Source organism: Streptomyces sp. NPDC059008, assembly GCF_042749045.1.
Lineage (GTDB): Bacteria > Actinomycetota > Actinomycetes > Streptomycetales > Streptomycetaceae > Streptomyces.
The window spans coordinates 1-57357 of the sequence record NZ_JBHYJC010000043.1 but is presented as its reverse complement, the minus strand read 5'-3'; the positions used below and the strand labels follow the sequence as shown (position 1 = coordinate 57357).

Sequence of the window (57357 nt, the reverse complement as noted above, 5' to 3'; positions counted from 1 at the left end):
CGGTGCGCTGGGTATCGGGCTGTCCGCCACCGAGCCGCTGGTCATCGCGTCCGCGGTGGCGCTCGGCGCGGGTATAGCGGTCATCCAGCCTGCCCTGGCGACGATGATCGTGTGGTGCTCCACGACGGTGACCAGGTCGCGGGCGTTCGCCACCCAGTTCTTCCTGAACAACCTGGGGCTGGGCGTCGGTGGGCTCGTCGGCGGGCTGCTGGTCGACGAGTCGCATGCGTCGAGCTTCGTGCGGCTGTTCGCGATCGAGGCCGTGATGTTCCTGGTGCTCGGTGCGGCGGTGGCGACCGTACGGCTGCCGCACGCGCCGAAGGTCGAGGACGCGGTGCCCAGCGAGGAGCGGGCCAAGGGAGCCTGGCGGGCGCTGTTCGCGGACCGGCGGATGGTGTGGCTGTGCGTGCTGGGGTTCGTGCTGTTCTTCGCCTGCTACGGGCAGTTCGAGTCGGGGCTGGCGGCGTATGCGACCGAGGTGACGCGGATCCCGCCGTCGAGCCTGGGTATCGCGCTGGCGGCCAACACGGCGGCGATCGTGGCGGCGCAGTTCGTGGTGCTCAAGCTGGTGGAGCGGCGGCGACGCAGCCGGGTGATGGCGCTGGTCGGGTTGATTTGGACCGTGGCGTGGCTGGCCGCCGGGCTGTCCGGGCTGGTGCATGGCGCGCAGGCGGTGGCGACGACGCTGCTGATCTCGACGTATGCGCTGTTCGGGATAGGTGAGTCGATGTTGTCGCCGACGGTGGCTCCGTTGGTGGCCGATCTGGCGCCGGCTTCCCTGATAGGTCAGTACAACTCGGCATTCGCGCTGGTCAAGCAGCTGGCGTTGGCGGTGGGGCCGGCGGTGGGTGCCTTGATGGTGGGGCACGGGATGTACGCGGCGTACATCGGGATGCTGGTGGTGTGTTCCGTGGGGATCAGTGTGCTGTCGCTGCGGCTGGGGCGGATGCTGCGGTCCGGACAGGACAATCCGCATCGTGCGGTCGCGCCGGTGCCCGCGGCGCGGGTTCCGGCGGAGCCGGAGGCCGTGGCCTGCCGGGCCTGAGTGACCGCGAGTGCCTTGAGGGCCCTGGGTCCCCTGCGAAAGCGCCGCTCCGTCCCCTTGTAGGTGGGGGCGGGGCGGCGTCTGCGTGGGCGGGCTGCCACTACCCCCTGGGGAGGGCGAACTCGCACCACACCGCCTTGCCGCCGCCCGGGGTGCGGCGCGAGCCCCAGGAGGAGGCGATGGTGGCGATGATCGAGATGCCTCGGCCGGCCTCGTCGACCGGTTCGGCGCGGCGCCGCCGGGGCAGGTGGTCGTCGCCGTCGGTGACCTCGACGATCAGACGGCGGTCGGTGCGGCGCAGGCGCAGCCGCATGGGAGGCGTGCCGTGCTGCAGGGAGTTGGCGACCAGCTCGCTGGCCGCGAGGACGCCGAGGTCGTGCAGCTCGGGCGAGAAGCGCCAGGAGGCCAGGACGCCGGAGGCGAAGGCGCGGGCGCGCGGGGCCGCTTCGACGCCGCCGTGGAGTTCGAGGGCGGCGTTGTGGAACAGCTCGGCGTCATGGCCGGTCCGCTCGGGGTGCTGGAGGACGAGGATGGCGACGTCGTCGTCGTGTGTGGCGGTGATGCCCAGGGCCCGGAGCAGGCGGTCGCAGACGATGTCGGGGTCGCCGGCGGCGCCGGCGAAGGCGCGCTCCAGGGCCTCGACGCCGTCGTCGATGTCCTTGTCGCGGCGCTCGACCAGGCCGTCGGTGTAGAGGACGGCGCTGCTGCCGGGTCCGAGCGGGACGGATCCCGAGGTGTGCAGCCAGCCGCCGGTCCCCAGGGGCGGTCCGGTCGGTTCGGCGGCGCGGCGGACCGTGCCGTCGGGGTCGCGTACGAGGATGGGCAGATGGCCGGCGGACGCATAGACCAGGCGGCCCTCGTTGGGGTCGTGGACGGCGTAGACGCAGGTGGCGATCTGGCTTGCGTCGATCTCGGCGGCCAGGCCGTCCAGGAGTTGCAGGACCTCGTGCGGCGGGAGGTCCAGACGGGCGTAGGCGCGTACGGCGGTGCGCAGCTGGCCCATGACGGCGGCGGCGCGCACTCCGCGGCCCATGACGTCGCCGATGACCAGGGCCGTGCGGCCGGCGCCGAGGGTGATCACGTCGTACCAGTCGCCGCCGACCGCGGCGTCCATGCCGCCGGGCTGGTACGTGGCGGCGACGCGGAGGTCGTCGGGCTGCTCCAGCTCCTGGGGCAGCAGGGAGCGTTGGAGGGTGACCGCGGCCTCGCGCTGGCGGGCCTCGCTGGCGCGCAGCCGGTCGGCGGACTCGATCTGGTCGGTGACCTCGGCGCCGAAGACCAGCACGCCCTTGTGGGGCGCGACGCAGGCGACCTCGGGGTCGGGCGCCGGGCCGCTGGCGGCGACCTCGATCGGGGTGCAGGTGAAGGTGTAGTAGCCGTCGCGGGTGCGGTCGCCGCCGGCGCCGCCGGGCACCTTGCGGGACTTGACCGTACGGGGCTTGCCGCTGCGCAGGACCTGGTCCATGAGGGGGAGCAGGCCCAGTGCGTCGAGTTCGGGGAGGGCCTCGCGGGCGGTCCGGCCTGCCGGGCGGGTGCCGAAGACGGTGGCGTAGGCGCCGTTGACGTAGGCGAGGCGGTGCTCGGGGCCGTAGACGACGGCCACGAGGGCGGGGATGGTGCCGAGGATGTCGTGGACGGACAGGGCGTCGACGGTGGGCGGCAGGGCCACGGGGGTGGCTTCCTGGGAGGTGTCCGGGTCGGCGCGCTCGTCGCGGGCGGCGGGGACGGAGCCGGTGGCGGTCGTGGCGGGGGCCGGCGAGCCGTCGGCGGTCGGGGCTGCGGGCTCGGGACCGTCGGCGGGCGGGGTGGTCGGCGTGCCGGGGACGGGGCGGGGTGCGGCGCGGTCGGACCGTGCGGCGGCGCGCCGCTGCGTGCCGGGGAACTTGGCGCTCCAGTGCGTGAAGATCACGGAGGGGTACCTCTTACTTCGCGTCGTCGCGCGGGATCGGGCCGTCGGCATGGCGGGACCTCCCGGCCGTCGGCCGGGGGAGGGGCTGGGGGCACTCTCGGCGCCCTTTTGCAGAATGCAGCAAACGTCCAGAATCCTCGTGATTGTCACTCTTTGCAGATACGAGCCCACCCATGGTCACACGTCCAGTGTGGCCGACCGGACGGACATCCGTCAGACGCCCGGCAGCCGGTGTGGAGTTCCGCGCTCCGCCGTCTTCGGCCGCCATACGGGTGACGGCGCGTCCGCTCCACCGGTGTGGTGGCGCGTCAGCTGGCTTCGTTGTGCCGGCCGGTGCCCGCGGCGAGTTCGAACTCCGCGCGCGGGTTCTCCAGCGACCCGAGCGAGACGATCTCGCGTTTGAACAGGCCCGCGAGGGTCCATTCGGCCAGCACCCGGGCCTTGCGGTTGAAGGTCGGCACCCGGCCGAGGTGGTAGGCGCGGTGCATGAACCACGCCGGATAGCCGCGCAGCTTGCGCCCGTAGACATGGGCGACGCCCTTGTGCAGGCCGAGGGAGGCCACCGAGCCGGCGTACTTGTACTCGTAGTCCACGATCGGGCCGCCGCGCACGGCCGCCGCGACGTTCTCGGCGAGGACCTTGGCCTGGCGCAGGGCGTGCTGGGCGTTGGGCGCGCAGACGGTGCGGGGCTCGTCGGGCTTGGCCGGCGGCTCGGCCGTCAGGTCGGGCACCGCGGCCGCGTCTCCGGCGGACCAGGCGTGTTCGACGCCGTCCACCTGGAGCGCGGCGGTGCACTTCAGGCGCCCGCGGCCGTTCAGCGGCAGCCCGGTCGCGGCGAGAATGGGGTGCGGTTTGACGCCGGCGGTCCACACCAGGGTCCTGGTGGGGAAGCGGGAGCCGTCGCTCAGTACGGCGACGCGCTTCTCGCAGGACTCCAGCCTGGTCTCCAGCCGTACGTCGATGTTGCGGCCGCGCAGCTCCCGTACGGCGTAGCGGCCCATGTCCGGGCCCACTTCGGGCAGGATGCGGTCGGTGGCCTCGACCAGAATCCACTTCATGTCCTCGGGCTGGACGTTGTGGTAGTAGCGGACGGCGTAGCGGGCCATGTCCTCCAGTTCGGCCAGCGCCTCCACGCCCGCGTAGCCGCCGCCGACGAAGACGAAGGTCAGCGCGGCGTCGCGGACCGCGGGGTCGCGGGTGGAGGAGGCGATGTCGAGCTGTTCGAGGACGTGGTTGCGCAGTCCGATGGCCTCTTCGACGGTCTTGAAGCCGATGCCGACGTCGGCCAGGCCCGGGACGGGCAGGGTGCGCGAGACCGAGCCCGGTGCGAGGACCAGTTCGTCGTAGGCCACCTCGATGGCGCCGGTGCCGGTCTCCTCCGCGGCCAGGGTGGTGATCGTCGCCTTGCGTTCGGCGTGGTCGAGGGCGGTGACCTCGCCGACGACGACCTTGCACTGCGGCAGCACGCGGCGCAGCGGCACGACGACATGGCGCGGGGAGATGGAGCCGGCCGCGGCCTCGGGCAGGAACGGCTGGTAGGTCATGTACGGCTCGGGGTCGACCACGACGATCTCGGCGGTGCCCTGGCGCAGCTCCTGCTTGAGCTTCCGCTGCAGCCGCAGGGCGGTGTACATCCCCACGTAACCGCCGCCGACAACGAGAATGCGCGCCACGTCGTTCGAAGACACTGCCTTCACAGGGGTTCTCCTCGCGGGTCGACCAGGCCCGGGGCGCCACCGATCCGCAGGCCGGCCGGCGGCGCGGCCCGTTGTCGGGCGCTGCGCCCCCGGGAAAGCACAGCACTGTTCCATGACGCACCGCCGGGGCGCCTTTGTCCACAGGCTCGTCGAAATGTGTGACCGGGCGCGGCTCCGGGGATGGAACGGCTGATTCCGTGCACCTGGGAGAAGGCTTGCTGGTCAGGCGGGGGCGGTGCGGCCGGGCAGGGGCGAAATCCGGGCGGATCCGGCCCGTTAGGCCGATCGGGGGGCGCACTGCGCGGAACGCCCCCTTCAATCTTGACCCGGGCTCAACTATGTTCGTATCTCGTTGGGGTGCACCCTCTCGTCGGTACGCCCCGACCGTCAGGGCGGGGAGTCTCCGGGGGGAGACGTCATAACCGGGGGATCAATATGCACATTCAGGGCTCTCAATGGCCGGCAGCCGTCGCGATGGCACATGCCTCGGACGGCGGTGGCGGCGGCAACGCCGGTAATGGGAACGGCAACACCAACGGGGGCGGCGGCAACGGCGCCGGTACGGGCACGGGCGGCCGGAGCACGCCGCTGCGGGTCGACGCGCAGCGCAATCTGGAGCATGTGCTGCGTGCCGCGCGCGAGGTCTTCGGCGAGCTGGGGTACGGCGCCCCGATGGAAGACGTGGCGCGCCGGGCCCGGGTCGGTGTCGGCACGGTCTACCGCCGGTTCCCGAGCAAGGACATCCTGGTCCGCCGAATAGCCGAGGAGGAGACCTCCCGGTTGACGGACCAGGCGCGCGCGGCGCTGGGCCAGGAGGAAGACCCGTGGTCGGCGCTGTCCCGCTTTCTGCGGACGTCGGTCGCCTCGGGTGCCGGACGGCTGCTGCCGCCGGGCATCTTGCGGGTGAGCGCGGACAACGACCGGTCCGCGCCGGACGGCCCGGACGCCGCGCGGCTGCCGGACGGTCTGGGCGAGGCCCGGGTGCCGCAGCAGCGGATGGCGCCCGGCGCGGACGGTGCGCCCGCCGACCTGCGGCTGGTCGAGCGGCGGGAGGAGCCGGCGGCCGCCGAGGGCGCGTCGGGCCCGGCCGGGGAGACGGCCGGCGCCGAGGCGCTGCTGGAGGTCGTCGGGCGGCTGGTGGAGCGGGCCCGGTCGGCCGGTGAGCTGCGGGCCGATGTGACGGTCTCCGACGTCCTGTTGGTGATCGCCACGGGTGCGCCCGCGCTGCCCGACCCCGCTCATCAGCAGGCCGCCTCCGCGCGGCTGCTGGAGATCCTGCTGGAGGGGCTGCGCTCGCGCCCCGCCCGGTGACGTCCGCCGGCCGGCCGCGTCCGGACGGGCCCGATGGCCGGGTCCGCCGGACCGGGCGGCCGGGCGGGCCCGTCCGGCTCGTACGGGTGAACGCCCGTGCGGTCGTCCGCGTACCCGCCCCGGACGAGTGGTTGGCCGGCCGTCCCCTCAGGCGCCGGGGCGCGATGTGGCACTCTTGCGCGGTATTCGGGTGTGACGGCGGCTTCGGGGGCCTCGACGATGGGTGTTGACGGGCGGGACGAACGGCGCGACAGCGGGACGACGCCGTCGCGGCAGGTGCCTGGCCAGACCGGGCCGTTGGGGGCCACTCCCCCGGTGGCCGGGCCGGCCGAGCGGCACGACCGCGCCGGCGGTCCGACGGGCGAGGGACACAGCGTGCCGCCGCAGCGCGGCCCGAGCGGCCGTACGGCCCCCTCCGTCGACCCCGAGGGCGGTGAACTCCCACCGTCCGACGCCCAGTTGATCTCCAATATGCGGGCCGGGGACGACAGCGCGTACGAGGAGATGTACCGCCGGCACGCCGACGCGATCCGGCGCTACGCCCGCCGATGCTGCCGGGACGTGCACACCGCGGAGGATCTGACCGGCGAGGTCTTCGCCCGTACGCTCCAGGCGGTGCGCGGCGGCGCGGGCCCGGATTCCGCGGTGCGCGCGTATCTGCTGACGACCGTCCGACGGGTCGCCGCCTCCTGGGCGAAGACCTCCCGGCGCGAACAGCTGGTCGAGGACTTCGCGGTGTTCGCCGTGACCTCCACCGGTTCGTCGAGGGACGACGACACACTGGATCTGGGCGCGGATGTGCGCGCCATGCACGAGGCCGAGCAGTCCATGGCCATACAGGCGTTCCGCAGTCTGCCGGAGCGCTATCAGACGGTGCTGTGGCACACCACGGTGGAGGACGAGTCGCCCAGCCAGGTCGCCCCGCTGCTCGGGCTGACCGCGAACGCCACCGCCGTGTTGGCGCACCGCGCCCGGGAGGGGCTGCGGCAGGCGTACCTCCAGGCGCATGTCAGCCGGTCGCTGACGGCCGGCGGGGACTGCGCCCGGTACGCCGACCGGCTCGGCGCGTACGCCCGTGGTGGGCTGCGGATGCGGGCCGAGCGGGGGCTGCGCAAGCATCTGGACGAGTGCGGCCGGTGCCGGATGGCCGCGCTGGAGGTCGCGGACGTCAATCAGCGGATCGGTGCGCTGCTGCCGATCGCGGTCGTCGGCTGGTTCGCCGCCGGGTACGCCGTCAAGGCGGCCGCCGCGGTGGCGGGGGCGGCCGGTGCGGGTGCGGCGGCCGGTGCCGGTGCGGCCGCGGCCGCGGGTGGTGGTTCCGGTGCGGGAGGTGCCGGTGGTGCCGGTGGTGCCGTCCTGAGCGAGGGGCTCGGCGCGCCGGTGAAGGTCGGTATCGGGGTCGGGGCGGCGGTGGTGGCGGGCGCCGCGCTCGCGCTGACGCTGACCGGCAGCCCGCAGCCCGCGCCGCAGCCGCAGGCCGGACCTCCGCGGCCGGCTCCGGCCGCACCGCAGAAGCCCTCGCCGGCGCCGGCGAAGCCGCTGCCGCCGGCAGCCGGTGCCGCGCCGGCCCCGAAGCCGGATCCGACGCACCGGCCGGGCCCCGCGCGGCCGCCTCAGCCGACGCCGCAGAAGCCGTCGCCGAGGCCCACGCCGCCTCCGCCCGCGACGCCCACGCCCACTCCCACGCCGACGCCCGCGCCGCCCAAGCCCTCCCCCAAGCCGCCGCTGCCCGAGCCGACCGCGTACCGGCTCAACACGCTCGACAACGACTTCATGGGCGACGGCACCAAACCGGAGGTCCGCACCCTCGGGAGCGGCTGGCTGTGGCAGCGGCAGTCCCCACAGGTCGCCGGGACCACGTACGGCCACGGTGTGAGCGTGTATGCGCCGTCCTCGGTGGTCATCGACCTGAACCGCCAGTGCACCGCGTACGACGCCGTCGTGGGTGTCGACGATCTGAACCTGGGGCGGGGTGCGCTGCGCTTCTCCGTCTACGCGGACGGCGAGCGGCTGTGGCGGTCGACGGTGGTGCGCGGTGGGCAGGTCGCGGTGCCGGTGCACGTCCCGTTGGCGGGCCGCAAGACGCTGCGGCTGGTGGCCGAGCCGGTGTCGCCGCTCGATGTGGCGGTGGTGGGGGACTGGGCGCGGTCGCAGATCAGCTGCCGTTGAGAGGTAGCCGCTGATCAGCCGCCGTTGAGACGTCTTCGCAGATCAGCTGCCGTCGAGACGTCGGCGCCGATCGGCCGCCGATCGGCCGCCGTTGAGGGGACGTTGCGGGGGCGGGTCGCCAGGTCGCCGGGCCGGTGTCCGCCTCACGACAGCCGTGCCCGGGGAACCACGCCCTGCGCGAGCGCCCGTTGGCGCGCGCCCTCCGCCCCGGTCCAACACGTCCCCCGCCGCGCCACCAGCCGTCGCAGCCACAACTCCGTGGAGACCAGTTCGGCCAGCCCGTCCAGCGGCAGCGACGCGCCCTCCGCCGCGGCCCGCAGCGCCTTGCGGACGACCCGCGCCTCGATCAGCCCCGCGTCGGCCAGCAGCGGTGCGTCGAAGAGCCGCACCAGTTCACCGACCGCACCGCGCAGCCCGGCGCGCACCGCCGCCGCCTGGGTGAGGTGCGAGGTGGCGCCCCACCCGGGCGGCAGGTCCCGGACGCCGGCGCCGGCCAGTACGGAGCGCAGCACGGCCGCCCGCGCCCCCGGCTGCACCCGCAGGGTGTCCGGCAGGGCGCGGCAGGCCAGCACCACCTGGTTGTCGAAGAACGGGGCGTGCAGCCGCTGGTTGCGGACCTCGGCGGCCTGCTCGAAGACCCGGTGGTCGGCGGCCTGGCGGGCCAGTGCCGCGCGGGCCCGCCGCTCACCGGGGCGGCCCATGGCCGACGAGCGGGTCGCCGCGTCGCTGAGGCGCACCGACACCTCGGCCAGTGCCTCTCCGGTGAGCCAGCGCGCCGCGGGCCCCGGCCGGCACCAGGCGAGCGCGGCCAGCGAGGCGTCCACCGCCCCGCCGGCCACCGGTTCGTCGGCGAACTGCCGCTCCAGCAGGCGCCGCGCGGTGTCGGCGATACCGGCCGGATACGGCATACGGGCGAGCCTGCGGGCGGCGCGGTAGACGGTGAAGGGCACGAGCACGGAGTGCGCGGACGGGCCGTCCGCCTTGGCCAGCGCGGTGACCGGGCGCAGGAGGTGGCGCCGGCGGCGGTCCATGAGGAGGTCGGCGAGCCGGGCCGGGTGGGCGTCGAGGACCTGGCGGGCGCCGTGTCCGACGAAGTGGTCCGCGCTGCCGGCCAGCAGCCGGCGGCGGTGGCGGCTCGCGGTGGTGAGCGAGGGGCCCGGCTCGTCCGTGAGCGGGCCGCTTTCGAGGTCCGCGTACGGGAGGGCCTCTTCGCCGGCCGCGACGACGACGTGGTGCAGCCTGGGGTTGTCGGCGATGCTGCGGGCGCGCTCCAGTTCGGCGTCGCGGTGGGCCTGCACGCCTTTGGTGGCACGGTCGTTGAAGGTGACGGCCAGCAGCCGCTCGCCGTGGCCGTTGAGCCGTCCTGGCTGGCCGGGGAGGCCGGCAGCCAGGAGGGCCAGGGTTCCCGAGGCGCTTCCTCCGGAGAGGTCGGCGCCGATACCGGGGGCCGGCCCGCCTCGTGCGGCGCGCCGTTCGGCGGGCCCCATACCGGGCACCGGGCCGGGGTCGAGCCCGTCGAGACCGTCCGGATCGGGCGCGTGGCGGGGCCCGGCCAGCCGGGCGCGGACCGCCTCGACCAACGCGTCGCGGACACCGTCCACGGCCTGCTCCGGGGCGAGTTGGGGCGCGGCGACGGCGAGCGAGGCGGTCGGCTCGTAGGAGGTGACGTCGCGGGCGCCGCCGCGCAGCACCAGGGCGTGGCCGGGCGGGATCCTGCGCACCCCTTCGTAGGGCGTGCCGGCGCCCAGCGCCTCGGGGGCGTCCGGGCAGGCCAGCAGCGCGGCCAGATGCCCGACGTCGAGGCTGGCCTCTATCAGGTCGGCGAGCGGGAGGGCTGCGGTGGCGTACGCGGTGCCGCCAGCCCAGGGGGCGTGGAAGACCGGGCGGGCGCCGGCCAGGTCGCCGGTGACGGTGATCCGCCGCCCCACCTGGACGACGGCGGTGTAGCTGCCGGGCCAGGCGGTGAGGTGGCGCAGTGCGCCCCCGCGCGCCGCGAAGAGGCCGACCCGCAACTGGTCGTCGGTGGCCCCGCAGACGCCGAACACGGCGAGCCGGGTCTCCGGGTCGGCCTGTACGACGCGGACCTCGTCCGGCCGCCAGTCGCCGACCGCCCACAGCGGATCCGGGTCGCCCCACAGGAGTTGGGCGCCTACGGGCAGGACCGTGCGGCTCTCCGCACCCGCTGCCGGCCCTGTGGCGGACGATCCCGTGGGGGCACTGCTCCACCCCACCAACCAGCGCATCGCCGCCTCCACCCGATTCCCCGTCCGCCGGGGCCGAGGGCCGCCCCGTACAGCGGATTGCCAAGCTGTCGCCAAGCTGTTGCGGCGACCATGCTGCCATGACGGGGGCGCGGAGGAGGTGCCGAGGCGGGCCCGTATACGAGCAGTTCGCGGCAGGCGCGCGGTACGGACGCGCTCTCGGCGGACCGGCAACGGGCCACGGGCGGCTCGGTGCGGCACCGCGGGGCGGACGGGCGGCCTCGGAGCGCCGCGCCCCGGCTCGGGCGCGTACGTCGTCGCATCAACCCCGGGAGGCCCCCCGTGTGGCCCCCGGGGCGGCTCCGAGTGCACGGCGGCGCGAAATCACCATCCGTCGATTTTCGGCCAAAGTCCGTTCCCTGTAGTCGAGTTGACACGTTCGGGCGTCGTGTCAACCGGTGGGCGTCCGGTCGGCGACCGGCTTGCGCGACGGTCCGGGAGGCGGGCTTCGCCCCCCGGACCGGACCGTCACCCGCGGGGAATGAGGTGACGGTGTCCCCCAGCCCACTGGATCCAGTGCAGCGGGCCGACCCACGCAGAAGCCATGGAAGCGCTCCCGACGACGGGCGGCCAGCGCGCACGGACGGGCGCACGGGCACACGTACCCGGAGCACATGCCAATTCCCGTACCCCTGTTTGAACATGAATCTCGCCATCCGGGACACCGGCTCTTAACGGTCGGGATTCGGCGAACTACTCTGGGTGGATGCATGCCCCGGGGTAGCGGGGCGGCTGTCGGTGTGTCGAGGGGTGCGCATGTCCAGGGATATACGCGGGCCGAACGAAAAGCTCGGCACCGTACTCGCCCTCGCGGGTATCAGCAATGCCGGACTGGCGCGCCGGGTCAACGACCTCGGTGCGCAGCGTGGGCTGACGCTTCGTTATGACAAGACGTCGGTGGCGCGGTGGGTCTCCAAGGGCATGGTGCCCCAGGGCGCCGCGCCTCATCTGATCGCGTCCGCCATCGGCAGCAAATTGGGCCGGCCGGTGCCGCTGCACGAGATCGGGCTGGCGGACGCCGATCCGGCGCCCGAGGTCGGCCTGGCGTTTCCCCGCGACGTGGGCGCCGCGGTGCGCTCCGCGACCGAGCTCTACCGTCTCGATCTGGCCGGACGGCGGGCCGGCGGTGGCGGCATCTGGCAGAGCCTGGCCGGATCCTTCGCCGTCAGCGCGTACGCCACTCCCGCCTCGCGCTGGCTGATATCCCCGGCCGACAGCTCGGTGGCACGGGAGGCGGCCGAGGCGCGCGACAAGGACGCCGCGGCGGCCGGCGACGGCGGGATCCCCCAGCACGTCGGCCACAGCGACGTCAGCAAGCTGCGCGAGGCGGCGGAGGACGCGCGCCGCTGGGACTCCAAGTACGGCGGCGGGGACTGGCGTTCGTCGATGGTGCCGGAGTGCCTGCGCGTGGACGCGGCGCCGCTGCTCCTCGCCTCGTACAGCGACGAGGTGGGCCGGGCCCTCTTCGGGGCGACCTCCGAACTCACCCGGCTCGCGGGGTGGATGGCCTTCGACACCGGCCAGCAGGAGGCCGCGCAGCGCTACTACATCCAGGCGCTGCGGCTCGCCCGCGCGGCGGCCGACGTCCCCCTGGGCGGGTACGTGCTGGCCTCGATGTCCCTCCAGGCGACCTACCGCGGCTTCGCCGACGAGGGCGTCGACCTCGCCCAGGCGGCCCTGGAGCGCAACCGCGGCCTGGCCACGGCCCGCACCATGAGCTTCTTCCGCCTGGTGGAGGCCCGGGCGCAGGCCAAGGCCGGGGAGGCGCGCGCCTGCGAGGTGGCGCTGAAGGCGTCCGAGGGCTGGCTGGAGCGCTCCCGCAGCGGCGACCCCGACCCGTCGTGGCTGGACTTCTACTCCTACGAGCGCTTCGCCGCCGACGCCGCCGAGTGCTACCGGGATCTGCGGTTGCCCCGCCAGGTCCGCCGCTTCACCGAGCAGGCGCTCTCGCGTCCCACGGAGGAGTTCGTACGCTCCCACGGGCTGCGCCTGGTGGTGTCCGCGGTGGCCGAACTGGAGTCCGGCAACTTGGACGCGGCGTGCGCCGCGGGCACCCGGGCGGTCGAGGTGGCCGGACGGATCTCCTCGGCCCGCACGACGGAGTACGTCCGCGATCTGCTGCACCGCCTGGAGCCGTACGGCGACGAGCCCCGGGTGGTGGAGCTGCGGGAGCGGGCGCGACCGCTGCTGGCGGCGCCGGCATAGGGACGGGCCGGTGGATCGGGCCGCCGGTGGATCGGGTCGGACGGGGTCGGGCCGGGCCGGTGCTCCGGCTCGAACCGCCGGGCGGGCCGCGGGCGGGCCCGGCGGCCACGGCCCGAACGGCGCTGTCAGTGCCGACCGTCATGATGGGATACGTCGGCGGCGAATGACGCGTGGGTCCGCGGCGACGGTCGGGCCTGCGGTCATGCGGTTGGGGAGGTGCAGTGGCGGCGAACGACTGCGATGTGCTGGTGATCGGTGCGGGCATCATCGGTCTCTCTACGGCCCATGCGATCACGCGTGCCGCGCCGGGCACGCGGGTCGTGGTCCTGGAGAAGGAGCCCGGTCCGGCCCGCCATCAGACCGGGCGCAACAGCGGCGTGATCCACAGCGGCATCTACTACCCGCCCGGCTCGCTCAAGGCCCGCTTCGCCCTGCAGGGCTCGGCGGAGATGGTGAAGTTCTGCACCGAACACGACATTCCGCACGAGGTCACCGGCAAGCTGATCGTCGCCACGGACCGCAGTGAGCTGCCGCGGCTGCACGGCCTGATCCAGCGCGGCCGCGAGCACGGCCTGCCGGTGCGCGAGCTGGGCCCCGCACAGATAGCGGAGTACGAACCCGAGGTGCGCGGCCTGGCCGCCATCCATGTCGGCACGACCGGCGTCTGCGACTTCGGCGCCGTCGCCCGCCGCTTCGCCGCGCTCGCCACGGACGCCGGCGCCCGGATCGTCTACGGCGCGGAGGTGACCACGATCGGCCGCCGCCCGGGGCGGGTGGCGGTCCGTACCGCCGACGGCACGGTCCACCGGGCCCGCGCCCTGGTGAACTGCGCCGGGCTGCACTGCGACCGGATCGCCCGGCTGGCGGGCGACGCCCCGGGCATGCGGATCGTCCCGTTCCGCGGCGAGTACTTCACGCTCGCCCCGGAGCGCGCCGCCCTCGTTCGCGGCCTGGTCTACCCGGTCCCCGACCCCGCCTTCCCCTTCCTGGGCGTCCATCTGACCCGCGGCATCGACGGCGCCGTCCACATCGGCCCGAACGCCGTCCCCGCCCTGGCCCGCGAGGGCTACGACTGGCGCACGGTCCGCCCCGGCGAGCTGGCCGGCACCCTGGCCTACCCCGGCTCCTGGCGGATAGCCCGCCGCCACTGGCGCTACGGCGCCGGCGAGCTGCACCGCTCGCTGTCCCGGCACGCCTTCGCCGACGCGGTCCGCCGCCTCCTGCCGGCCGCCCGCGAGGAGGACCTGCTCCCCGCGCCGGCCGGCGTCCGCGCCCAGGCCGTCCTGCCCGACGGCACCCTCGTCGACGACTTCCTCTTCAGCGAGTCCCCGGGCATGATCCACGTCCTCAACGCCCCCTCCCCCGCGGCCACGGCCTCCCTGCCCATCGGCAGGGAGGTGGCGCGCAGGGCGCTGGGGGTGCTGGGCGGATGAGCGGGTGACCGGCGTCCCTCCCGTCGGCGATTCCCGCCCGCCGCGCCACCATCCGTAGAATCGACACACTGTGTCCGAGAACCCCGTCACCCCTGAAGCCACCCCGCTGGAAGCCGGCGCCGCCGAAGCAGGCGCTCCGCAGGCCCCCGCGCAGGCATCCGCCGCTCACGAAGCCCGCAGCCTCGGCGCCACGGCCGTCTCCGCCGCCAGCCCCCGGCGCGGTGCGCCGATGTTCCCCGACGGGACCGGTCCCGCGGCCGACCCCGCGGGGTCGCATCACGAGCGGCGGATCCGTTCCTTCCAGCCCCGTCGCAGCCGTGTCTCGCCCAGCCAGGCCGATGCGCTGCGCCGCCTGTGGCCCCGGTGGGGAAGGGACATCGACGGGCTCTCCCGTATCGATCTCGACGAGTTCTTCGGCGGACTGCCGGTCGTCCTGGAGATCGGCTTCGGAATGGGCGAGGCCACGGCGCAGATGGCCGCCGCCGACCCGGCCACCGGCATCCTCGGCTGCGATGTGCACACCCCGGGACAGGGCAATCTGCTCGGGCTCGCGGAGCGGAACGGCCTGTCCAACGTCCGGGTGGCCAACGGCGACGCGATCATCCTGCTGCGCGAGATGCTCGCTCCCGGCTCCCTCGCCGGTCTGCGCGTCTTCTTCCCCGACCCGTGGCCCAAGAAGCGCCACCACAAGCGCCGCCTCGTCCAGCCGGAGTTCATCGCGCTGGCGACCACCCGGCTCAGGCCCGGCGCCCTGGTCCACTGCGCGACCGACTGGGAGCCGTACGCCGAGCAGATGCTGGAGGTCCTCTCCGCGGAGCCGACGCTTGAGAACCTCTACTCCGGCTATGCGCCGCGTCCGGACTTCCGGCCCCTGACCAAGTTCGAGGGCCAGGGGCTGGACAAGGGGCACGTCGTCCACGACCTGCTCTTCCGCCGCCTCGGCGAGTAGGGCGCACGTCCCTGGTTAGGGTCGACGGGTGTACTCGTCCCAGCCGTCCCCGCGCCCGCACCGCCCGCCGGCCCCTCCCCCGTACACACCCCATACGCCGTACCCGCCCCACGCCCACCGGCCCGATGCCTCCGGCGCGGCCGCCGCACACGGGCCCCTCCGCCCGCGCCGCCGTACACCGCCCTGGCACAGCAGGACCATCCGCGCCGTCGCGCTGACCTCCCTGCTGGCGCTCTCCGGCGTGATCATCATCGGCATGGTCCGCCAGGAGACCGGCACCGAGGGCTTCCTCGTCGGCCTCGGCCTGGCCGTCTTCCCCGTACCGCTCCTGATCGCGGCGTTCTGCTGGCTCGACCGCATCGAGCCCGAGCCCTGGCGCAACCTCGCGTTCGCCTTCACCTGGGGCGCCTGCGCCGCCACGTTGGTCGCGCTGCTGGCCAACGGCTTCGCCACCGACTGGCTGGCCGCCAATATCGCCTCGACGTCCCCCACCGAGGCCGAGGCCTGGGGCGCGACGGTGATCGCCCCGGTCGTCGAGGAGCTGGTCAAGGCCGCCGCCGTCCTCCTGCTCTACCGCTTCCGACGGCACGACTTCGACGGCATCACCGACGGCATCGTCATCGCCGGCATCACCGCCACCGGCTTCGCCTTCACCGAGAACGTCCTCTATCTGGGCAACGCCTTCGGTCAGGACCAGTCCATGGGCCACTCCGGCCTGGACTCACTCACCGCCGGCACCTTCTTCGTCCGCATCGTCGTCTCCCCCTTCGCGCACCCGCTGTTCACCATCCTCACGGGCCTGGCCTTCGGCATCGCCGCCACCCGCTACCCCCGCCGCCGCCCCGCCCGTATCGCCCTCGCCGCACTGGGCCTGCTGACCGCCGTCCTCCTGCACGCCATCTGGAACGCCGCCTCCACGCTGGGCGACCTCGGATTCCTGGTCGTCTACGGGCTCTTCATGGTCCCCGTCCTCCTCGCCCTGACCTGGCTGGCCGTCTGGACCCGCGGCCAGGAACTGCTCTCCCTGCGCGGCTACCTCGCCCCTTACATCACCGCCGGCTGGCTCGCCCCCACCGAACCCACCGCCCTGTCCTCCCTCACGACCCGCGCCCTCGCCCGCGACCTGGCCCACCGCGCCCAGGGCCCCGCCGCCGCCCGCGCCGTCACCGAGTACACCGCCCTCGCCACCGCCCTCTCCTTCCACCGCCGCCGCGCCCACCTCACCGGCCCCACCCCCGACTTCACCACCCGCGAACGACACCTCCTGGAGCACCTGCGGCACTACCAGCCGTGGGGGCGCCCGGCCCTGACGTGCGCGCTGGGACAGAGGGACGGGGACAGCGGGCCGGGCGCACCGGCGGACGCGTAGGCGCGGCTGTCACCCCGATCGCCACCCCCGCGAGGAACGCCCGCGCGTAGGCTCGGGGGAGTTGACCTGGATCGGGAGGATTGTGATGGCCGGCGTACCGACGAGTGTGGTTGCGGCGAGTGGGCTGTTGGGCGGCTACGGCGTGGCCCGGTGGACCAAGAAGCGGCCCCTGGGTGGGGTGGCGCTCGCGGCGGCGGGGGCCGTGGCGGCCAAGGGGTGGCAGGAGAAGGCCGGGGCCAAGACCGCGGCGGCGTTGAGTGGGGCGTATGTGGCGGCCTTCGTGGGGTCGCATCCGCTGGCGAAGAAGATCGGGGCCTGGCCTTCGGTGTTCGCGGTCGCGGGCGGGGTCGCGCTGGCGTCGTGGGCGGTGGTCGACCGTCGGGGGAAGTGAGGCCGGCGACCGGCGCGGGCGCGAGGCGGGGTCGGGGCGGGGTCGGGGCATCGTGCGTGCCCCGGCCCCGCCCCGTCCACGCCGTGGGTGGATCAGGCCGAAGCCTCGGTCAGGAGGGTGAGTTCGGGCTCCGTGAGGGTCAGGTCGGCGACGGCCAGGAGGGGCGCCAGCTGGCTGACCGTACGGGCGCTGGCGAGGGGCGCCGCGACGGTGGGCTGGGCGGCCAGCCAGGCGAGGGCGACGGTGGCGACTTCGGCCTCGTGCGCGGCGGCGACCGTGTCGAGGGCCTGAAGGACGCGCAGCCCGCGGTCGGTGGCCAGGTGCTGGCCGGCCTTTGCGGAGCGGGCGCTGGCGACATCGGTGCCCGGGCGGTACTTGCCGGTGAGGAAGCCGGAGGCAAGGGCCCAGTACGGGATGGCGGCCACGCCCTCGCGGGCCGCCACGTCGGCGAGTTCGCCCTCGTAGGTGTCGCGGGAGACCAGGTTGTAGTGCGGCTGGAGGGCGACGTAACGGGCCACGCCCTCGCGGGCGGAGAAGGCCAGGGACTCCGCCAGGCGCCGCGCGGAGATGTTGGAGGCGGCGATCTCACGGACCTTGCCGGCCTGGACGAGCTCGTCGAGGGTGCCGATGATCTCCGAGACCTCGACCGATTCGTCGTCGTAGTGGGTGTAGTAGAGGTCGATGTAGTCGGTGCGCAGACGGGTGAGGGACTCGTCGACCGCGGACTTGATGGTGGCCGGGCTCAGGCCCTTGTAGTCGGGGTGGGCGCCGACCTTGGTGGCGACGACGACCTCGGAGCGATTGCCGCGGGAGGCCATCCAGTTGCCGATGACGGTCTCGGATTCGCCGCCCTTGTTGCCGGGCACCCAGGCCGAATAGGCGTCGGCGGTGTCGATGAAGTTGCCACCGCCTGCCGCATACGCGTCGAGCACGGCGAACGACTCGGCCTCGTCGGCCGTCCAGCCGAAGACGTTGCCCCCGAGGGCGAGCGGGGAGACGGCGAGCGAGCCGAGGTTCCGGCGGTTTTGGGGGGTGGGGTGTGTCGAGGTCATACGTGGTTGCAGCGTGGTGAGGGAGGGAGTTATTCCGCGGGAGGAGTGGCCTCCCGCGGCGCGCTCGGGCCGCCTTTCGGCAGGCCCTCAGGCGCGTCTCCCTGCGGGCCGGGCCGTCAGACGTTCACGCCGTGGTCGCGCAGCCACGGCATCGGGTCTATCGGGTCGCCGGCGCCGGGGCGTACCTCCAGGTGGAGGTGGGGACCGGTGACGTTGCCGGTGGCGCCGACGCGGCCGATGACATCGCCGGTGTTGACCTTGCCCGAGGTCTTCACCATCGAGGACAGATGGCAGAACCACAGCTCGGTGCCGTCGTCGAGGGTGAGGACGATGCGGTAGCCGTACGAACCGGCCCAGCCGGCCTGGGTGATGGTGCCGGAGTGCACCGCCTTGACGGGCGTACCGGTCGGTGCGGCGAAGTCCTGGCCCGTGTGGTCGGCGGCCCAGCGGTCGCCGGCCTGACCGAAGCTGGCGGTGAGGGTGTAGGAGGAGACGGGGGCGATGAAGCTCTTCGCCAGTTGGGCCAGGCGCTCGGCCTCCGCCTTCCGGCGCGCCTCCTCCTCGGCCTTGCGCTTGGCCTCCAGCTCTGCCGCCTTCTTGGCCGCCGCGGCCTTGTCCGCCGCGTCCTGGGCCGTCTTCTGGGCCGCGGACGCTTCCGTCGCCGCCTGCTTGATGGCGGCGCCCTCGGCCGCTTCGCGGGCCTGCTCCTCGGCGGCACCCTGCTGCGCGTCGGCCTGCTGGAGGATGCGGCTGCGCAGCGCCTCGCCGGCGTTGCCGCCCGTACCGGTCGTGCCGGTCTGGGTGACCTGGGAGAGCGGACCGGCGGCGACGGTGTCGGCAAAGTCGCCTCCGGAGTCCGCCGCGGCGGAGTCGGAGTCGGATATGAGGCCGCCGAGCCCCGGGAGGGACTCGGCATCCGGAAGGCTGTCGGAGATGTCGTGGGCCATGCCGCCGATGTCGGGCATGGATATCGGGACCGGCGGACGGTCCTCGGCGGTGGCCATGCCACCCGCGCCGACCGCCGCGATGACGCCGACACCCAGGACCGTGCCACTACGGGCGAGTCCGCCGCCGCGCTGCTTGGCCACCCGGTGCTTGCCACGGGCCGGTCGGAGCGACTCCTCGGTGGGATTCCACTCCTCCCACGGGCCGTCGCCGTCGATGCCCGCCATGCCCTGCGGATCACCCGGGCCTTCGAAGGCGCCTCGGTCGTCGAGTCGGTATGCGGGCGAAGCCTCGGGGGCAGGCCTGTTGGACGCCACGGGGGCGCACTCCTTTCCTTCCTTCTCGCCTACCGGGTTAGCTGACGGGTTCGGAGCAGGAAGGTCTCCTACGGGCCACTCTGGCGGAGGCGCCCGATTCACCCCAAGGTGGTGGTTCCCCGGTTCCCTTGGTGCAGTTCGAAGTGCTGGAGATGCGTGAAAAGCGCGTGCGGGATTCGGCGTCGGCGCGCGGTGCCGCCTCTTGCGACGGCTGGGACGACCGCGCTGCGTTATCGGACAGTAATAGAAGTCGCGACTGTTTTCCAAGCCTTCCCGGGAACCCTTATTCGTTCCGCATGAGGTTTGGCCTGGACTTTTTCGGTCACCATGCCCACAAAACGGGCGAGTTGCCCCTGCACCTCTAAACGATCTCGCGCTGATTGTGCGTCAGTCGTTATGCGGAGGGGCGCCCCCCAGTTACGGAACGTGAGGGCGTAACGTCGGATCATGGTCGTCAACGTCGAGAGCGCGGGGAGCACCGTGAGCTCCGGAAACGTCAAGGGCGGTATCGGCCGGAGCGCGGCGGCGGATGTGGCGGAGCGCTACCGGGAGTTCTCGTGGCGGGAGGCTCGGGGACGGTCCGACGCCCATGCGGAGCTGACCGCGCGGATCAGCCAGGACCCGGAGTTCTGCGATCTGCTGTCGGGGTCGCTGCCGGCCGGCAACAAGCAGCAGCCGAACCTCCTGCTCGCCGCCGTCCGCCAGCTCGACGGCCCGCACGCGGAGCAGGGCCCGCGCGGCGAGGCCGCGTACGGTCGCTGGCGCGAGTGGACGGTCCGGCACTGGGACGAGGTCCGCGCGGTGATCATGCAGCGCGCCACCCAGACCAACGAGCCGGCCCGCTGCGCCACGCTGCTGCCGCTGCTCGCCCGTCTGCCGCAGCCGCTGGCGCTGCTGGAGGTCGGCGCGTCGGCCGGGCTGTGTCTGCATCCCGACAGCTACCGGTACCGGTACGAGTCCGCCACCGGGTACGCGGGGCAGCCCGCGGGCGGCCCGCGGACCGTCGAGGTGGGGGCGCCGGACGGCCCGGTGGTGTTCGGCTGCCGTACGGACTGGGCGCCCGAGGAACTGCCCGGCCGGCTGCCGGAGATCGTCTGGCGGGCCGGAATCGATCTGAACCCGCTCGACCCCGTGGGCGCACCGGACGATCTGCGCTGGCTGCAGTCGCTCGTCTGGCCGGGCGAGGGCGAGCGCGCGGCGCGGCTCTTTGCCGCCGTCGAGGCCGTACGGGCGGCGCCGCGGCCGCGGATCGTACCCGGCGATCTGATCGACGAGCTGCCCGCGCTGGCCGCCGCGGCACCGCCCGAGGCGACGCTGGTCGTCTTCCACAGCGCGGTGCTGAGCTACCTTCCGCCCGCTCGCCGCGAGGAGTTCGCGCGCCTCGTGCGGTCGCTGCTCGACGGGCGTCCCGGCGGTGGGCACTGGATCTCCAACGAGCACCACTCGGTCCTGCCGTGGATCACCGCGCCGGAGCACCTCTCCGGGCGCCCGGAGGACGGACGGCTGACCCTCGCCCTGGACGGGCGGCCTCTCGCGCTCACCGGCCCGCACGGCGAGAGCCTGCACCGACTTCCGGGCACGGAACCCGGGACGAGGACGTAGGCGCAAGCGGCACAGCGGGGCGGGGCGGCCCCGTCCGTGCCCGGCCCCGCCCGATCGGCGGCCCGGTGCTCCTCGCCCCGCCCTACTCCCCCATGGGCCGCTGCACCGCCAGCAGGGCCATGTCGTCCGCCGACGCCCCGCCCGTATGCAGTGCCACATCCTCGACGAGGGTGTCCAGGAGGGCGTCCGGACCGGGGAAGCGGCGGCCCCGCAGCCGGTTCGAGGGGTTGTAGAAACGGCCGCGGAAGTCGCGGGCCTCGGTCATGCCGTCGGTGAAGAACAGCAGCAGCGAGCCGGCCGGCAGGAACGTCTCGTCCGACCGGTCGGGCCAGCTCGCCACCTCGCTCATCCCCAGGGGCAGCGCCGGCGCCGCGGGGGCCAGCTCGCGCAGCCCGCCGTCCGGGGTGAGCATCAGGGGAGCCGGGTGGCCGCGGTTGAGGACCCGCAGTACGGGCCGCCCGTTGGCGGGGATCTCGGCCAGCACGGCAGTGGTGAACCCCTCGAACCGGTCCAGCCCTCCGCGCCGCCTGCCCTCCCGCTGCAGCGCCCGCTCCAGCCGGCCGGCCACCGCCTCCAGGGTGGCCTCCTGCTCCGCCGCCTCCCGGAAGGCGCCGATGACGACCACCGCGGCCTCCACCGCCTCCAGGCCCTTGCCGCGCACATCGCCGACGATCAGCCGCACGCCGTGCGGGGTGTCCTGCACCGCGTAGAGGTCGCCGCCGATCCCGGAGTCCGCCCGCGCGCCCACGTAGCGGGCGGCGATCGCGAGCCCGGCCAGCCGCTCGGGCGGCAGCGGCAGTACGGCGCGCTGGGCGGCCTCCGAGACGTCCCGTACGGACGCCAGATGGGCATCGCTGGTCCGTACGACCCGGTTGATGCCCAGCGCCAGCAGGGCGACGACGAAGACCGTGGCGATCTCCGTCACCGACTCGTGGTAGTTCGGGGCGGCGCTGCGGTACGTCACGCCCCAGACCTCGCCGGCCATGGCGGCCACGGCCGTGCCGGCGGTGGCCGCCAGCGACAGGAGCGGCGCCGCGACCAGCGGCGCGGCGGAGAAGAAGGGGGAGGCGGTGTAGCTGGGCGGTGTCCCCAGGTCGAAGGCGAGGCCGGCGGCGATCAGCAGGGCGGGGAGCCAGCGCGCCAGGCGCCGCACCGGCGGGGGCATCCGCTCGCGGCGCGCCCGCCGCTCCCCGTCGCCCGTAGGGGGCCCGTCGACCTGCCGCATCCGCACCGGCCTCTTCCGCTCCCGCCCGTCTTCCGTACGAGCAGCGTCGTGTCGGCCGCCTCGACTCCCCAAGGGTTGCCGGTAGGGGGGCCCATGGCGAGTCGTCGGGGGCCGGACGGGTCACGGGCCGGGCCACGGCAAAGACGTTCATCAGACGCTTATCCGGGTCCGTGATCATCCCCTTGGGCGTGCAGCTTGGAGGGGGAAACATGCTGAACGAGACGGTTTTCCGGAGTGAGGACGTGCCGGCGGCGGACCGGTTGTCCTACTGGGCGGAGCGCATGGAGCAGACCCATGCTCCGATCCATCTGAGCAGCGACCACGCCCACGACTTCCGGGCCGTCCAGCGCGTGCTGGACCTCGGCGCCGTGTCCGTGTGGCCGGCCACGGTCCCGCAGGTGGTGATGCGGCGCACACCGCGGCTGATCCGGCAGTCCGACCCGGAGCTCTACCACCTCTCCTTCGTCGTGGCCGGGACGGGGACCGGCAGGTGGGGCGACCACGAGGTCGTGTACCGGCCGTCCGACCTGGTCATCAACGATTCCTCGCTGCCGTGGGAGATCCGCGGCGGCAGGGCCTCGGTCACCACGGTGGGGGCGGAGATCCCCAAGGCGCTGCTGCCCCTGCCGCGCGGCGGGGCCCGTCGAACGGTCCCACGGCGCCTGCCGACCCGGTCGGGGATCGGCGCGCTGCTGGCGCAGTTCCTCCTCCGGCTGAGCGCGGACACCACCCCCTACCAGCCCTCCGACGGCCCCCGGCTGGGCACGGTCCTGACCGACCTGGTCACCGCGCTCCTCGCCCACACCCTCGAAACCGACAGCGCCCTCCCACCGGACACCCGCCGGCGGACCCTCATGCTGCGCATCAAGCGCTTCATCCAGGAGCACCTGCACGACCCCGGTCTCTCCCCGGCCGTGATCGCCGCCGCCCACCACATCTCCCTCAGCTACCTGCACCGCCTCTTCCAGCACGAAGAGGCCACCGTGGCCGCCTGGATCCGCCGCAGGCGACTGGAGGCCGCCTGCCGCGACCTCACCGACCCGGCGCTGCACTCCACCCCCGTCCACGCCATCGCCACCCGCCGGGGCTTCTCCTGCGCGGCCGACTTCAGCCGCGCCTTCCGCAATGCGTACGGCACTCCGCCGAAGGACTACCGGCGCCATGCACTGGTTGCCGGTAAGTCGACTGCTGGTTAAGGAACTTGTGCATCAGGCGCTAACGACAACCTCACCGGATTCCCGGACGCTTGACTCGCACCGGTTCGACGAACAGCTGCGTCGAACCCGTGCTGTAGGGGGATGTGAGGGTGCACGTCGACACTGTCCGGCGATGCGCCGGGACGTGGAGTTCCGGGCGGCGCCGGGCACGCGGAAAGCCGACCGTCTTCGTCAACGGAGGAGACGAAGGCGGCCCCGTCCGCGGCCGACGGCGAACTTCCCGATGAGGTCAGGGGACTTCGCTCGCCGGGGTCGCCCCCCGCACCCCTTTCCCCCTATGTCCCATCGCGGCTCTCCGCGCCCAAAGGGGCGGAAATCATGCAGCCGCGAACGCCGACTTTTTCCGATGGGGGAACGGTAATGACGACGCCGAAGTGGCGAAAGCTGGTCGATCACGTCCAGAGCATCAAGGAGGGCGTCTACGAGACGAACGTGGACGGGGAGTACAACAACCGGACGCGGTTCGGGAAGCAGTACGGCATGGACGGTGAGCCGTGGTGCGTCATGTTCGACTGGGACATGTACGCCGACGTGGGCCTGGAAGAGTTCGTGCCGCACATCGCCAACGTCAACGGGTTCACCGAGTGGGCCAAGCAGCGTGACCAGTGGTCCGAGTACCCGTCGGTCGGGGCGTGGGTCAACCTCCACGACGGTGGCCACACGGAGCTCGTGGTCGGCTTCGACGAGACGTACGTGTACACCAAGGGCGGCAACACCGTGGAAGCGGGCGCCACGGACGCCGACCAGGGAAACGGCGTGTACGCGCACAAGACCGAGCGGAAGAGCGCGAGCATCGTCGGGTACTTCGCGCCCAAGTTCCCCGGCGACGAGTGCCCGCCGACCGCCGATCCGCACGACCACCGGGGCGGGGCGGCGCGCAAGGAGTGGCGCTGGAAGGGGCACCGGCTCCCCCACGAGGACCACAAGGTGAAGGCTTCCGAGGTCGTCTACGGGGCGCGGAACGTCTCCATACGGATCGTGCAGGCCGCTCTGAAGGCGGAGGTCGGGCTCGACTACAGCTCGGCGCCGGGGACGTTCGGCCCCCGGACCAAGGCCGCGGTGGCCGCGTTCCAGCGCGAGCTCGGCTTCACCGGCGCGGACGCGGACGGCGTCTTCGGCCGCCACTCGCTCGTCGAGCTCGGCAAGCGGCACAAGTTCAGGGTGTACGGGCTGGACTTCTTCGACCGCAAGCGGGACGACGACGGCAAGCCGGGGACCGGGCGCATCGCCATCCCCCTGGACTCGGTGGAGTACAAGCACGTGCCGGACGGGAGCGCGTCGAGGGCGGCGAAGGAGGCCTGCCACATCCTCAAGGTCCCCGAGACCCACTGGGTGGAGGGCATCATGACCGCGGCCAAGCGGGAGTCGACCTACCGTTTCAACGCGGTCAACACCTACGACGCGAACGCCCACGGGCCCGAGCAGAGCGACGGGCACCCGCAGAGCTGCACACGCGGACTGCTGCAGGTCATGCCGGAGACCTTCGCCGAGAACCACCAGCCCGGAACCTCGCACAACGTCTACGACGGCGTGGCCAACATCTGCGCGGCCATGAACTACGTGATGGTCAGGTACGGCGTGTACCGCGACGGCTCCAACCTCGCCGGCAGGGTCCAGCAGTTCGACCCGAGCCGGCCTCCGAAGGGCTACTGAGCATGCCCGGCATCGGAGACATATTCGACAGTGTGGCCGGCAGTGTGGCCGAGTTGTTCACGGGAGAGCCGAGCGTGCAGCGAGCAGAAGTGGTGTCCCTGTCCGACGTCCACCCCGGCGCGAGGAACGGCAGCGTCCTGACCGTGCAGGAGGCACTGAAGAAGGCCGTGGGCCTCGACTACTCCTCCGCACCGGGAACCTTCGGCCCGCGCACCAAGGAGGCCTACGCCCGGTGGCAGCGCCACCTCGGATTCACCGGCAGCGCGGCCGACGGCGTTCCCGGGAGGACGTCCCTCAAGAAGCTCGGAGCCGAGTACGGCTTCAAGGTACGGGAGGGCGACGGAGGTTCGGCGGGCGGCCGGGTCGGCTCACCGGTGCCCGGACACGGCATCAACTATGCGTACGGCGTGCCGAACGCCAGGTACCAGGCGGGGTATCACACCGGGGACGACTACGCGGCACCGGAGAGAACGCCGGTCGTCGCCGTCCGGGACGGCACCGTGAAGTGGTCGGACGGCCGGGGCGGTGCCTACGGCAACTGGATCGGCCTGCAGGCGGACAACGGCCGCGTCTACGTCTACTGCCACCTGTCCTGGCGAGACGTGCACCCCGGCCAGAAGGTCAAGGCCGGCCAGCGGCTCGGCAGGGTCGGGTCCACCGGCAACGTCACCGGTCCGCACCTGCACTTCGAGGACCACCCCGCGGGTCCGTTCCGCTACGGCCACGACCGCAAGCCGGCCTGGTGAGCGGGGAGAAGCATGCCCGACACCACCACCGCCTCGTCCCGCACCGGCCGGCTGCTCGCCGCGCCCCTGGCCCTGGCCCTCTCCGTCGGTTCGCTGACGGCCTGTGGCACCACCGACGACGGCCCACGCGCCGACGGCACCCGGCCGTCGGCCGCCACGAGCCCGTCCGTCACGAACCCGTCCGCCTCAGGTCCGTCGGCTCCGGGCACGCCGTCGGTCCCAGCCGCCGGGAAGACGGCCGGGACCGGGCCCACCACCCCTGCGGGTGCGTCCTCGTCACCGGCCGCCGGCCGTGACCCGGACGACCCGGACGACCGCCTCCACCAGTGGATGGAGTCCGGCTCCATCCCGATGAACGCGTCGTACCACTGGCCGATGCTGGACACCTCGGCCCGCCTCGCCGACGGCGAGAAGTTCCTCTTCGAGGAGCACTGCGGGTCGCGGCGCACGCCCGAGACGGATTCCCTGGCGCGCGCCGCATGGATCGAGAAGGCCCGTCCGGGCAGGAACGACGGGGACCAGAACTGGCTGGCCCAGGAGACCATCGCCGCACACAGGAAGGACGGGGAACGCCAGGCGTCCGCCATGTTCAGGGGCCTGGTCAGGGAACTTCGGGCGTGCGCGGCCGCGGACACCTCGGTGACGTACACCACGCAGGACTCCCGGCATGTGGCCGCGACCCTCGTCCTCGACAAGGACGCGCCCCGCCCCACCACGCTGCACGAGTACCTCGCGGTGGTGGGCGACAACGTGCTCGAACTCGGGCTGTGGGTGACGCCCTACCACCAGGACGGCGGCAACAAGCCCGACGTCGCCTGGCCCGGCCCGCCCGACGCCGACGTCTTCCGGGCGATGACCACGCCGGTGTGCCCGCAAGGGAAGCGGTGCTGACGGCCATCCGAGGAAACGCCCCTGGCTCTGTCGCAGAGCCAGGGGCGTTTCGTGGGGCGCCGTGGAAGACGTCGTGCGGCGGGCGCGAGGGCCGGCGGCGGACGTGGGGGTTACTGCACGTCCACGAAGTCGCCGGTGGCCTTGACGGCCGGGGTGGTGGAGGTGCCGGCGAAGTTCCAGCGCCAGTAGCCGTCCTCCGAGGCGGTGACCGTGGTCGTCAGGTCGCCGGTGCTGGAGGTGTTCACCGTCTTGACCGTGGTGTAGGTGGTGGTGCCCGCCTTGCGGAACTGGAGCCTGACGGGCTGGTTGGTGTAGCCGCGGTGGTCGAGGGTGTCCCAGTTGGCCCGGGTGAGCTTGCCGGTGACCTTGAGGGGCTGGCCCTTGGCGGCCGGCTCCGGGCTCGCGTTCACGGTCAGTTGGGCCTGCCGCTGCAGACGGGTCGTGGTGTAGTCCGCCAGCTGGGTCCCGCTGTCGTCGTTGGCCACCCCCTGCACGCTGACCTTCCAGATGCCGGCGTCGGCGTTCGTGAGGTTCCAGTCCGGCTGGAGGGTGAACGTCTGCGAGCAGGTGGAGGTGGTGGCGCTGGAGGCGACGCAGTCCGCATGGACGTAGTACTCGTTCGAGATGATGCGGTCGTCGTAGGTCTGGTAGGGGTTCGCGCCGTCCGGTCCGCGCCACAGGACGAAGTCCGCGTCCTGGATGCCGGACGGGTGGGTGAAGGTCCCTTCCACCGTGATCGTCTTGTCGTAGACGTCGACCACGACGTTCTTGCCACCGTCGAGGACGACGTTGCTTATCTGGACGTCCCCCTCGCTCTCGCCTGCGTAGGCACCGGGGATGACGACTCCGGCCAGCGCGGTGACGGCGGTGAGCACGGCAAAGGCAGCGCGCTTGCGCATGTATCTCCTTCACGGAGTGAACAGAGGCCCCGCCGGACGGGCGCGGCATGTAGTTGAAGCGCAAATCTTAAGGCTCGCCGCACAGTCCGATATCCGTCCCCGCCGGGTCGGCATTTGTCCGCACAGACGGGACGTACCGATCGGCCGGGTAACGCGACAGCCGCCCGTGGCGCAGAACTGCATACGGTGCGCCTGTCGCTCCGAACGCGATCACGGCCAGGGTGACTCCTGTGGGGGGTGGCCACCCTGGCCGTGGTCGCACCCCCTCCGCTCGCCGGACGCTCGCCGGACCTCTGATCGCCGGGCGGGTACGCCGTATCTGACGCCCCGCCTGCCGGGCCGTCCGCTCACGCACCGCGCGCACGCGGCCGGAAAAAGCGACGCGCCTCGTCCGGCGATCACCGGTCGAGGCGCTGAACCGCAGGTCAGAGAGCCTGCTGAGGATGGATGCGGTGGGCCATCAGGGGCTCGAACCCTGAACCAATGGATTAAAAGTCCACTGCTCTGCCAATTGAGCTAATGGCCCGCACCGAGCAGCATAGCCCGAGGATCGGCCACAGCCCGAAGGCATTAGGGATCGGACCGGTCATGAAGGTGCCGCGGGCCTGTCACCGAGCGGGCCGTCCGGGCGTCCGACCCGCACAACACGCAGGGCCCGTACGGCACTTGCGTGCGTACGGGCCCTGGTGCGGCGCGGCGGGCCGGCGCGGGACGCCGCCCTGCCGGTCAACGCGGAAGATCAGCCGTTGCGCTTCCAGCGCGGCTTGTCCTCGCGGCGGCCGAAGGAGCCGGTCGTGGCGCCGCGGTGGTCGTCGCGGCGGCCGTAGGGGCGGTCACCACCGGAGCGGTGACCACCGGAGGACGGACGGCCGCCACGGTCGTCACGGTTGAACGGACGGTCGCCGCCACCGGAGCGGTAGCCACCGGAGGACGGGCGGCCACCGGAGCGGTCGTCGCGGTTGAACGGACGGCTGGGGCGCTCGCCGCGGTCGCGGTTGAAGCCGCCGCGGTCGTCACGACGGTCACGGTCGAAGGAACGGCCGCCACGGTCGTCCCTGCGGTCGCGGCCGAAGCCACCGCGGTCGTCCCGGCGGTCGCGGTTGAAGCCACCGCGGTCGTCACGACGGTCACGGTCGAAGGAACGCCCACCGGAGCGGTCGTCGCGACGGTCCCGGCGCTCGAAGTTGCCCCGCTCGTCACGACGGTCGCGGTTGAAGCCGCCACGGTCGTCACGACGGTCACGGTCGAAGGAACGACCACCGGAACGGTCGTCACGACGGTCCCGGTCGAAGGAACGGCCACCACGGTCGTCCCGACGGTCCCGGCGCTCGAAGTTGCCCCGCTCGTCACGACGGTCGGCGGCCGGACGGCGCTCGTCCGGCGCGGCGGCCTGGGCCGGCACCGCGGCCGCGGCGGCGGCCTCGGCCTCGGCGGTCTCGGCGGCGGCGGCCAGCGCCTCGGCCGGGTCCTCGCCCCGCTCGCGGGCGGCCCGCGCGGTCAGCCGGTCGGCCTCCTCGCGCAGCTCGGTGGCGCGCCGCTGCAGACGCTCCAGCTCACGGGTGAGCTCGGCCACCTCGCGCTCGGCCTGCTTGGCGGAGTTGTTGGCACCGTCGGCCTGGACCTCGGTGAGCGAACGCGCGCCGGTGATCCGGGCGACGTCCTCGTCGAAGGCGCCGGAGCCGCCGACGATGTGGCGCGAGGCGTCCACACCGGCGTCCTCCATCAGGCGGAAGATCTGGCGGCGCTGGTGCGGCAGGGAGAGGGAGACGACGGTGCCGGACTGGCCCGCGCGGGCCGTACGGCCGGAGCGGTGCAGGTAGTCCTTGTGGTCGCCGGCCGGGTCGACGTTCAGCACCAGGTCGATGCCGTCGACGTGGATACCGCGGGCGGCGACGTCGGTGGCGACCAGCGCGTTGACGTAGCCGTCCTTGAAGTCCGCGAGGACCCGGGTGCGGGCGCCCTGCGTCATGCCGCCGTGCAGCGCGTCCGCCTTCACACCGGCGTCGACGAGCTGCTCGGCGATGCGGTCGGCGCCCAGCTGGGTGCGGACGAAGATGATGGTGCGGCCCTTGCGGGCGGCGATCGCGGCGGTGACCGGCGCCTTGTCCTTCGGCTTCACGACGAGGACGTGGTGGGTCATGGTCGTGACGTTGCCCTGGGCGCTGTCGACCTCGTGGCTGACCGGGTTGGTCAGGTAGCGCTTGACCAGCGTGGAGATCTCGTTCTCCATCGTGGCGGAGAACAGCATCCGCTGTCCGCCCTCGGGCACCTGGTCCAGCAGCTCGGTGACCTCGGGCAGGAAGCCCAGGTCGGACATCTGGTCGGCCTCGTCGAGGACGGCGACCTGGACGTTCTCCAGGGAGCAGGCACCGCGGTTGATGATGTCGCGCAGCCGGCCCGGGGTGGCGACGAGGATGTCGACGCCGCGCTCCAGGGCGTAGATCTGGTTGCCCATGGACGTACCGCCGCAGACGACCTTCATCTTCAGGCCGAGGACGTCGCCGTAGGGCTGGAGGGCGTCCGCGACCTGCATCGCCAGCTCACGGGTCGGGGTGAGGATGACGGCGCGCGGCTTCTTCTTCTCGGTGTGGCCGTCGGCCAGCTGGGCCAGGGTCGGCAGACCGAAGGAGAGGGTCTTGCCGGAGCCGGTGCGGCCGCGGCCGAGGATGTCCTTGCCGGCCAGGGCGTCCGGGATGGTCGCGGCCTGGATCGGGAAGGGGGTGGTGACGCCGTTCTGCGCCAGCTTGCGGACGACGCCCTCGGGCAGTCCGAGGTCGGCGAAGGTGATGGTGTCGGCGTCGTCGGCGGCGGACTCGGCCGACGCGTCGGACTCGGTCACCTCGGGGGCCGTCTGCTCGTCGTGCTCGTCGAACGCGGGCATGACGGACTGCTCAGTGGAAATGGACATGCGAAATGCGAAACCTTCCGGAGTCTCGGCACGCGCCCAAACTCCGTGTGTTTCACAACGACCGCCTCAATGCGGTCAGCCACGGCAAGGGAGAGAACGCGCCACGCGGCGCGCTTCTTTTCTGGCGCCGGGCAAATGGGATCAAACGATCTACCACCATACGCACTCCGCCCCCCGGATGGCAAATGGCCTTCCGACCACCGCCCGCCACCCCCTCCCTGACGGGCCCCTACGCCCCTTACGCCCCTTGCGCCACCTCCTCCGCACCCAGCTCGCCCTGGGACGTCATCGGCGCGACCGGCGACGGCCCGGAGGCATGGGCACTCGGCGGCGGGGGCGGGGGGCTGCTGGGCGGCGGGGTCGCCGGCGCGGTGGGCGTACTGGGCGGGGTCGAGACGGGCGGGGAGGACGGCTGCTCGGAGCGGGACGGCGAGGGGTCGGCGGTGGGGCGGCCGCCGTGGCCGTCGTGGTCGCGTCCCGGACCGGGCTCCGGGCCCGACGGCTTCACCGTGCGCGACGGCGTGGCGGGCTCGGACGGCGTGGGCTCGGCATCGGCCGAGGGCTCGGTCCCCTCGTCGTCACCGCCGGCCGGCTGCGCCTCGCCGTTGCGCCCCAGCCGCCGCGGTCCGTCGCCGGGGTCGTCCGCGGCCACTCCGCCGGAGCCGGGCTTGGCGCCCTTCCCGTCGGGCCGCGCGGTGGCGCCGGACGGCTTGGGCTGCGGTGCGTCGCTGACGCTTATGCAACCGGCCAGCGACGCGGCCAGCGCGGAGACGGCCACGGCGGCGGCTGCGGCACGGGCCCGCACCCGGCCCGCCGGCGGCGGTGCCGGGCGGACGACGGGAACGGGATCGAGGTCGGGAAGGGGGACGGCGGCGGGGGGCGGCATCGAAGACGGACGGCGGTAGGGGCTCGGGCGCACGGCGGGACCTCCGGATCCGGAGCGCTGGGACGGCGGCAGGACGCCTTGCCCAACTCCCGCCCCCCGCCGGAGGACACGCGTACCGCCGGGCCGATCCCCTGGGCCGGGCATCCGGCCCCGCCCGCGGCCCGGCGCGTCGCGGCCGCCCGTCAGCCGTAGCCCAGCGCGTGCAGCCGCTCGTCGTCGATCCCGAAGTGATGCGCGATCTCATGAACGACCGTCACCTCGGTCTCCGCGACCACGTCCTCGCGCGTCGCGCACATCCGTATCGTCGGCCCCCGGTAGATCGTGATCCGGTCCGGCAGCACGCCCGCGTACCACTCCCCGCGGTCGGTCAGCGGAGTCCCCTCGTACAGCCCGAGCAGCTCGGGGTCGGCGGCCGGCGGCTCGTCCTCGACGAAGACCGCCACGTTGTCCATCAGCCGGGTCAGCTCCGGCGGGATCCGGTCCAGCGCCTCGGCGACCAGTTCCTCGAACTCCTCGCGCGTCATTTCCAGCACACCACCATTCTCCGCTACCGGGCCCGGCAACCGCGGGCCGCGGCCCGTCCGCCCGGCACGCCGGAATCGGAGCCGCGGCCCCCGGCATAACGACCACCGCCCCGGGGCATACGGGACCAATGGCCCGCGCTGCGCGCTCCCGGACACCGAACCCCGGCATACCGAAAGCACCGCCGCTCCCGCCGCTGGACACCCGGCTCGACGGCGCCCCGCACCGCCCCCTGCACTCCGCACTCGGCCTGGCCGCCGTCACCGTCCTCGGCGCCTGGCTGGGGCTGCTGGTCCTCGGCGCCCTCCGCGTCCCCGTCGGCCCGATGGACACCACCATGGCGCTGCGCCCCTCACTGGCCGGCGGCACCAGGATCAACGTCTCACCGCTCGGCGACCTGGAGCTGCGCAGCCACCACGCGCCGGTACGGCTCGAAGTCGACGTCGACCGGCTGGATCCGGTCCGCTCCCAGGCGCTGGTCGACCACCCCGAGCGGTTCGCCGGCCTGCAGGCCGAGGTCACCCGCGACGTGACCCGCGGCGCCATGGGGCTGGCGCTGCACTCCTGCGTCGCCGTGGTGTCCGGCGCCACCGCGCTGGGCCTGGCCGTCTACCGCCGCCCGCGCCGGGCCCTGGCCGCCGGCGGTCTGGCGCTCACCGTGCTCGCCGCCAGTGCGGGCACCGCGTACGCGACCTGGAACCCCCAGTCCGTACTGGAGCCGAAGTTCTCCGGACTGCTCTCCTCCGCCCCGTCCGTGGTCGGCAACGCCCGCAACATCGTCAGCGAATTCGACGTCTACCAAAAGGAGTTGGCACGTCTGGTCACCAACGTCACCAAGCTGTACGACGCCACCTCGACGCTGCCCGCCTACCAGCCCGACCCCACCACCCTGCGGGTCCTGCACGTCTCCGACATCCACCTGAACCCGGCCAGCTGGCGGATCATCGCCTCCCTGGTGAAGCAGTACCGGATCAACGTGATCATCGACACCGGCGACACCATGGACCACGGCTCGGCCGCCGAGAACCACTTCCTGGACCCCGTCTCCACCCTCGGCGCGCCGTACGTCTGGGTGCGCGGCAACCACGACTCGCGCACCACGCAGAAGTACCTGGCCGGCCGGAAGCACGTCACCGTCCTGGACGACGGCAAGGTCGCCCGGGTCGCCGGGGTGCGCATAGCGGGCGTCGGCGACCCGCAGTTCACCCCGGACCGCTCCGTGGTGGCGGCCGGCGACCCCGCGGAGCGCACCGCCGGCGGCCGGCTCGCCGACGCGCTGCGCACCGAGCGGCTGGCCGGTACGCCGGTCGACATCGCGCTGGCCCACAACCCGGCCGCCGCGACCGAGGCGGACGGCCTGGTCCCGCTGGCACTGGCCGGCCACGTCCACCACCGCGAGAACATCACGCTGCCCCAGGGCACCCGGCTGATGGTGGAGGGGTCGACGGGCGGCGGCGGGCTGCGCGCGGTGCAGAACGACAAGCCCGCTCCGGTCGAGGCGTCGGTGCTCTATCTGGACCGCAGGACGAAGCTGCTGCAGGCGTGGGACGAGATCACGCTCGGCGGGCTGGGCCTGTCCCGGGCCGAGGTCAGCCGCCACCTCCCCCGCGAGAACAAGCCCGGCGCCACACCGCCGACGGGCCGCCCGCCTCACCCGTCCGGCCCCGCCTCCGGACCCGTCTCCCCGCGCGTCTCCCCGCCCTCCTCCGGGCCCTGATCGGGCGGCCTTTCGGGCCCGGCCGGGAGCCCCTCCGCCGGCCCCGGGTAAACCGTTTTGGCGAACGGTCCTCCCATCCCATATGCTTCTCACGTCCCCGACGGCGCCGGTAACGACGCCAAGGTGGCCACCAGCCCTCATCGTCTAGTGGCCCAGGACGCCGCCCTTTCAAGGCGGTAGCACGGGTTCGAATCCCGTTGGGGGCACGCACAACCGTGTGCGAGACTGGCTCAGGCCGCTTTCGCGCAATGCAAGGTCCTGTGGAGCAGTTTGGAGTGCTCGCCACCCTGTCAAGGTGGAGGCCGCGGGTTCAAATCCCGTCAGGACCGCTGCGGCTGGGTAGCTCAGTTGGTACGAGCGATCGCCTGAAAAGCGATAGGTCGCCGGTTCGACCCCGGCCCCAGCCACACCCATTGGGAGAAGGCCCCGATTCCTGGAATCGGGGCCTTCTTCGTGCCTACTCGGCGGCGGCTTCCCCGGTGGACCGGGCGAGCTCGCTCTCCGGCTGCCAGAAGATCAACCGGGCGCCGCCGGTGATGGCGCCCGTGGATCCCAGGCCCATCGCCAACTTCAGCAGCCGCTCTCCCGTGCCCTCCCAGTCGTGCGGCGCACCGAAGACCAGCCACGCGCCCAAGGCGATGCCGGCGACCATCAGAAGACCGCCGGCGATCCGTCGTATTCCTTTGTCCATGCGGACATCGTCGCTGGTACGCGGGGGCGAGTTCCACCCGATTGCCACCGGTGCGGCGGCCGGGCCCGCCCATGATCACCGGGCACGCGGACGGACCGCCCCGACGCGGCCCCGGCGCCCGCGATCCGGCCGCGCGGCAAATGGTTCGCCAGTCGATTCGGTGAGGTGAGATCCTGGGGGTCGTATGTCCAGTCAGCCTGCCTCCGCCCTGCCCGACGGCGCTGCCCCCACCCTGCCCTCCCTGCTCGAGCGTCTGCCCGAGCTGATGCTGCGCGATCAGCAGCGGCTGGGGCGCCGGCTCGACGGCGCACGCCGGATCCGTAAGCCCGAAGCCCGGGCCGCCGTGCTCGCCGAGATTGCCGACGGCATCGACGAGGCGGAGCTGCGCATCGCCCAGCGCCGCGCCGCGGTGCCGGAGATCACGTATCCCGAAGAGCTGCCGGTCAGCCAGAAGAGGGACGAGATCCTCGCCGCGATCCGCGATCACCAGGTCGTGATCGTCGCCGGTGAGACCGGCTCGGGCAAGACGACGCAGATCCCGAAGATCTGCCTGGAGCTGGGGCGGGGCGTACGCGGCCTGATCGGGCACACCCAGCCACGGCGGATCGCGGCCCGTACGGTCGCCGAGCGGGTGGCCGAGGAGCTGAAGACCCCGCTGGGCGAGGCGGTCGGCTGGAAGGTCCGCTTCACCGACCAGGTCGGCGGCGACACCCTCGTCAAGCTGATGACGGACGGCATCCTGCTCGCCGAGATCCAGACGGACCGCGAGCTGCGCCAGTACGACACGATCATCATCGACGAGGCGCACGAGCGCAGCCTCAACATCGACTTCATCCTCGGCTATCTGTCGCAGCTGCTGCCCCGCCGCCCGGACCTGAAGGTCGTGATCACCTCCGCGACCATCGACCCGGAGCGGTTCGCGCGGCACTTCGGCTCCTTCGCCTCAGTGGCCGCCGCCGCGGGCGACGGCGCGGGCGACGGCGAGAAGCCCGGCGCGCCCATCGTCGAGGTCTCCGGCCGTACGTACCCCGTCGAGGTCCGCTACCGCCCGCTGCTGGAAGAGGGCGGCCAGGACGCCGACCGCGACCAGATCACGGCGATCTGCGACGCCGTGGACGAGCTGCAGGCCGCCGGTCCCGGCGACATCCTGGTCTTCCTCTCCGGCGAACGGGAGATCCGCGACACCGCCGACGCGCTCAACAAGAAGGCGCTGCCCCGCACCGAGGTCCTCCCCCTGTACGCGCGGCTGTCGCACGCCGAGCAGCACCGCGTCTTCCAACGGCATACGGGCCGGCGGATCGTGCTGGCCACGAACGTCGCCGAGACCTCGCTGACCGTCCCGGGCATCCGGTACGTCATCGACCCCGGTATGGCCCGGATCTCCCGCTACAGCTACCGCACCAAGGTCCAGCGGCTGCCCATCGAGCCGATCTCGCAGGCCAGCGCCAATCAGCGCAAGGGCCGCTGCGGCCGTACGAGCGACGGCATCTGCATCCGTCTGTACTCCGAGGACGACTTCCTCGCACGGCCCGAGTTCACCGACGCGGAGATCCTCCGTACGAACCTCGCCTCCGTCATCCTGCAGATGACCGCGGCCGGCCTGGGCGACATCGAGAAGTTCCCGTTCATCGACGCCCCCGACCGCCGCAACATCAAGGACGGCGTCGATCTGCTGAGCGAGCTGGGCGCGCTCGACACCAGGCAGAAGGACCCCCGGAAGCGGCTGACCCAGCTGGGCCGGAGCCTGTCCCAGCTGCCGGTGGACCCGCGGCTGGCGCGGATGGTGCTGGAGGCGGACCGCAACGGCTGTGTCCGCGAGGTCATGGTCATCGCGGCGGCGCTGTCCATCCAGGACCCGCGCGAGCGGCCCTCCGACAAGCAGCAGCAGGCCGATCAGCAGCACGCCCGTTTCAAGGACGAGAGCTCCGACTTCCTCGCCTTCCTCAACCTCTGGCGCTACGTCCGCGAGCAGCAGAAGGAGCTGTCCTCCTCGGCGTTCCGCCGGATGTGCCGCAGCGAGTTCCTGAACTACCTCCGGATACGCGAGTGGCAGGACATCTACTCCCAGCTGCGTACGGTCGCCAAGACCATGGGGATCCACCTCAACGAGGAGGACGCGGCACCGGACCGCATCCACACCTCCCTGCTGGCGGGTTTGCTTTCGCACATCGGGCTGAAGAACGCCGGGGCCGAGGGCGGCAAGGAGGGGACCGGCAAGAACGAGTACCTGGGCGCCCGCAGCGCCAAGTTCGCGGTCTTCCCCGGCTCCGCGCTCTTCAAGAAGCCACCGCACTGGGTGATGTCCGCGGAGCTGGTCGAGACCTCCCGCCTGTGGGCGCGGGTGAACGCGAAGATCGAGCCCGAGTGGGTCGAACCGCTCGCCCAGCACCTGGTCAAGCGCACGTACAGCGAGCCGCACTGGGAACAGAAGATGGCCGCCGTGATGGCGTACGAGCGGGTCACGCTCTACGGCGTCCCGATCGTCACCCAGCGCAAGGTGAACTACGGCCGGATCGACGCGGAGACCTCGCGCGATCTGTTCATCCGCAACGCCCTGGTCGAGGGCGACTGGCGCACCCATCACCAGTTCTTCCATGACAACCGCAAACTGCTCGGCGAAGTCGAGGAGTTGGAGCACCGCGCCCGGCGCCGCGACATCCTCGTGGACGACGAGACGCTCTTCGACTTCTACGACCAGCGCATCCCGGCGGACGTCGTCTCCGGGGCGCACTTCGACTCCTGGTGGAAGCAGAAGCGCCAGGACGAGCCGGAGCTGCTCAACTTCGAGCAGTCGATGCTCATCAACGAGTCCGCCGAGGCCGTCACCAAGGACGACTACCCGGACTCCTGGCGGCAGGGAAAGCTGAAGTTCAAGGTCACCTACCAGTTCGAGCCGGGCGCGGACGCGGACGGCGTGACCGTCCACATCCCGCTCCAAGTGCTCAACCAGGTCTCCTCCGAAGGCTTCGACTGGCAGATCCCGGGCCTGCGCGAGCAGTTGGTGACCGAGCTGATCCGGTCGCTGCCCAAGCCGATCAGGCGCAACTACGTCCCGGCGCCGAACTTCGCGGCCCGCTTCCTGGACTCCACGGTGCCGCTGCAGGGCGCCCTGACGACCTCTCTGGCGGCCGGGCTGCAGCGGATGGTGGGCGTCCCCGTCGAGGCCGCTGACTTCGACCCGAGCAGGATCCCCGACCACCTCAAGATCACCTTCCGGGTGGTCGACGAGCGGCGCCGCAAGCTCGCCGAGGCCAAGGACCTGGAGGCGCTGCGGCTGAAGCTCAAGCCGAAGACCCGCGCGGCGATCTCCAAGGCCTTCGAGCAGGCCGCCGAACGGCCCGCCAAGGGCGGCAAGGGGCGCGCCGGCGAGGGGGCGGCCCCGGCCGGCCCGGAGCAGCGCACGGGGCTGACGTCCTGGACGATCGGCGCGCTGCCGCGCACCTTCGAGACCCGGCGTGCCGGCCAGCCGCTGAAGGCCTACCCGGCACTGGTGGACGAGGGCAGCAGCGTCGCCGTGCGCCTCTTCGACACCGAGGCCGAGCAGCTGACGGCGATGTGGGCGGGCACCCGCCGCCTCATCCTGCTCAACATCCCCAGCAACCCCGCCAAGTTCGCCCAGGACAAGCTGAGCAATCAGCAGAAGCTCGCACTGTCCCGTAATCCCCACGGCTCGATCGGGGCGCTCTTCGAGGACTGCGTGACCGCCGCCGCCGACCGCCTGATCGCGGCCCGGGGCGGCCCGGCGTGGGACGAGGAGTCCTTCCGCAAGCTGTTCGACGCGGTCCGGGCCGACCTGGTGGACGTCACGCTGAAGACGATCCAGCAGGTCCAGGAGGTGCTCGCCGCCTGGCAGGCGTGCGAGCGCCGGCTGAAGGACACCACCTTCCCCTCGCTGCTGCCCTCGCTCGCCGACATCAAGGAGCAGCTGGCGGCGCTGATCAAGCCGGGATTCGTGACGGCGCACGGCGCCAAGCGGCTGCCGGACCTGATGCGCTATCTGGTGGCCGCCGACCGCCGGCTGCAGCAGCTGCCCACCAACGCCGAACGGGACCGCACCCGGATGGCGAAGGTGAAGGAGATGCAGGACGAATACGCCTGGCTGCTGGAGCAGTTCCCGCCGGGCCGCCCGGTGCCGGCCGCCGCCCTGGAGATCCGCTGGATGATCGAGGAACTCCGGGTGAGCTACTTCGCGCACGCCCTGGGGACCGCGTATCCGGTCTCCGACAAGCGCATCGTGAAGGCGGTGGACGCCGCGGCGCCCTGACCGGCGGGCGGTCACCGGTATCGAGTTCGACCGCACCCCCTGACCTGCTGTACAGTCTTGCTTCGCAGCCCGCCGCAAGCGGAAAGCAAACGCAAGGTCCTGTGGAGCAGTTTGGAGTGCTCGCCACCCTGTCAAGGTGGAGGCCGCGGGTTCAAATCCCGTCAGGACCGCAATCGGCCCGCATCGTCAGCGATGCGGGCCGCTTCGTTTTTGCGGCCTCCGGGCGTTCCCGGGCGTCGGGCGTTCACGGCCTTCCGGTGTTCACGACCTTTCGGCGTCCCCGGCTCTCCGACGTTCACGACTCTCCTTCTCGTTCACAGCCTCCGCTGTTTTCGGCCGTCCCGCCGGGGGTGGCCCGTCGCCGCCGCGTGGCGCTGTCTCCCACGCCCGCGCGGCGGAGAGGAAGCCATGGGCGGGACGCCCCCACCACGGAACGGCCGAGAACACATAAAGCAGGCACAGCACAGCGTGACTGCTTTGCTGCCCGCTGTATTGACGGCGAGCGCCCCCGCCGGTACTCACATGGGAAGGCGTGGGGGCCGGGGAGGGATGTGCGATGACGACTGCGGTACGGCACGAGACCAGGGCGCTGCTGAGGGCACATCTGTCCGCGGCCACGGGCTACCGCCATCTGACGCGGCACTGCCCCATCTGCCACCAGCTGCTGCGGCTCGCCATGGAGCCGCACGCGCCCCGCTCCGGGCGCCCGGCGCCCGCGGCCGCACCCACCCCGTATCCGGCCGCCTCCGAGCCGTCGGCGGCCGAGGACGAAAGTCCCGCGACCCGGTGACCAAGGGCGCCTGCGCCACCGCCCGCGCGGTGGCAGGCTGTTGAACGAGGGCGGGGAAAGTCCACTACCTCAGCGGACGTATCGGCTTCAAGCGACTCGCCGTGTGACGGGTGTCACCGAACAAGTTTGACGGAGCAGGGAACTTACACCCTCCCTACAACGAGTCAATTTAATATGTGCAATTGCACCACCCTCGAACGGATTCAAAAGCAGGCTGCAGGGTCCGCGCGGAAAGGCCCTCCAAGACCCCTTGAAGGGCCCCTGGGCGCCGCCATGGGCGACTCTGGCGCCACGCCGGCTCAGCCGCCCTGACGGGCCCGGGAGCGGCCGCACACAAAAAGATCGCGCTGGACCCGGCGGAGTCCAGCGCGATCGATGACGTACCCAGATGGAACGGGTGAGGGGCCTGTTGGGGCAGACACCGCGTCGTATGGAGCTATGTGGAGCGTGGGTGGAGCAGGTCGAGCTATGTGGTGCGAAGTAGGCGTTTTCGGGTTGGGGGCCCCGAAAACGGCCTGGTTATGCGGTTGTTCAGGCCTCGCTGCGCTGCTGCGGGATACCCGCGAGCAGTGCGCGGACCTCAGCCTCGCGGTAACGCCGGTGTCCTCCGAGCGTGCGGATGGACGTGAGCTTGCCTGCCTTGGCCCAACGGGTGACCGTCTTGGGGTCCACGCGGAACATCGTGGCAACCTCGGCAGGGGTCAGCAGCGGCTCGGCGTCAGGGGTGCGAGCGGTCATGAGCGGCCTCCTCGGGAGAACCGAACCATCACGGTTCTTTCCTCTAAATTCTGCACCTTGACCCACGTTGCCCGAAATGGCGGACGCGGGCCGAGTCGGTTATAGGACGAACGGCTTGTCCTCGGCACTACAACTACACCATCTGTCCAGCCACGTCGGCCAAACCGATGGAATTGCCCTCTCAGGTGTTCAACCTCGGCGGATGCCGATGGACCGTGCCATAGCGGACAGTCACACGGCCGTGACGATCAGTCACAGCGTGATCAGTCGCCACAGACCCCTCAAGGACCGCAATACCGATCTACCCGCCCTTAGTTGGACGGAAGGAGCCCACGTCGGGCTCCTTGTCCTATTTTGGCACGAGGGTACGCCTTGGTAGCAAGACCCGAAGTCAGTGCTTTAGGTCACGCTTGAGGCAATCGCCCGGTTAAGGACCTACGTCCCTTACCGCCCAACCACCGAAAAGCGAACACGGCACTTCCGCACCACGAACCTCCGGCATTCTCGGCCCTCAGCTGGAGAACTGGCGTTCGCGCACGGCCCGCCACCGCTGAGAAAGCTTCTCGTACGCGACCCCGGCCCGCTCGCCGTCCCCCTCGCGCAGCGCCGCCAACCCCTCCGCCACTTCGGCGGCGGAACGGTCCTCGGCGAGCTGCCCCTCGGGCACCGCGTGCACCAGCCCTCCGTAATCCAGCTCCACGAGCGAACGCGGATGGAATTCCTCGAGCCAGCGCCCCACATCTACCAGGCCGTCGATCAGCGGCCCCTCTTCCAGGGCGTCCCGCAGCGTCCGCAGCCCGCGCGCGACCCGGCGCCTGGCCTGGACCATCGGCGTCCGGTAACGCAGCACAGCCGACCGCTCACCCTTGGTGTACTCCCGCTCGCCGTCGTCGAAGAGGACGAACCAGCGGACCGGCACGTGCCAGGACGCCCCCCGGATCCAGGGCCGGGCGTCCGGATTGCGCTCCCGCCACCGCTCGTAGTCGGTGGCCGCCTGCCGGCGCACCACCGGAGGCAGCGCCGCGTCCAGCACCGCCGCCGGCAGCAGCTCCTCCAGACCCTCCAGGGCCTGCCAGCCGCGCAGCCGGGTGCGCCACGGGCAGACGCAGGTCACCTCGTCGACGACGGTGACGAACGCGTCCGCGCTCTCGTGGACCGGCACCGGCACCGGCGGGGTCGGCAGCAGATCGGCCAGCGCCCGGCGCTGCTCGTCCTGGGCGGTGGGGGTGTCCGCCCGCTTGGCATAGCGCGCCCAGTAAGAGCGCTCCGGCTCGGGGAACGCTGCCAGCGGTTCGTAGACCCGTAGATATGCCATGTACGGGACCTTCACCGACGACGCCACGGCCACGCCCGCTCCTCCAAAGGGAAGTCCACCAAAGGGAAGTCCACTGCCGGGAGACGTGTCCAAGGGCCCCCGGCCGGCCTGCGATACGACCAGATCGTCCCACGTCCGTCCCCCGGGAGAGGGTGATCCTCCGCACCTGACGGATCAACCCGCCCCGCAGGTCTTACGCTCTTTTCAACCGGCCCTCCCCACCCGCAGGAGGGCGTCCTTCGCGACTTATGGGAGTCACCACAGTGACTGACGTACGTCCGGCCCCCGCCGGCACCGACGGCGGCGTTCTGCACACCCTGTTCCGAACGGAGCAGGGGGGCCATGAGCAGGTCGTTCTCTGCCAGGACCGCGCCAGCGGCCTGAAGGCAGTGATCGCCATCCACAGCACCGCCCTGGGGCCCGCCCTCGGCGGCACCCGCTTCCACGCCTACGCCTCCGAAGAGGAGGCCGTGCTGGATGCCCTGAATCTGTCGCGCGGTATGTCCTACAAGAACGCCCTCGCCGGGCTGGACCACGGCGGCGGTAAGGCCGTGATCATCGGTGACCCCGATCTGATCAAGACCGATGAACTGCTGCTTGCCTACGGCCGGTTCGTGGCCTCCCTCGGGGGCCGCTATGTCACCGCGTGCGACGTCGGTACGTACGTCGCCGACATGGACGTCGTCTCCCGTACGAACAAGTGGACCACCGGCCGCTCCCCGGAGAACGGCGGCGCCGGCGACTCCTCCGTCCTGACCGCCTACGGCGTCTTCCAGGGCATGCGCGCCTCGGCCCAGCACGCCTGGGGCGACCCGACGCTGCGCGGCCGCAAGGTCGGTGTCGCGGGCGTCGGCAAGGTGGGCCACCTCCTCGTCGAGCACCTCCTCAAGGACGGCGCCGAGGTCGTGATCACGGACGTGCGCAGCGCGTCGGTGGACCGGGTCCTGGCCGATCACCCGCAGGTCACCGCGGTGGCGGACACCGAGGCGCTGATCCGCACCGAGGGCCTGGACGTGTACGCGCCGTGCGCACTGGGCGGTGCGCTCAGTGACGACTCGGTGCCGGTGCTGACTGCGAAGGTGGTGTGCGGCGCGGCCAACAACCAGCTCGCGCACCCGGGCGTCGAGAAGGACCTGTCCGACCGCGGCATCCTCTACGCGCCCGACTACGTCGTGAACGCCGGCGGTGTCATCCAGGTGGCCGACGAGCTGCACGGCTTCGACTTCGACCGCTGCAAGGTCAAGGCCGCCAAGATCTTCGACACCACGCTGGCGATATTCGCTCGTGCGAAGGCCGACGGCATTCCGCCCGCCGCGGCCGCCGACCGGATCGCCGAGCAGCGCATGGCGGAGGCGCGGCACGCCTGACCCGGCACCCGGGCCGGCGGAGCCATTCGGCCTCGTCGGCCGGAAACACGGCCTTGCGCGACCCGCCACGGGTGGTCGGGGAGACATCCCTCACCACCCGTCGGCGGGTCGCCGTACAGGACAGGTTAAAATCGCAGTTGACCAGCGGGGACGGGGCGCCTTGCCGGTCGTGCCGAGCGGCGGGTGATGCGGGCGACGTACCGTATGGCCGCGGAAGCAGGTACCGTTAAAGCCCTACGGGCCGGTCTCTCTGTCGAGAGCCCGCTCTGATCCATGAACGCGTGTCAAGACTCTGGGGCCATCGAGCCCCGTCATTGAGGGGGTCGACCCATGGGGCGCGGCCGGGCCAAGGCCAAGCAGACAAAGGTCGCCCGCCAGCTGAAGTACAGCAGCGGTGGGACGGATCTCTCACGACTGGCCGACGAGCTGGGTGCATCACCGTCGAACCAGCAGCCTCCGAACGGAGAGCCGTTCGAGGATGAAGAGGACGACGACCCGTACGCACGGTACGCAGAGCTGTACAACAAGGACGACGACGATGAGGACGAGGGCGACTCGTCCCAGCAGCGTCGTCGCGCTTGACGCGCCGTGCGCCAGCGGCACCCATAACAGCATCACGGACCCGGTCCTGGGCATCGCCCGGACCGGGTTCTGTGCTGCCCAGAAGTCCGCTGCCGCAGCGGTGACCACCGCTGCGGTGTGACCCGCTGATGCGGTGGCCGCACCGACGACTGCCGGTGCGGCCCAGGTGATCAGCCGGCGTAGTCACCGGTCAGGGTCACGGCCTCCGTGTGGTCACCGCGCTCGACGATCTCACCGCTGACCCAGGCGTCCACCCCGCGGTCGGCGAGCGTGGTCAGGGCCACGTCCACCGACTCCTGCGGAACGACGGCGATCATGCCGACGCCCATGTTCAGCGTCTTCTCGAGCTCCAGGCGCTCGACCGATCCGGCCGTGCCGACCAGGTCGAAGACCGGGCCGGGCGTCCAGGTGGCGCGGTCGACCGTGGCGTGCAGGTCGTCCGGGATCACCCGGGCGAGGTTGTTGGCCAGCCCGCCGCCGGTGATGTGCGAGAAGGCGTGCACCTCGGTCGTCCGGGTCAGCGCCAGGCAGTCCAGCGAGTAGATCTTGGTGGGCTCCAGGAGCTCCTCGCCGAGCGTGCGGCCGAACTCCGGGACCTCCCGGTCCAGGGTCATGCCGGCCCGGTCGAACAGCACATGGCGGACCAGCGAGTACCCGTTCGAGTGAAGTCCGGACGAGGCCATCGCGATCACCGCGTCGCCCGTACGGATGCGATCCGCGCCCAGGACCCGGTCCGCCTCGACGACGCCCGTACCGGCGCCGGCGACGTCGAACTCGTCCGCGCCCAGCAGCCCGGGGTGCTCCGCGGTCTCGCCGCCGACCAGCGCGCAGCCGGCCAGCACACAGCCCTCGGCGATGCCCTTGACGATCGCGGCGACCCGCTCGGGGTAGACCTTGCCGACGCAGATGTAGTCGGTCATGAACAGCGGTTCGGCGCCGCAGACGACCAGGTCGTCGACGACCATGCCGACGAGGTCGTGGCCGATGCTGTCGTAGACGCCCATCTTCCGGGCGATGTCGACCTTGGTTCCGACGCCGTCGGTGGCCGAGGCCAGCAGGGGACGCTCGTAGCGCTTGAGGGCGGACGCGTCGAAGAGGCCGGCGAAGCCGCCGAGCCCGCCGACGACCTCGGGGCGGGTGGCCTTCTTCACCCACTGCTTCATCAGGTCCACGGCGCGGTCGCCGGCTTCGATGTCGACGCCCGCGCTCGCGTAGCTGGCACCTGTCTCAGACATGGCGGAGAACTTTCGTGTCGTGTGTGTACGAGCTCTACGGGCGACGCAGCGCGTCGGCGCCGCCGACCCCGGCAGTGAGCGTCTGGACGCCGTCCACGTCGGACTTCGTCGGGGCCGCGGTCTCCGACTCCAGGAGGTGCTTGCCCAGCAGCTCCGGGTCGGGCAGCTCCATCGGGTACTCACCGTCGAAGCAGGCGCGGCACAGGTTCGGCTTGTCGATCGTGGTCGCCTCGATCATGCCGTCGATCGAGATGTACGCGAGCGAATCGGCGCCCAGCGACTTCCCGATCTCCGCCACGCTCAGACCGTTGGCGATCAGCTCCGCGCGGGTGGCGAAGTCGATGCCGAAGAAGCACGGCCACTTGATCGGCGGGGAGGAGATCCGGATGTGGACCTCGGCCGCGCCGGCCTCGCGGAGCATCCGCACGAGCGCGCGCTGGGTGTTGCCGCGGACGATCGAGTCGTCGACGACCACCAGGCGCTTGCCGCGGATGACTTCCTTGAGCGGGTTGAGCTTGAGGCGGATGCCGAGCTGGCGGATGGTCTGCGAGGGCTGGATGAAGGTCCGGCCGACGTAGGAGTTCTTGACCAGGCCGGATCCGTAGGGGATGCCGCTGGCCTCGGCGTACCCGACGGCGGCGGGGGTACCGGACTCCGGCGTCGCTATCACCAGGTCGGCGTCGGCCGGGGCCTCGGCGGCCAGCTTGCGGCCCATCTCCACCCGGGAGAGGTACACGTTGCGGCCGGCGATGTCGGTGTCCGGGCGGGCGAGGTAGACGTACTCGAAGACGCAGCCCTTGGGGCGGGCCTCGGCGAAGCGGCTGCTGCGCAGGCCGTCCTCGTCGATGGCGACCATCTCGCCGGGCTCGATCTCGCGGATGAAGCTGGCACCGCAGATGTCCAGGGCGGCGGTCTCGGAGGCGACCACCCAGCCGCGCTCCAGGCGGCCGAGGACCAGCGGGCGGATGCCCTGCGGGTCCCGGGCGGCGTAGAGCGTGTGCTCGTCCATGAAGCAGAGCGAGAAGGCGCCCTTGACCTTGGGCAGGACGCGCGGGGCGGCCTCCTCGACGGTCAGCGGCTTGCCGTCCTCGTCGACCTGGCCGGCCAGCAGGGCCGTCACCAGGTCGGTGTCGTTGGTGGCCGCGACCTGCGTCGCGCGGCCGCCCTCGCGGGGCAGCGCGGCGACCATCTCGGCCAGCTCGGCGGTGTTGACCAGGTTGCCGTTGTGGCCGAGCGCGATCGAGCCGTGCGCGGTGGCACGGAACGTCGGCTGGGCGTTCTCCCACACCGAGGCACCGGTGGTGGAGTAGCGGGCATGGCCCACGGCGATATGGCCCTGGAGGGAGCCGAGGGAAGTCTCGTCGAAGACCTGGGACACCAGGCCCATGTCCTTGAAGACGAGGATCTGGGAGCCGTTGCTCACTGCGATGCCCGCGGACTCCTGTCCACGGTGCTGCAGCGCGTACAGCCCGAAATAGGTGAGTTTGGCGACCTCTTCACCCGGAGCCCAGACACCGAAGACGCCGCAAGCGTCCTGGGGGCCCTTCTCGCCGGGGAGCAGGTCGTGGTTGAGTCGTCCGTCACCACGTGGCACGCCCCCGAGTCTAGGGCAGGTCGCGGATTCATCCGAACCGGGGATGGGTCCGCTCCTGGAGGAGTGCATGAACGGCGCGTTAAGCATGCTTGACGTGCTCACGGCCACACGGCCAGGATTTCTGCCCATGCAGACCCCGCAGCCCTTGGCGCGCCTGGCCGGCCGCCGGGCGCCCCACCGCGCCGAGCGTCTCGTGCGGCGCCGCCATGTCGACTTCGGTCGCATCGCCGGCGACCTCTGTCGCTGAGCACCGGCGTGGTGGCCGTGGGTGATGACGATCTCGCCCGCATGTCTGCGGTGCCCACTCTGAGCTGCGCCTTCTCGCGCTTTTAGACACTCACCCCGAATGACGGGTTTTCCACGTATGCGGCTTATACCGCATACGTGGCCCTGCACGGCCGTGTGAGATACGCGACGCCCCACTCCCCCGCCGTCCCCGGAGGAGCCGGCACGCCGCGGCACGGCCCCGAACGATCTTCCTGGAGAGCCGAACCGATGTCTTCCGTCGACCCCGCACCCCCTTCCGTGCCCGAAGAGCCCGAAGGCTCCGAAAAGCCCTCCGGCCTCTCCCGGCGTGCCTTCGGGGGCCTGGCCGGCGGCCTCGGTGCCGCGGCGGCCGTGGGCGGACCGGCCCTGGTGGCGGGCGCGTCCGGCGCCGCTGCCGCCGCACCGCCACAGCCCCGTGAGCGGGCCTTCCGCGCCGCCCCCGCCCGTCGCTCACGACGCCCCAACATCCTGTTCATCCTGGGCGACGACCTGGGCTGGGCCGACCTCTCCTCCTACGGCTCGCCCCATATCCGTACGCCCCACCTGGACCGGCTGGCCCGCCAGGGCGTCCGCTTCACCCAGGCGTACGCCGGATCCGCCACCTGCTCGCCCACCCGCTTCAGCCTCTACACGGGCCGCTATCCGGGCCGTACCGAGGGCGGGCTGGCGGAGCCCATCGCCGACCGGAGCGTGGGGCTCGACCCGAACCACCCCACTCTCGCCTCGCTGCTGCGCACCGCCGGCTACGACACCGCGCTGATCGGCAAGTGGCACTGCGGCTACCTGCCCGACCACAGCCCCACCAAGTCGGGCTGGAACACCTTCTTCGGCAACTTCGGCGGAGCGCTGGAGTACTACTCCAAGCTGGGGCTGGCCGGGGAGTACGACCTCTACGAGGGCGACGCCGAGTACAAGGACCTGCGCTACTACACGCGGATCATCACCGAGCGGGCCGTCGACTACGTCGAGCGTGAGCACACCGCGCCCTGGCTGCTCAACCTCAACTTCACCACTCCCCACTGGCCGTGGATCGCCGACGGCGACGAGGAGGAGAGCGCGGAGATCGTCCGCAGGATCAAGGCGGGCGAGCCGGGCGCGCTCTTCCACCGGGACGGCGGCTCGCTGGAGAAGTACCGGGAGATGGTCGAGGACCTCGACCGCTCGATCGGCGACGTCCTGGCCGCCCTGCGGCGCTCCGGCCAGGAGGAGGACACCCTGGTGTTCTTCGCGAGCGACAACGGCGGCGAGCGCTGGTCGTACAACTGGCCGCTGTCCGGCAACAAGGCCTCGCTCCAAGAGGGCGGCATCCGGGTGCCGACCATCGTGCGCTGGCCCGCCCGGCTGGACGCCGGCCAGGTCAGCCATGAGCCGGTGTTCACCCCGGACTGGACCGCCACCCTGCTGGAGATCGCCGGCACCCGGCCGGACCGCGGCCACCCGCTGGACGGTACGAGCCTGGCGGGCTACCTGCTGCGCGGTGAGCGCCTCGCCGCACGCGATCTGTTCTGGCGGGTGCGCGGGGAGCGGGCGCTGCGCCGCGGCGACTGGAAGTACTACCGGGGCAAGGGCGGCAAGGACCAGCTCTTCCACCTCACGCACGACCCCCGCGAACAGGCCGACAAGGCGGCCGCCGAGCCGCGGGTGCTGGAGCGGCTGCGGGCGGCCTGGGAGGCGGTGGACAAGACGCTGCTGCCCTATCCGAAGGGGTGACGCCGGGGCGCCCGGCTCCCCCGCTCAGCTCATCACGGGCAGCGACCGGCCGATGTCGGCCCGCTCCCCACTGGCGGTGACGGTCGCCGCGGCCAGCTCCTCCGCCCAGGTCGTACGACCGGTGGCCAGACGGATCCAGGTGAGCGGGTCGGTCTCGACGACGTTCGGCGGGGTGCCGCGGGTGTGCCGGGGACCCTCGACGCACTGGACGACGGCGAACGGCGGCACCCGGAGCTCCACCGACCCGCCGGGCGCCTTGGCGGCCAGCGCGTCGGCCAGCAGCCGGGTGGTGGTGGCCAGGGCCTGGCGGTCGTAGGGGATCGTCACGCCGGTCGCCGCCGCCAGGTCGTCGGTGTGGACGACCAGCTCGACACAGCGGGTGACCAGATAGTCGGCCAGCCGCATCGCGCCGACCCGGGTGGGCAGCGGCCGGTCCTCGAACGAGGGCGGCACGGCCTCGGCGAACTGCTCGGCGGTACGGGCGAGCAGCTCCACGGGCTCGTCGGCGGCGACGGCCCGGGTGTCGTCATCGATCCCGGAGGCCAGCGGCGCGGTGGCGAACGGCCAGTCCAGCAGGGCGGTCTCCGCCTGCGCCGGGGCCGGCCGGCGAAGATTGCCCGGCACGCTGCCGACCACCATCGACAGATGCCCCACCAGCTCCCGCACCGACCAGTCGCCGAGCCGGGTGGGCAGCGCGAACTGCTCGGGCGTCAACTCCCCCACGGCCGTCCGCACATGCGCGAACTGCGCACCGACGGCGGCGCGGGTCTTTGCGGGGTCGTAGCTGCGGGTGCGGGACGTACCTCGGGCGGGAGACATGCGGCCGAGGCTACTGGGGGCGGGGGCGAGCCGCCCGGGATATTCGGGAGGGGAGCCGCGGCCCGCGCCTACAGGGCGAGCCGCGACTCTCCTCCACCGATCAGGCGATCAGGCCCGGAATGGTGCCCTCGTGTGCCGTGCGGAGCTCGCTCAGCGGGATGCTGAACTGCCCCTGGACGTCGATCTCCGCGCCGTCGACCACACCGATCCGGGTGGCCGGCAGCCCCCGCGCACCGCACATGTCGGTGAAGCGGAGCTCCTCGCTGCGCGGGACGGCGACGATCGCCCGGCCCGCCGACTCGGAGAAGAGCAGGACGAAGGGGTCCAGCCCGTCGGGCACGACGAGGCGAGCGCCCCGGCCGCCCCGCAGGCACGACTCCACCAGCGCCTGGATCAGACCGCCGTCGGAGAGGTCGTGCGCCGCGTCGACCATGCCGTCGCGCGAGGCCGAGATCAGGATCTCCGCCAGCACCTGCTCACGGGCCAGGTCGACCTTCGGCGGAAGCCCGCCGAGGTGGTCGTGCACGACCTGCGACCAGGCCGAGCCGCCCAGCTCCTCCCGGGTGTCACCCAGCAGGTAGATCAGGTGGCCCTCGTCCGCGAACGCGATCGGCGTGCGGCGGTTGACGTCGTCGATGACGCCGAGCACCGCGACCACCGGCGTCGGGTGGATCGCCACGTCACCGGTCTGGTTGTACAGCGAGACGTTGCCGCCGGTGACCGGCGTGCCCAGGGTCTGGCAGGCGTCGGCGAGACCACGCGTGGCCTCGGCGAACTGCCACATCACCGCCGGGTCCTCGGGCGAGCCGAAGTTCAGGCAGTCGGACACCGCCAGCGGCTTGGCCCCGGACGCGGCGACATTGCGGTACGCCTCGGCCAGCGCCAGCTGGGCACCGGTGTACGGGTCGAGCTTGGCGTACCGGCCGTTGCCGTCGGTGGCCACCGCCACGCCGAGGTTCGAGTCCTCGTCGATCCGCACCATGCCGGAGTCCTCCGGCTGCGCGAGCACGGTGTTGCCCTGGACGAACCGGTCGTACTGGTCGGTGATCCACGCCTTGGACGCCTGGTTGGGCGAGCCCACCAGCCTCAGGACCTGCGCGCGCAGCTCCTCGGGGTTCGCCGGCCGCGCCAGCTCGGCCGCGTCGTCCGCCTGGAGGGCGTCCTGCCACTCGGGGCGCTCGAAGGGCCGGTGGTAGGTCGGCCCCTCGTGGGCGACGGAGCGCGGCGGCACGTCCACGATCTGCTCGCCGTGCCAGAAGATTTCCAGCTGCGAGCCGTCCGTCACCTCACCGATGACGGTCGCGATGACGTCCCACTTCTCGCAGATCTCCAGGAAGCGGTCGACCTTGCCCGGCTCGACGATCGCGCACATCCGCTCCTGGGACTCGCTCATGAGGATCTCCTCGGGCGAGAGGGAGGAGTCGCGCAGCGGCACGGTGTCCAGCTCGACGCGCATACCGCCGGAGCCGGCCGAGGCCAGCTCGCTGGTGGCGCAGGACAGCCCGGCGCCGCCGAGGTCCTGGATGCCGTCGACCAGGTTCTCCTTGAAGATCTCCAGGGTGCACTCGATGAGCAGCTTCTCCTGGAAGGGGTCACCGACCTGGACGGCGGGCCGCTTGGCGGGCTTGCTGTCGTCGAAGGTCTCGGAGGCGAGCACGGAGACGCCGCCGATGCCGTCGCCGCCCGTGCGGGCGCCGTAGAGGATGACCTTGTTGCCGGCGCCGGACGCCTTGGCGAGGTGGATGTCCTCATGCTTCATCACGCCCACGCAGAGCGCGTTGACCAGCGGGTTTCCCTGGTAGCAGGGGTCGAAGACGACCTCGCCGCCGATGTTGGGCAGGCCCAGGCAGTTGCCGTAGCCGCCGATGCCGGCGACGACGCCCGGCAGGACGCGCTTGGTGTCGGGGTGGTCCGCGGCGCCGAAGCGCAGCGGGTCCATCACGGCGACCGGGCGGGCGCCCATCGCGAGGATGTCGCGCACGATGCCGCCGACGCCGGTGGCCGCGCCCTGGTAGGGCTCGATGTACGAGGGGTGGTTGTGCGACTCGACCTTGAAGGTGACCGCGTAGCCCTGGCCGACGTCGACGACGCCCGCGTTCTCGCCGATCCCGACGAGCATCGCGTCGTTCTCGGGGGCCTTCTCGCCGAACTGCTTCAGATGGACCTTGCTGCTCTTGTAGGAGCAGTGCTCGGACCACATGACGGAGTACATGGCGAGCTCGGCGCCGGTGGGACGGCGGCCGAGGATCTCCCGGATGCGCGCGTACTCGTCCTGCTTCAGGCCCAGTTCGGCCCACGGCTGGTCGACGTCCGGCGTCTCGGCGGCGTGCTTGACCGTGTCCAGCGTCATGCGTTGACCAACTTCTTCAGGATCGAGGTGAAGAAACCCAGGCCGTCGGTACGGCCCGTACCGATCAGCGGCTCGACGGCGTGCTCGGGGTGCGGCATGAGGCCGACGACGTTGCCCGCCTCGTTGGTGATGCCGGCGATGTCGCGGAGCGAGCCGTTCGGGTTGCCGTCGAGGTAGCGGAAGGCGACCCGGCCCTCCGCCTCCAGCTCGTCGAGGACCCGCTCGTCGGCGACGTAGCGGCCGTCGATGTTCTTCAGCGGTACGGAGATCTCCTGGCCGGCCGTGTAATCGGCGGTCCAGGCGGTGTCCGCGTTCTCCACCCGCAGCTTCTGGTCGCGGCAGATGAAGTGCAGATGGTTGTTGCGCAGCATGGCGCCCGGCAGCAGGTGGGTCTCGGTGAGCACCTGGAAGCCGTTGCAGATGCCGAGGACCGGCATACCGGCCCTGGCCTGCTCGATAACGGTCTCCATCACCGGCGAGAAACGGGAAATGGCCCCGGCCCGCAGGTAGTCGCCGTAGGAGAACCCGCCGGGCAGCACCACGGCGTCGACCTGCTTGAGGTCCTTGTCGCGGTGCCACAGCGGCACCGCCTCGGCGCCGGCCACCCGGACCGCGCGCTGGGTGTCGCGGTCGTCGAGCGTGCCGGGGAAGGTGATGACTCCGATGCGAGCGGTCATGACCCGGCCTCGGCCGTTTCGTCGACGCGAACGGTGAAGTCTTCGATGACGGTGTTGGCGAGGAAGGTCTCGGCCATCTCTTGGATGCGAGCGAGGGCGGCGTCGTCGACCGGACCCTCCACCTCAAGTTCGAAACGCTTGCCCTGACGGACGTCGGCGATCCCCTCGAAACCCAGGCGTGGCAGTGCGCGCTGCACCGCCTGCCCCTGCGGGTCGAGGATCTCCGGCTTGAGCATGACGTCGACTACGACGCGTGCCACTGGCACTCCCGGTGGTGTGGTGCGTAAGGCGGTGTCCTCACAGTACCGCGTTCGAAAATCTACGCGCATAGATATGCAGGGCGGCCGATCACGGTCCGGTATCGGCGGGAGTGCACCCCAGGGAAAATTCTCGAAAAGATCCGGAGTCGGGATTGCAGGAAGACACGCTGACAAAATTAACTGGGCTTCACAATGCAATGCCCATCGCTGTACAAATGAAAAAGCATTGATCCCAATCAGCCGGATCCGGAGCATCACTCCATGTCAACAAGGGGTTGCTCCACGAAAGGACCGATATCCGTGGCGCAGCGCGTAGTAGTAACGCTCTCCGATGACATCGACGGAGGAGAAGCCGCAGAGACGGTCGCCTTCGGATTGGACGGGAAGTCGTACGAGATCGACCTCAATCCCGCCAATGCGAAGAAACTGCGCGGCGCGCTCGCTCCCTTCGTCGAGGCCGGCCGCAAGCGGGCCAAGTCCGGCAAGGCCTACCACCGGACCGCGGTGACCCCCGACCCCGCGGCCGTCCGGGCCTGGGCCCGTTCGAACCAGATGGACGTCCCGCCGCGCGGCCGGATCCCGAAGAAGGTCTACGAGGCCTTCAACGCCGCCAACCACTAACCGACTTGCCGGCGTCCCGCGGGGCGGGCGCAGCCGACTTGCACAGCACCCCTACTGATCAGCTAGAGTCTGGAGCACGCCGAGGGGCGAGGCCGGAAGGCCGGACCTCACGGAGTCACGCGGGTGTAGCTCAGTAGTAGAGCGCCCCCTTTCCAAGGGGGAGGCGCAGTGTGCAATCCCTGTCACCCGCTCTGACAGCCTCGACCTCTCCATTGGATCAGGTAGAGTAGCTGTCGCGCCGCTCGGTGAAAGCCGAGTGGATGCCTGCGGACGTAGCTCAGTTGGTAGAGCGCAACCTTGCCAAGGTTGAGGTCGCGAGTTCGAGCCTCGTCGTCCGCTCCAGAAAGAAAAGGCCCCGGTCATCGCGACCGGGGCCTTTTTTGTCGCCGGGAGCGGTTTGTGCCGCCGGGCCCGTCCCCCGGCGACCGACCCGGCCCCGCCGACCGGGCGGCTTTGCCCGGCCGGCGGCATTGCGGACGCCGCCCTAATTCGGTTTCCGGTAGATCGCGACGTACATCGGCGCCCCGACGGCGTACGGGGTCCCGGTCCAGTCGGCGCTGCGGCGGACGGGCTCCAGGCCCGCCTCGTCCGCGTAGGAATCCACCTCGCCGGGAGATGTGAGACGGCTCACTTCGGTGCCGATGCGGAAGGAGCCGTTCGCCAGCCAGATGTGCGAGGCCTGCCACAGGGCCTGCTTCTCGTCGATCATCCAGGAGGTCAGCAGGCCGGTGTCCGGCTCGGGGTAGGGCACGAAGAAGGTCGTCGCCACCCTGCCGTCGGCGGTCGCCAGGACGCCCTGGGGGTTGTGCGTCTCGATCACCAGATGGCCGCCGGGGGCGAGGCGCTCGGCCATGCGCCGCACGGCCTGCCGCTGCTCGTCGGGGTCGAGCAGCATCGAGAGGGTGCCGCAGACCGCGTAGACCAGCTCGTAACGGCGGTCGTCCTCGTAGGTGCGCAGATCGCCGTGCACGGCCTCGACGTCGGCGCCGGACCCGGCGACCGCGGCCCGCAGGCGCTCCAGCATCTCGGGCGAGGAGTCGACGCCCACGACGGAGCCGATGCGGGCGGCGAGGGGCAGTGCGATCCGGCCGGTGCCGACGCCGAGTTCGAGGGCGGCGCCGGGGCCGGGCAGCAGTCCGGCGAGGGTTTCGGCGACGCGCTCGGCCGACTCGTCCTTGGGGAAGATCTCGTCGTAGAACGAGGCGAACTGGTGGCCGTATCCGATGTCGTCGATGCGCGTCATGCTGCCGTCTCTTCCTGTTGCGCCTGCGCGGGTGCGTCCTGTCGCGCCGGTGCCGGCGCGGCGACCGGGATGAACTGGGAGGTGAACAGGTAGGTGGGGGCTTCGGAGTGGTCGTGTCCGCTGTACTGGACGATCAGGAACTGGAACCCGCGGACCGTCGGCCAGGCCGCCGGGTCCGCCTCCTGGATGTGGCGGCGCACGAAGTCCCTGAGGAGTCGGAAGGGGACGGACCGCGGGACGTGCTCCCCCATCTTGCCGACGTACAGCGCGAGTTGGCTGCACAGGTCGAAGACCGCCTTGCTCTCGCGGCGTCGCGGGAACCACACGGCCTGGGTCCAGGTGCGTTCGACGATCTCCGAGGCCGGGAGCCACTGCGACTGGTCGCCCGAGGTGGACAGGGTCCGGTACAGCAGGTGGTAGTCGTGCCGGGAGGGGTTCGGGGCGAAGAAGCGCCAGTTGGGGATGAGCATGCCGAAGCGGTCGTACTGGCGCAGCCGGTCCAGGGTGGCGTTCGGGTGCTGACTCAGGGCGGTCGCGGCGAACCAGCCGGCCAGGCCGGCCTCGACGGCGCGCCGGGCGATCTCACTTCGCAGGGACGGCGGCTTCACCGGAGGCTTCGGCACGGTCCTGACTCCCCTCTGCACTGGGCCGGCAGCGTGTGACGAACCGGCGGACGAACTGGGCTGTTTCGGCGCAGGCGGACTCGCTGAGCAGGAGCTCGTCGTGTTCCACGCCATCGATCAGGAGCAACGCGCCGTCGGGCGCGGCGGCCACGATCTCGGTGTGCAGTGCGGCGTGCGCCGGGTCCTGCCGGTGCGTGGCGTGCGCGGCGACCAGGGCGACGGGGACGGTCAGCGGCGGCAGGACGGCCCCGCCGCGGAACTCGCGGTAGGTCGCCCGCCATTCGCGGACGGCCGCCGCCCACATCTTCCGGTCGCGGTACTGGTCGCCGGCGATCGGGCGCTCGTCCTCGGGCAGCCGGCTCAGCCAGGAGGGCGTGGGCAGCATCCAGCCCAGGCCCAGGCGGACGGAGAGCGGCAGCATGGCCAGCTGGGCCTGCAGCGACTCGGCGCCGCGCGCCTGGGCGGCGGAGCGCCGGAGCTCTTCGGGGTGGCTCGGGTCCAGCAGGACGACGCCGGTCACCTGGCCGGCGAGGGGTTCCAGTGCCCGCAGGGCCAGATATCCGCCCAGGGAGTGGCCGACGAGGATCACCTGGCGGTCCCCGCAGACTCCGCGGACCAGATCGGCCAGGTCCGCCACGGCCGAGGCCAGGGTGAAGTCGCGGCGGTCGCGGCGGCTGCTGCGTCCGTATCCGGCGCGGTCGTAGGAGAGCACGGCGTACTCCTCCTGGAACGCACGGCGCCACCACGACCAGTGGGCGGCGGTGGACACCATGCCCGGCTCGAAGACCAGGGCCGGGGGCCCGGGGGCGCCGGGCAGGGGTGCCTCGCCCCGGGGCTCGGTGAACCGGTAGGCCAGGAGGTTGCCCGCGCCGGTCCGCCAGATCGCCTCGTCGCCGTGGCCGCGGAGCACCCTGCGGTGCCTGCGGTACTGGGCGGCCAGGCCCGCGGCGGCGACCGCGGCGAGCACGGCGCCGGCGGCACCGGGCACGGTGTCGTGGCGGGGGCTCACCGGCCGGCTCCCGCTGCCGTGGCGGCCACGGCCGGCGCGAGGGCGGGCAGGGACGCCGTCGGCGCGGCCGGCCGGGCGCCCTGCACCACGTACAGCACCGCCGGGTAGGTCCCCAGGAACGCCCAGACGAACCGGGACAGTCCCATCACCCGGGCGTTGACCAGGTGGAAGGTCGCCGTCGTCGCCAGCATGGCCGGGGCGTGGCGGCCCTGGCGCAGGAAGATCAGCCCGAAGGCGCACTCGAAGGCCAGGACCGCGTGCGAGACGGCCTTTCCGGCCGTGGGGTAGCGGCTGATCAGCCGGTACGCGCCGGCGTCGCCGTAGGTCTCGGTGCGCAGGATGTGGGACAGGGCGGTACCGGCCCGCCATTCGGGGCCGCACAGCTTCACCAGGCCGGAGACCGTGTACGAGAGCGTCGACTGGAGCGCGACGTACCACAGACAGGCGTCGACGACGGCTGGGTTGCGCTGCCCGCAGCGGGCCACCGCGGACACCAGCTGGGTCTGGAAGGAGAGCTGGTCGGAGCCGTCCCCGCCGTACTGGTGATGCGGGTAGGTGGCCAGCGTGCTCAGTGCGAGGAAGCCATTGGCCGCGGCGCGCTGGCGGCGGCGCTCCCCCGGCAGCAGGAGCGTGGCGGCGGCGGCTATCCGGGCGCCGTGGATGATCCGCATGCTCGTCGGCTTCGCCAGCAGGTCCAGTGCCTTACGGGCGACCGGCGGCAGGTCGGCGAAGTTGTCCCGGACGACCTCCCAGTTGTTCAGCCCGCCCGGCCGCCGGTCGCGCTCGGCGGGCAGCGCCTCCAGGCTGCTGAGGAGGGAGGTGACGGCGGTGATCCGCTCGGTGGCGGCCAGCGCCCGGTGCCGGCCGATGGCTGGAGAGGAGAACACCCTCCTCAGGACAGCGGGAACCTTCATCGCTACCTTTCGTCGTCGTCCTCGTCTCCAGCCATGGCCCACGTGCTGGGTCAGCCCTTGATGCGCGGGGCGGGGGCGGCGCCGCCCCAGATGCCGCGGGTGGCCACGGTGACCGAGACGACGCCCGTCGCAATGGCGGGGGTGGCGAGCACCGGAGCCGTGATGGCCTCAGCGGTCCACTCCGCGGCGGTGATGGGGGCCGCGCACAGCTTGTCGTCGGCATTCACCTTGTTGAGCAGGGAGTTCACAGCGCTCTCCGTTTCTTGAGGTTGCTCGGAATTTCTCGGTACTTCTCGGTCCCTCTCGGTATTCGCGGCACCGGCCCGTACGAGCCGAAGGTCCCGTGAATAAACGAAGCCGGTCCCGCCCGGCCCGACAGGCCTGGAGGAAATCGGCCACCTGCAGCTCATCACGATTGCGGTGGCCGCTCCATTGCCTCTTTGGGCTATGCCGCTCCCGGCTGGAGGGCGTCGTGATGGACGGTGGCGAGCAGGGCCGCCTCAAGGCGCGAGCGGACGCCCAACTTGCGGGTGATGCTGGTCAGATGAGCCCGTACGGTGCGCTCGGCGACGCCGAGGTGCTGGGCCAGCGAACGGTTCGAGGGGCCGCCCGCGAGGAGCAGCAGCACCTCGCGCTCGCGGGTCGTGAGAAGTCCGAAGTCCGGTGCCGGGGAGCGCCGCACGTCCCCGATCGGTACCTTTGCCAACTGCTGTGCCACTGCGTTTTCCCCCTGCCTCGGCGAACCACCAAGAAGGACGCGTCGGCCATTCGGTCGGTGATTCGGTCGGTGATTCGACCGACCGCGTCCTGGTCCGCAGCATTTCAGCCGGCGTCGCGGCCGCCCATCCGGATCTTTTCCTCCCCCCGAAGTGGGGGGGGGGGGGGGGCGGCCCCCCCCCCCCCCCACGCGGAGATTTTAGGGGGGGGGGGTCGCGGTGGTATATAAAAAAAAAAAAAAAGACCGCAAGA

At 72.0% G+C, this 57357-nt stretch carries 45 protein-coding genes, 7 tRNA genes and 1 riboswitch (1 of these 53 only partly in view); of the genes, 26 read left to right on the top strand and 26 right to left on the bottom strand.

All coding sequences use genetic code 11. From position 1 onward, the window contains the following. Positions 1-1045 carry the 3' portion of an MFS transporter gene (locus ACFWZH_RS32540; protein ID WP_384439501.1) on the top strand. Its footprint begins 254 nt before the window's first position, so only the last 1045 of its 1299 coding nucleotides appear in the window; its start codon lies off the left edge, out of view; it ends in the stop codon at positions 1043-1045. Positions 1046-1145: 100 nt separating this feature from the next. Here the strand turns inward: ACFWZH_RS32540 and ACFWZH_RS32535 are convergent, their stop codons facing one another. Both ACFWZH_RS32535 and ACFWZH_RS32530 read right to left on the bottom strand, forming a co-directional pair. After that, complete coding sequence (locus ACFWZH_RS32535; RefSeq protein WP_384439493.1) at positions 1146-2954, bottom strand: SpoIIE family protein phosphatase; 1809 nt, start codon at positions 2952-2954, stop codon at positions 1146-1148. Between the two features lie 308 nt (positions 2955-3262). Further along, the gene (locus ACFWZH_RS32530; protein WP_384439499.1) at positions 3263-4642 is read right to left on the bottom strand and encodes an NAD(P)/FAD-dependent oxidoreductase; all 1380 of its coding nucleotides are present in this window, start codon (positions 4640-4642) and stop codon (positions 3263-3265) included. 444 nt (positions 4643-5086) lie between these two features. Here ACFWZH_RS32530 and ACFWZH_RS32525 point away from each other — a divergent pair, with 444 nt between their 5' ends. Both ACFWZH_RS32525 and ACFWZH_RS32520 read left to right on the top strand, forming a co-directional pair. Continuing rightward, on the top strand, positions 5087-5962 hold the full coding sequence (locus ACFWZH_RS32525; protein WP_384439490.1) for a TetR/AcrR family transcriptional regulator: 876 nt from the start codon (positions 5087-5089) through the stop codon (positions 5960-5962). 219 nt (positions 5963-6181) lie between these two features. Continuing rightward, positions 6182-8131, top strand: coding sequence for a sigma-70 family RNA polymerase sigma factor (locus tag ACFWZH_RS32520; protein WP_384439487.1), 1950 nt, complete (start codon positions 6182-6184; stop codon positions 8129-8131). A gap of 143 nt (positions 8132-8274) precedes the next feature. Here the strand turns inward: ACFWZH_RS32520 and ACFWZH_RS32515 are convergent, their stop codons facing one another. Then, positions 8275-10374: an asparagine synthase-related protein gene (locus ACFWZH_RS32515; protein WP_384439484.1), complete on the bottom strand. Its 2100-nt coding sequence runs from the start codon at positions 10372-10374 to the stop codon at positions 8275-8277. A gap of 774 nt (positions 10375-11148) precedes the next feature. Here ACFWZH_RS32515 and ACFWZH_RS32510 point away from each other — a divergent pair. From ACFWZH_RS32510 to ACFWZH_RS32490, 5 genes are all read left to right on the top strand, one after another. Beyond that, positions 11149-12597 carry a hypothetical protein gene (locus ACFWZH_RS32510; protein ID WP_030088381.1) on the top strand — a complete coding sequence of 483 codons (1449 nt, stop codon included), beginning with the start codon at positions 11149-11151 and terminating at the stop codon, positions 12595-12597. 221 nt (positions 12598-12818) lie between these two features. Continuing rightward, positions 12819-14030 carry an L-2-hydroxyglutarate oxidase gene (gene lhgO, locus ACFWZH_RS32505; protein WP_384439480.1) on the top strand — a complete coding sequence of 404 codons (1212 nt, stop codon included), beginning with the start codon at positions 12819-12821 and terminating at the stop codon, positions 14028-14030. A 70-nt stretch (positions 14031-14100) separates the two neighbouring features. After that, positions 14101-14979, top strand: a complete 879-nt coding sequence (trmB, locus tag ACFWZH_RS32500; RefSeq protein WP_384439477.1) for a tRNA (guanosine(46)-N7)-methyltransferase TrmB — start codon at positions 14101-14103, stop codon at positions 14977-14979. Positions 14980-15007: 28 nt separating this feature from the next. Beyond that, positions 15008-16348: a PrsW family intramembrane metalloprotease gene (locus ACFWZH_RS32495; protein ID WP_384439473.1), complete on the top strand. Its 1341-nt coding sequence runs from the start codon at positions 15008-15010 to the stop codon at positions 16346-16348. 85 nt (positions 16349-16433) lie between these two features. Next, positions 16434-16739 carry a hypothetical protein gene (locus ACFWZH_RS32490; protein ID WP_384439470.1) on the top strand — a complete coding sequence of 102 codons (306 nt, stop codon included), beginning with the start codon at positions 16434-16436 and terminating at the stop codon, positions 16737-16739. A gap of 92 nt (positions 16740-16831) precedes the next feature. Here ACFWZH_RS32490 and ACFWZH_RS32485 read toward each other — a convergent pair whose 3' ends face one another. Beyond that, complete coding sequence (locus ACFWZH_RS32485; protein WP_384439467.1) at positions 16832-17791, bottom strand: aldo/keto reductase; 960 nt, start codon at positions 17789-17791, stop codon at positions 16832-16834. A gap of 116 nt (positions 17792-17907) precedes the next feature. Beyond that, positions 17908-19053 carry a M23 family metallopeptidase gene (locus ACFWZH_RS32480; RefSeq protein WP_384439464.1) on the bottom strand — a complete coding sequence of 382 codons (1146 nt, stop codon included), beginning with the start codon at positions 19051-19053 and terminating at the stop codon, positions 17908-17910. A gap of 11 nt (positions 19054-19064) precedes the next feature. Further along, a riboswitch (cyclic di-AMP (ydaO/yuaA leader) is annotated at positions 19065-19209 on the bottom strand. A 291-nt stretch (positions 19210-19500) separates the two neighbouring features. On the opposite strand from ACFWZH_RS32480, the gene ACFWZH_RS32475 reads away from it, so the two are divergent. Next, the gene (locus tag ACFWZH_RS32475) at positions 19501-20655 is read left to right on the top strand and encodes a DUF2332 domain-containing protein (protein ID WP_384439461.1); all 1155 of its coding nucleotides are present in this window, start codon (positions 19501-19503) and stop codon (positions 20653-20655) included. A gap of 82 nt (positions 20656-20737) precedes the next feature. Here the strand turns inward: ACFWZH_RS32475 and ACFWZH_RS32470 are convergent, their stop codons facing one another. After that, the gene (locus tag ACFWZH_RS32470; protein ID WP_384439458.1) at positions 20738-21880 is read right to left on the bottom strand and encodes a PP2C family protein-serine/threonine phosphatase; all 1143 of its coding nucleotides are present in this window, start codon (positions 21878-21880) and stop codon (positions 20738-20740) included. Between the two features lie 209 nt (positions 21881-22089). Between ACFWZH_RS32470 and ACFWZH_RS32465 the strand changes: the two genes are divergently transcribed. From ACFWZH_RS32465 to ACFWZH_RS32450, 4 genes are all read left to right on the top strand, one after another. Further along, on the top strand, positions 22090-23076 hold the full coding sequence (locus tag ACFWZH_RS32465) for a helix-turn-helix domain-containing protein (protein WP_384439456.1): 987 nt from the start codon (positions 22090-22092) through the stop codon (positions 23074-23076). 381 nt (positions 23077-23457) lie between these two features. Continuing rightward, a complete protein-coding gene (locus tag ACFWZH_RS32460; RefSeq protein WP_384439454.1) occupies positions 23458-24750 on the top strand; it encodes a peptidoglycan-binding protein in 1293 nt (430 codons plus the stop codon). 2 nt (positions 24751-24752) lie between these two features. Continuing rightward, the gene (locus ACFWZH_RS32455) at positions 24753-25496 is read left to right on the top strand and encodes a peptidoglycan DD-metalloendopeptidase family protein (RefSeq protein ID WP_384439451.1); all 744 of its coding nucleotides are present in this window, start codon (positions 24753-24755) and stop codon (positions 25494-25496) included. A gap of 12 nt (positions 25497-25508) precedes the next feature. Continuing rightward, on the top strand, positions 25509-26387 hold the full coding sequence (locus tag ACFWZH_RS32450; protein ID WP_384439448.1) for a hypothetical protein: 879 nt from the start codon (positions 25509-25511) through the stop codon (positions 26385-26387). Positions 26388-26497: 110 nt separating this feature from the next. Here ACFWZH_RS32450 and ACFWZH_RS32445 read toward each other — a convergent pair whose 3' ends face one another. From ACFWZH_RS32445 to ACFWZH_RS32425, 5 genes are all read right to left on the bottom strand, one after another. Next, the gene (locus ACFWZH_RS32445) at positions 26498-27286 is read right to left on the bottom strand and encodes a calcium-binding protein (protein ID WP_384439445.1); all 789 of its coding nucleotides are present in this window, start codon (positions 27284-27286) and stop codon (positions 26498-26500) included. Between the two features lie 453 nt (positions 27287-27739). Next, positions 27740-27812, bottom strand: a tRNA-Lys gene (locus ACFWZH_RS32440). A 213-nt stretch (positions 27813-28025) separates the two neighbouring features. Then, the gene (locus ACFWZH_RS32435; RefSeq protein WP_384439442.1) at positions 28026-30194 is read right to left on the bottom strand and encodes a DEAD/DEAH box helicase; all 2169 of its coding nucleotides are present in this window, start codon (positions 30192-30194) and stop codon (positions 28026-28028) included. A 238-nt stretch (positions 30195-30432) separates the two neighbouring features. Beyond that, complete coding sequence (locus ACFWZH_RS32430) at positions 30433-31080, bottom strand: hypothetical protein (RefSeq protein ID WP_384439440.1); 648 nt, start codon at positions 31078-31080, stop codon at positions 30433-30435. 182 nt (positions 31081-31262) lie between these two features. Further along, complete coding sequence (locus tag ACFWZH_RS32425; RefSeq protein WP_384439437.1) at positions 31263-31613, bottom strand: metallopeptidase family protein; 351 nt, start codon at positions 31611-31613, stop codon at positions 31263-31265. A 119-nt stretch (positions 31614-31732) separates the two neighbouring features. Here ACFWZH_RS32425 and ACFWZH_RS32420 point away from each other — a divergent pair, with 119 nt between their 5' ends. From ACFWZH_RS32420 to ACFWZH_RS32405, 4 genes are all read left to right on the top strand, one after another. Beyond that, the gene (locus tag ACFWZH_RS32420; protein ID WP_384439435.1) at positions 31733-33319 is read left to right on the top strand and encodes a metallophosphoesterase; all 1587 of its coding nucleotides are present in this window, start codon (positions 31733-31735) and stop codon (positions 33317-33319) included. A gap of 133 nt (positions 33320-33452) precedes the next feature. After that, a tRNA-Glu gene (locus ACFWZH_RS32415) sits at positions 33453-33525 on the top strand. Between the two features lie 48 nt (positions 33526-33573). Then, positions 33574-33648: transfer RNA gene (locus ACFWZH_RS32410), tRNA-Asp, on the top strand. A gap of 4 nt (positions 33649-33652) precedes the next feature. Further along, positions 33653-33726, top strand: a tRNA-Phe gene (locus tag ACFWZH_RS32405). Positions 33727-33776: 50 nt separating this feature from the next. Here the strand turns inward: ACFWZH_RS32405 and ACFWZH_RS32400 are convergent. Further along, on the bottom strand, positions 33777-34010 hold the full coding sequence (locus tag ACFWZH_RS32400; RefSeq protein ID WP_384439432.1) for a hypothetical protein: 234 nt from the start codon (positions 34008-34010) through the stop codon (positions 33777-33779). Between the two features lie 184 nt (positions 34011-34194). On the opposite strand from ACFWZH_RS32400, the gene hrpA reads away from it, so the two are divergent. The 3 genes from hrpA (at position 34195) to ACFWZH_RS32385 (ending at position 39064) form a co-directional block, all read left to right on the top strand. Next, positions 34195-38274 (top strand): ATP-dependent RNA helicase HrpA, encoded by a 4080-nt coding sequence (gene hrpA, locus ACFWZH_RS32395; protein ID WP_384439429.1) that lies wholly within the window; start codon positions 34195-34197, stop codon positions 38272-38274. A 95-nt stretch (positions 38275-38369) separates the two neighbouring features. Next, positions 38370-38444: transfer RNA gene (locus tag ACFWZH_RS32390), tRNA-Asp, on the top strand. Between the two features lie 386 nt (positions 38445-38830). Continuing rightward, positions 38831-39064, top strand: a complete 234-nt coding sequence (locus ACFWZH_RS32385) for a DUF6274 family protein (protein ID WP_384439426.1) — start codon at positions 38831-38833, stop codon at positions 39062-39064. Positions 39065-39595: 531 nt separating this feature from the next. Here ACFWZH_RS32385 and bldC read toward each other — a convergent pair. Both bldC and ACFWZH_RS32375 read right to left on the bottom strand, forming a co-directional pair. Beyond that, positions 39596-39802, bottom strand: a complete 207-nt coding sequence (bldC, locus tag ACFWZH_RS32380; protein WP_003949541.1) for a developmental transcriptional regulator BldC — start codon at positions 39800-39802, stop codon at positions 39596-39598. 511 nt (positions 39803-40313) lie between these two features. Continuing rightward, positions 40314-41150, bottom strand: a complete 837-nt coding sequence (locus ACFWZH_RS32375; protein WP_384439423.1) for a hypothetical protein — start codon at positions 41148-41150, stop codon at positions 40314-40316. A gap of 215 nt (positions 41151-41365) precedes the next feature. On the opposite strand from ACFWZH_RS32375, the gene ACFWZH_RS32370 reads away from it, so the two are divergent. Next, complete coding sequence (locus tag ACFWZH_RS32370) at positions 41366-42484, top strand: Leu/Phe/Val dehydrogenase (protein ID WP_384439419.1); 1119 nt, start codon at positions 41366-41368, stop codon at positions 42482-42484. A gap of 330 nt (positions 42485-42814) precedes the next feature. Further along, positions 42815-43066 carry a DUF3073 domain-containing protein gene (locus ACFWZH_RS32365; RefSeq protein WP_384439416.1) on the top strand — a complete coding sequence of 84 codons (252 nt, stop codon included), beginning with the start codon at positions 42815-42817 and terminating at the stop codon, positions 43064-43066. Positions 43067-43236: 170 nt separating this feature from the next. On the opposite strand, the gene purM is transcribed toward ACFWZH_RS32365, so the two are convergent. Next, a complete protein-coding gene (gene purM / locus ACFWZH_RS32360; RefSeq protein ID WP_384439413.1) occupies positions 43237-44301 on the bottom strand; it encodes a phosphoribosylformylglycinamidine cyclo-ligase in 1065 nt (354 codons plus the stop codon). Between the two features lie 34 nt (positions 44302-44335). Next, the gene (gene purF / locus ACFWZH_RS32355) at positions 44336-45895 is read right to left on the bottom strand and encodes an amidophosphoribosyltransferase (protein ID WP_384439410.1); all 1560 of its coding nucleotides are present in this window, start codon (positions 45893-45895) and stop codon (positions 44336-44338) included. Positions 45896-46390: 495 nt separating this feature from the next. Between purF and ACFWZH_RS32350 the strand changes: the two genes are divergently transcribed. Beyond that, positions 46391-47872, top strand: a complete 1482-nt coding sequence (locus tag ACFWZH_RS32350) for a sulfatase (RefSeq protein ID WP_384439407.1) — start codon at positions 46391-46393, stop codon at positions 47870-47872. Positions 47873-47896: 24 nt separating this feature from the next. Here ACFWZH_RS32350 and ACFWZH_RS32345 read toward each other — a convergent pair whose 3' ends face one another. The 4 genes from ACFWZH_RS32345 to purS form a co-directional block, all read right to left on the bottom strand. Then, the gene (locus ACFWZH_RS32345) at positions 47897-48691 is read right to left on the bottom strand and encodes a sterol carrier family protein (RefSeq protein WP_384439404.1); all 795 of its coding nucleotides are present in this window, start codon (positions 48689-48691) and stop codon (positions 47897-47899) included. A gap of 100 nt (positions 48692-48791) precedes the next feature. Next, positions 48792-51041: a phosphoribosylformylglycinamidine synthase subunit PurL gene (gene purL, locus ACFWZH_RS32340; protein WP_384439402.1), complete on the bottom strand. Its 2250-nt coding sequence runs from the start codon at positions 51039-51041 to the stop codon at positions 48792-48794. Further along, positions 51038-51718, bottom strand: coding sequence for a phosphoribosylformylglycinamidine synthase subunit PurQ (gene purQ, locus ACFWZH_RS32335; protein WP_384439399.1), 681 nt, complete (start codon positions 51716-51718; stop codon positions 51038-51040). Before purQ ends, purL begins: the two co-directional genes overlap by 4 nt. After that, a complete protein-coding gene (purS, locus tag ACFWZH_RS32330; RefSeq protein WP_384439396.1) occupies positions 51715-51978 on the bottom strand; it encodes a phosphoribosylformylglycinamidine synthase subunit PurS in 264 nt (87 codons plus the stop codon). The genes purQ and purS overlap by 4 nt, the downstream gene beginning before the upstream one ends. A gap of 300 nt (positions 51979-52278) precedes the next feature. On the opposite strand from purS, the gene ACFWZH_RS32325 reads away from it, so the two are divergent. The 3 genes from ACFWZH_RS32325 (at position 52279) to ACFWZH_RS32315 (ending at position 52941) form a co-directional block, all read left to right on the top strand. Next, a complete protein-coding gene (locus ACFWZH_RS32325) occupies positions 52279-52599 on the top strand; it encodes an Lsr2 family protein (protein ID WP_026170169.1) in 321 nt (106 codons plus the stop codon). 119 nt (positions 52600-52718) lie between these two features. Continuing rightward, positions 52719-52790 (top strand) — tRNA-Gly (locus ACFWZH_RS32320). Positions 52791-52865: 75 nt separating this feature from the next. Continuing rightward, positions 52866-52941, top strand: a tRNA-Gly gene (locus ACFWZH_RS32315). A 142-nt stretch (positions 52942-53083) separates the two neighbouring features. Here the strand turns inward: ACFWZH_RS32315 and ACFWZH_RS32310 are convergent. The 6 genes from ACFWZH_RS32310 to ACFWZH_RS32285 form a co-directional block, all read right to left on the bottom strand. After that, complete coding sequence (locus ACFWZH_RS32310) at positions 53084-53842, bottom strand: methyltransferase domain-containing protein (protein ID WP_384439393.1); 759 nt, start codon at positions 53840-53842, stop codon at positions 53084-53086. Next, entirely contained in the window at positions 53839-54465 is a 627-nt protein-coding gene (locus tag ACFWZH_RS32305) for a hypothetical protein (protein WP_384439390.1), read from the bottom strand. The genes ACFWZH_RS32310 and ACFWZH_RS32305 overlap by 4 nt, the downstream gene beginning before the upstream one ends. Continuing rightward, positions 54425-55474: an alpha/beta fold hydrolase gene (locus ACFWZH_RS32300; RefSeq protein WP_384439387.1), complete on the bottom strand. Its 1050-nt coding sequence runs from the start codon at positions 55472-55474 to the stop codon at positions 54425-54427. The genes ACFWZH_RS32305 and ACFWZH_RS32300 overlap by 41 nt, the downstream gene beginning before the upstream one ends. Then, on the bottom strand, positions 55471-56361 hold the full coding sequence (locus ACFWZH_RS32295) for an HTTM domain-containing protein (RefSeq protein ID WP_384439385.1): 891 nt from the start codon (positions 56359-56361) through the stop codon (positions 55471-55473). Before ACFWZH_RS32295 ends, ACFWZH_RS32300 begins: the two co-directional genes overlap by 4 nt. A gap of 77 nt (positions 56362-56438) precedes the next feature. Further along, on the bottom strand, positions 56439-56636 hold the full coding sequence (locus ACFWZH_RS32290) for a hypothetical protein (RefSeq protein WP_384439381.1): 198 nt from the start codon (positions 56634-56636) through the stop codon (positions 56439-56441). Between the two features lie 197 nt (positions 56637-56833). Next, positions 56834-57106, bottom strand: coding sequence for a helix-turn-helix transcriptional regulator (locus ACFWZH_RS32285; RefSeq protein ID WP_384439378.1), 273 nt, complete (start codon positions 57104-57106; stop codon positions 56834-56836). Positions 57107-57357: the final 251 nt, after the last annotated feature.

What these genes read in the sequence shown, in the direction of transcription:
- ACFWZH_RS32525 (WP_384439490.1), top strand. Translation starts at nt 5,087, where the DNA reads ATGCACATTCAGGGCTCTCAATGGCCGGCAGCCGTCGCGATGGCACAT.
- ACFWZH_RS32520 (WP_384439487.1), top strand. Translation starts at nt 6,182, where the DNA reads ATGGGTGTTGACGGGCGGGACGAACGGCGCGACAGCGGGACGACGCCG.
- ACFWZH_RS32515 (WP_384439484.1), bottom strand. Translation starts at nt 10,374, where the DNA reads ATGCGCTGGTTGGTGGGGTGGAGCAGTGCCCCCACGGGATCGTCCGCC.
- ACFWZH_RS32510 (WP_030088381.1), top strand. Translation starts at nt 11,149, where the DNA reads ATGTCCAGGGATATACGCGGGCCGAACGAAAAGCTCGGCACCGTACTC.
- ACFWZH_RS32490 (WP_384439470.1), top strand. Translation starts at nt 16,434, where the DNA reads ATGGCCGGCGTACCGACGAGTGTGGTTGCGGCGAGTGGGCTGTTGGGC.
- ACFWZH_RS32485 (WP_384439467.1), bottom strand. Translation starts at nt 17,791, where the DNA reads ATGACCTCGACACACCCCACCCCCCAAAACCGCCGGAACCTCGGCTCG.
- ACFWZH_RS32475 (WP_384439461.1), top strand. Translation starts at nt 19,501, where the DNA reads ATGGTCGTCAACGTCGAGAGCGCGGGGAGCACCGTGAGCTCCGGAAAC.
- ACFWZH_RS32470 (WP_384439458.1), bottom strand. Translation starts at nt 21,880, where the DNA reads ATGCGGCAGGTCGACGGGCCCCCTACGGGCGACGGGGAGCGGCGGGCG.
- ACFWZH_RS32465 (WP_384439456.1), top strand. Translation starts at nt 22,090, where the DNA reads ATGCTGAACGAGACGGTTTTCCGGAGTGAGGACGTGCCGGCGGCGGAC.
- ACFWZH_RS32460 (WP_384439454.1), top strand. Translation starts at nt 23,458, where the DNA reads ATGACGACGCCGAAGTGGCGAAAGCTGGTCGATCACGTCCAGAGCATC.
- ACFWZH_RS32455 (WP_384439451.1), top strand. Translation starts at nt 24,753, where the DNA reads ATGCCCGGCATCGGAGACATATTCGACAGTGTGGCCGGCAGTGTGGCC.
- ACFWZH_RS32450 (WP_384439448.1), top strand. Translation starts at nt 25,509, where the DNA reads ATGCCCGACACCACCACCGCCTCGTCCCGCACCGGCCGGCTGCTCGCC.
- ACFWZH_RS32445 (WP_384439445.1), bottom strand. Translation starts at nt 27,286, where the DNA reads ATGCGCAAGCGCGCTGCCTTTGCCGTGCTCACCGCCGTCACCGCGCTG.
- ACFWZH_RS32435 (WP_384439442.1), bottom strand. Translation starts at nt 30,194, where the DNA reads ATGTCCATTTCCACTGAGCAGTCCGTCATGCCCGCGTTCGACGAGCAC.
- ACFWZH_RS32430 (WP_384439440.1), bottom strand. Translation starts at nt 31,080, where the DNA reads ATGCCGCCCCCCGCCGCCGTCCCCCTTCCCGACCTCGATCCCGTTCCC.
- ACFWZH_RS32420 (WP_384439435.1), top strand. Translation starts at nt 31,733, where the DNA reads ATGGCCCGCGCTGCGCGCTCCCGGACACCGAACCCCGGCATACCGAAA.
- ACFWZH_RS32400 (WP_384439432.1), bottom strand. Translation starts at nt 34,010, where the DNA reads ATGGACAAAGGAATACGACGGATCGCCGGCGGTCTTCTGATGGTCGCC.
- hrpA (WP_384439429.1), top strand. Translation starts at nt 34,195, where the DNA reads ATGTCCAGTCAGCCTGCCTCCGCCCTGCCCGACGGCGCTGCCCCCACC.
- ACFWZH_RS32385 (WP_384439426.1), top strand. Translation starts at nt 38,831, where the DNA reads ATGACGACTGCGGTACGGCACGAGACCAGGGCGCTGCTGAGGGCACAT.
- bldC (WP_003949541.1), bottom strand. Translation starts at nt 39,802, where the DNA reads ATGACCGCTCGCACCCCTGACGCCGAGCCGCTGCTGACCCCTGCCGAG.
- ACFWZH_RS32370 (WP_384439419.1), top strand. Translation starts at nt 41,366, where the DNA reads ATGGGAGTCACCACAGTGACTGACGTACGTCCGGCCCCCGCCGGCACC.
- ACFWZH_RS32365 (WP_384439416.1), top strand. Translation starts at nt 42,815, where the DNA reads ATGGGGCGCGGCCGGGCCAAGGCCAAGCAGACAAAGGTCGCCCGCCAG.
- purM (WP_384439413.1), bottom strand. Translation starts at nt 44,301, where the DNA reads ATGTCTGAGACAGGTGCCAGCTACGCGAGCGCGGGCGTCGACATCGAA.
- ACFWZH_RS32350 (WP_384439407.1), top strand. Translation starts at nt 46,391, where the DNA reads ATGTCTTCCGTCGACCCCGCACCCCCTTCCGTGCCCGAAGAGCCCGAA.
- ACFWZH_RS32345 (WP_384439404.1), bottom strand. Translation starts at nt 48,691, where the DNA reads ATGTCTCCCGCCCGAGGTACGTCCCGCACCCGCAGCTACGACCCCGCA.
- purL (WP_384439402.1), bottom strand. Translation starts at nt 51,041, where the DNA reads ATGACGCTGGACACGGTCAAGCACGCCGCCGAGACGCCGGACGTCGAC.
- purQ (WP_384439399.1), bottom strand. Translation starts at nt 51,718, where the DNA reads ATGACCGCTCGCATCGGAGTCATCACCTTCCCCGGCACGCTCGACGAC.
- ACFWZH_RS32310 (WP_384439393.1), bottom strand. Translation starts at nt 53,842, where the DNA reads ATGACGCGCATCGACGACATCGGATACGGCCACCAGTTCGCCTCGTTC.